Below are 57671 nucleotides of genomic sequence, written 5' to 3'. Positions count from 1 at the left end.
TTCTCAATTTCTTTTTTGATTGCTTCTATAAAATCCAAATAACTATCACTCATTTCAGAAAGATTTGGAGCAACAGGGAAAATCACTCCATCTTTATCTTTCCCCATACGTTTTCTGCTATCCATGATTGCTGCCTCCCATTATATTCCATATGGCATATATCGAATTACTGTTTCAATTATTTGTCCCAACTTAATTATACCATTGATTTTCAGTTTTTCAATATATTCAAAATATAAAAAATGGATGCCGACATTTTCGACACCCATTTACGCTGACTTTGTATCTTCTGTTTTAGTTCTTGCCCCACCATCTTCATCTGCATTGATCTCATCGAGGAGCTCTTGCCCGTATTTCTCAATCATACGAGCCAGAAAATCCACACATCGTTCAAATGCTATATTCTGTTCCATGAGCCCCTCCTTTCAAATCACTTACCTATGCTCTTTCGTAGACTTGAAAGCCGTGCTATAATATTTAGCAGAACGCTTCCATCAATCTACACTCATTTTAGAACAAACAGTCTAAAGCTTCATTGAGCGTGGATTGAGCGTAAATTGACTATTTTTGAAGGAGGGCTGTCTATGGAATATTTAGATTTCAGTTCAGTCATCACCACCATTCGTAACTATATCAGTGATGCCCACAGTATGAATCAGATTGACATGATGTACCAGTTGTTTGTCAGCTTTTTAAGTTCAGACGAATCTCTGGATTTTGATTTTGATAATGGTCTGGTATGCCGTTGGTTCAATGGACAAGCAAAAATCAGTCCTCGTATCACCAGGTATTATATGGATAACCACAATCGAAACCGACTCGCTGCTGATATGCACAGAAATGTGCTTCCGTTGATGTATGACAGTACTATGGCGGTGCAAGAGATTTATAACATTCTGGTGCAGGATACAACCATATCAGATAAAACCAAGGCTCGGCTTCTCGAGAATTATCCTTGTGAAACAGAAATGGATGAAGCAGTATTTCTAACTTCTGCTTTATGCTTTGGCATGGAACGTACTTTTGTAAAGCGAGATGTAAATACTAAGAATCTGTTATCTGCTGGAAATCTTTCTCCGGCCGTGAAAGATTTTATCTACGATGGCGGTACCCCAAAGCCATGCCGTCATTTCTGTGGACGAGACAATGAACTTGTAACTTTACATCAGTTGTTATGTAGTCATGGAAAGGTATTTCTGCAAGGTATCGCCGGCATTGGTAAAAGTGAATTGGCAAAGGCTTATGCTAAAATTCATAGCAAAGAATACACAAATATTTTGTACCTTTCCTACACTGGCAATTTAAAACAAGATATTTCAGATATGGATTTTGCAGATGATCTGCCGGATGACGACAATGAAGAACGGTTCCGCAAACATAACCGTTTTCTGCGTACATTGAAAGAGGACACCTTATTTATCATTGATAATTTTAATACTACAGCATCGCAGGATGGTTTGCTGTCGGTTGTGATGAAATATCGCTGCCGTATTCTGTTTACTACCCGAAGCAGCTTTAACAACTATACTTTCATGAATCTGGAAGAAATTGGGGATACAGATGCTTTGATTAAACTGATGGGCTGCTTCTATTCCGATGCTGAAAAGAATCGCACGATTTTGGAGCAAATCATCCAAACAGTACACAGTCATACTCTTGCTGTAGAAATGTCAGCCCGTTTGTTGGAAAGTGGAATTATGGAGCCGTTGCTCCTGTTAAAGAAGCTAAAAGAAGAAAAAGTCGCCCTGGATGCCACCGATACTATCGGTATCTCCAAAGACGGCAAAAGTCGCAAGGCGACCTATTATGACCACATTCACACGTTGTTCTCTCTGTATCAGCTTTCAGAAGCAGAAACAGATATTATGAGAAACCTTGCGTTGGCTTCGTTTTCCGGTGTTCAAAACAGATTGTTTGCGAACTGGTTAAAGCTGCGTGATATGAATACTGTCAATGATCTGATTGAAAAAGGCTTCATCAAGGCAATGGAAGGTCGTATGATTGCCCTTCATCCAATGATGCAGGAAGTGACAATGGAAGAAACAAAACCTTCTGTGCAGACTTGTCACACCTTATTGGAAAGCTTACAGCAGATTTGTCTGCGTCATGGAGAAGAAGTTTCTTATTATAAACAGTTGTTCCAGACCATTGAATTTGTGATAAATCAGATTGAAAATGATGATATGCCGGTATATCTTCGTTTCTTGGAAGATGTGTTCCCTTATATGGAGAATTACCGCTATTATCAGGGGATGGAATTGGTTATAAATAAACTGTCTGACTTGCTCAAGGACAAGGCTGTAGGCTCTATTGCTGACCGGGCATTGCTGCTCAGTTATCAGGCAGCTTATGAGAAGAAACCAGATAAAGCAATCAAGATGCAGAAAGATGCCATTGCAATGATTCCGAAAATGACTTCGGAGAATGCGTTGCTCCTGTCCAATCTGTATGCAAATCTTGGCGGTATGTATAAAATGAATGGCAAGCTGGAACTTGCTAAAGAAAATATGGAACAGGCAATCAGAATCATAGATGAGTATGGTCTGGCCTATTACCATGATAGCATTGTGCAGATTACAAACTATGCTGTATTGCTTACGGATATGGGACAGCCTGATGTTGGTTTGTCTGCTCTGCGAAAGCTCTGCCGTGTAATTCGAGAATATAATTCTGATACTGGTCTGGATTATGCAAGTGTTCAAGAAGCGATGGGAAATATCAGCCTGACTATGGGAGAAATTTCGCAGGCAACTTCATATTTCCAGAAAGCTATGGAAATCTATGAAACAGTATTTGAGTTTGAACCTGATATGATTGAAGCAAAGAAACAGGAACTGCTTGGAACGTATGCGCAAGCCGGATTATACTTAGGCGAAAAATTATTGACCAAAGAAGGGGATATATAACTATATGAACAATTTACTCGTTGGAAATGGTATAAACATTCAATTTAATAAAACTGATTATACTACGCAACAAATAGTATTGAGAATTCTAAAAAATTGTGATAGAGATGATTTTCCATCACATATCATTGTGAATTTCCCGTACCTGTTAAAAAATTATATAGGGCAATTATTTTTAGAAGCAAGAGATATTTTGGAGGACAAATACGATAATTTTACAAATTGTACTGCAGAAGATGAATCTTTGAAGTCTTTCAAAAAACAATATGCAGATAAAATTGATACATTACGAATAACTGATATAGGATTTGAAGACTATTATTTAATTCATGATTTAGTATGCCACAAGACCAATACTCAAAATCCCGAGCAATACTATGTCAGGGAAGCTCTGAGAGTTGCTTATCTATATGCAATATATAATGATGGTAAACTTAATACCTTGTATCAAGAATATCCGGAAAAATTCATCACCTATTTAGAGGCGTTCGACAACATATTTACTACAAACTATGATGCAAATCTCGAATTAGCAACACATAAACCGGCATACCATATTCATGGGCAATTTGATAAGAAAAGTGATGTGTATCTTCTCGATTCATTCAGAAACCAACTTCCCGATGCACCAATAAAAGAAATAGAAATTGATGAGAATTATTTCTATTTGTATTCAAACGCTTTGACAACACATTGTGGCGCATACAAAGAATTACAGATCAAACAAATTCCTCAAGCAAATAGTGCTGTTGAAAAAATGGCAATAGCCTATAATAATGACCCCAAAATCAAACAGGATGTTGATAGTTGGACGCTTAAATCGAATAAGTTGACTGCAAATATGGGATATGCCATTCAGCTTAAAGCCGCTAATCCTTCATTAACTTTTTCTGATAATTATCATTTTGATACTTTCAAAAATATTACGGGGACATTAGAAATATTAGGATTATCTCCGTGGAATGATTTTCATATATTTGAATCAATAAATGCATCTAATATTGACGAATGTGTCTACTATTACTTTAACGAAAGTGATTGTGACATGATTAAAGAATTACTTCCGACACTTAATGCTCAAGGGAAAATTCGATTTTTATCTGTAAAAACTTTTTGGGAGGATTGTTATGAAAAATAAAATAGTATTCAAATCTCAGAAAGATTTCGTGAAATGGGTAACTGTATCGAATATGTTTGCTAAAAGCAGGATTATGCCCATGGTTGCATTAAAGCAGTTTAATTCATTAAAAGCCAACCAGCGAACAAACATTAAGAAAGCTTTTGAAGAATATGACCAAAAGCGACGAATAAAAATTCCGAAAGGTGAAATTGATTCTGCATGGACAATATCAGTAATGGTAGATGCACACATTATTGCGACAGAATATAATGTTGATCCATTAACTGTGATAATGTGTCTTAATTCACCTTGTAAAATAAATGAACGAATTGTCATTAAATAAACAATTGTAGCTCTGTGTAATAGCAGAGCTATTTTTTATTCCACAGATAAATTTTGCTCAATTTCCGCTCAATCCACGCTCAATGTGTTTTGCGCCCTCTTTCAATAGAATGAAATTGCAATGAAAACAGCACCAAATCAGAAAATCCGGTGCTACTTCAACGCAAATCTACTGAAAGGGGCATTTTTTATGAACACGAACAAGCACAAGGAGGTACAGACCAAATGAGAGAACTGAACAACATCAAAATCATTGCTGTGGATCACGGCTACGGCAACATCAAGACCGCAAACACAGTTACCCCTACCGGAGTGACCGCCTATGAAACCGAGCCGATCTTCTCCGGCAACATTCTGGAATATGGCGGCATCTATTACCGCATCGGAGAAGGTCACAAGGAATTTATCGCAGACAAGGCTGTGGATGAGGACTATTACCTTCTGACGCTCATGGCGGTTGCCAGAGAACTGAATGTATACGGCATCCGTGAAGCAGATGTTCATCTGGCTGCCGGTCTGCCACTGACCTGGATTCGCAAACAGCGTGAAGATTTCCGAAGCTATCTGCTCCGCAACAAGGAAGTGAACTTCCGTTTTAATGGCAACGATTATTACATTCGATTTGTCGGATGCAGTCTTTTCCCGCAGGGATACCCTGCCATCATCAATCAACTGGGAAATTTCAAGGGAACGAATCTTTTGGCAGACATTGGAAACGGCACCATGAACATTCTGTATATCAACAATAAAAAGGCGGTAGAGAGCCGCTGTTGGACAGAAAAGTTCGGTGCCAACCAGTGCATGATTGCCGCTAAGAATGCGGTACTGGACAGCTTCGGCGTGAAAATCGAAGAATCTACTGTTGAGCAGGTACTTCGTTTCGGAACTGCTGATATCAGCAAGCCCTATCTGGACTGTATTACCTCCGTGGCTAAGCGATATGTGGCTGATATTTTTGCTACGCTTCGCCGCTATGAATACAATCCGGATCTGATGCGACTGTATATCGTTGGTGGTGGCGGCTGTCTGGTCAAGCATTTTGGACAGTACGATGAAAGCCGAGTGACTATTCTGGATGATATTTGTGCGACAGCCAAAGGTTATGAATATCTCGCCTCTATGAGCCTTCGCAGGAAGGAGTAAGCCATGAGCGAGAATATCCGCAGCACAAATCTTCGCTTCAATCTGGAAAAGGACACCCAGAAGCGAGCATGGCAGTATCTTCAGAACATGGACAAGCAGCAATTCAAATCCTACAGCAATGTGATTGCCGTAGCTCTGGTGGATTACTTTGACCGCTATTATCGCAGTCAGGATGATCCTTACTTTGAAACCAGGGAACGTGAGGAACGATTTGTGAATCAGATTATTTCCTCTGTAGAAAGCGCCATGGAGAAAACACTTCCGGTATTTCTTGCAGGCTGTATGGTGGGAATGTCGCAAGTGCCGGTTGGAGCCGTTTCGGTCACACAGCAGGAACTGGATGAGGAAGTGGATTGGGATTTTCTTGGAGAATAAGTTTGCTCCAAGCTGATCTCACAGAAGGGAGGTGAACACATGACACAATTTCTAACACAAAGCAGTCCGATACCGCCGTATATGGCGTTCCCAAGATTTTTACTGGACAAGGATGGCCTAAATGAAACTGCAAAAATTCTCTATACGATTTTGCTCGACCGAGCAAGGCTGTCCCAGAAAAATGACGGATGGACAGATGAACAAGGTCATGTGTTCATTTTCTTCCCCATCAAGAGCCTGGCAGAAACCATGCACAAGAGTGAAATGTCTGTCAAAACCGCATTGAATGCTCTGGAGAAAGAAAATCTGATCGCCCGTAAACGTCAGGGAGCAGGTTTTCCAAACAGGATATACGTTAAATATCCACCGGAAGCATTGAATCAAACGGACAGAATTTTTTCCGTAAAACAGACAGAAAACTGTCCTACAGATGGACAGAAAACTGTCTCTGTGACAGACAGAAAACTGTCCAGTAGTAATAAAGAGAAGAACAATATAAAAAGAACAAATTCAGAGAGTAAGGATGACCGCACCGCTTATGGCTCTTATCAAAATGTTTTCCTGAGTACGGAAGAACTGAAGGCTTTGAAGGACGAGGTTCCTCATTATCAGGAATACATTGAAAAGCTGTCCAGCTATATGGCATCCAGCGGAAAACAGTATTCCAGTCACGCAGCCACCATACGAAGCTGGGCATTGCGTGACCATCCTGCTCCTGTCAAACGAACCTATGAATGTAAGGAGGATGAAAGCCTATGAGACCAATCAATAACGCCGTGGATGAATTATTTCAGCCGAGAGAGCTTGCAGAGGATGAATATTTGAACGAAGCTGACGGACTGATGTATTGTTCCAAATGCCACACTCCCAGACAGCACCGAATTGAATTGAAGGAACGAGTATTCCTTCCTACGGTTCGATGCCGCTGTCAGCAGGAAATATACGACAAAGAAGAAGCCGAACGCAAGCATCAGGAATTTCTCATTCAGGTGTCACGCTTGAGGACAAACGGATTGCAGGACAAATCCCTGCATGATTACAACTTTTCCAATGATAAAGGCTACAATCCGGAAATGCAGAAAGCCCATGAGTATGTGTCCCATTGGGAAGAAATGAAAGCGAACTCGTTGGGACTGCTTCTCTGGGGAGATGTGGGAACCGGTAAATCCTTTTTCGCTGGCTGCATTGCAAATGCCCTGTTGGACAAAGGTATTCCGATTCTGATGACCAATTTTTCCAGAATCCTGAATACGCTGACCGGAATATATTCCGATGACAGAAACCAGTTCATTGACAGTTTTAATAAATACAGTCTGCTGATTATTGATGATCTGGGAATTGAGCGAAGTTCGGAATTTGCTTTGGAACAGGTATTCAATGTGATTGACAGTCGATACCGAAGCAAGAAACCACTGATTGTAACCACCAATCTAACTTTGGATGAGTTGAAACATCCGAAAGATCTGGCAAGAGCCAGAATTTATGACCGAGTATTGGAGCGTTGTGTTCCTTTGAAAATCAACAATCAGAATATCCGAGAGTTGAACGCAGCCGCCAATATGCAGGAAGCACGAAAAATATTAAATTCCGGTACTTAAATTCACAGCCGATGGTGCGGAACAATTCGCCTGTCAGTACACAGATAACTTATAACTTGCAAAACGAATTGTATCTGCACCATCTACACCGGATTACAGTACCACACCGATACCAGGAGATTTTATGGCAAATAACAGACCTATGACTGAAGATGAAAAGAAATTATTGCAGGCACAGCACAGAATGGAAGCGATTGAAGCACGCAACCGCCAGAAAGAGCGAAAGGCAAGAACCAGACGATTGATCCAGATGGGAGCCGTATTGGAAAGCGTGTTCCCGGAAGTTCAGACTATGGAGCTTGATGATGTGAAGATGGAGCTGAAAAGACGATTGAAGGCATAAGCCTTGGCAGCTTCGCTGCTATCCCGAAGGGCGCACTTACTCACCACCCATAAAATGGGCGGTGGTATCCCCTTCGGGGTCGTGCGCTCTGCGAGGCTTTGCGGCTCCGTTGGAGCCTTATGTACAATGCCACACTTGCTGTCATTGTCCACGCAGTTTCCGCAAGTACAAACGATACTGCGTTTGTAATCAGGGGTACAAATTGTACCCTACCTTGCGCTAACTGCCTGCGAAAATCTGCCACTACACAAGGTACGCCCTTCGGGTGCGGCAGTTTTATCGCAGAGATAGGCGCAGCATTCACCGCACCTATTTTCTTTTTCAAAAAAGAAACAAAAATTGTGCTGCGGCACAGGAAGGAGGAAAATAGTGAACTATTTCCATTTAGAAGCAAAAGTTGTGAGTCGTGGCGCAGGCCGTTCTGTGATAGCAGCTGCCGCTTATGCATCCTGTTCCCGACTCTACAATGATTATGACGGACTTACCCATGACTACACCAGAAAGCACGGGTGTCTGTATAGCGAAGTCTTTCTTCCGCAGTATGCACCAGAAGAATGGAAGGACAGACAGCTACTCTGGGAAGCTGTCGAGTCCGTAGAAAAGACAAAGGACAGCCGACTGGCGAGAGAGCTTGTGGTTGCTTTGCCATCAGAACTGTCTTTGGATGACTGGAAAAGTATGCTGAAGCGTTTTGTTCGTGAGCAAGGCATTGACCTTGGAATGTGTGCGGATGTGAACATCCATGATCCGTACCCTCCGGGGCATAATCCTCACAGCCATATTCTTTTCACCATGCGTCCCTTAGATGAACACGGCAAGTGGCAGACAAAGACTCAGAAAGAATACCTTTGCAAGCGTGGCGGCGAAGAACGTGGTTTTACTGCTGATGAGTTCAAGACCGCCAAAACACAGGGGTGGGAGAAACAATATATGTATCAGTTCGGGGAGAAAAGGCAGTATTTAACCCCATCTGAAGCTGAGAAAATTGAGGGATGTATCAGGACGTCAAAGACCCCTAAAAGCACCCGCTATGGGAGACAAAACCCACTTACAGCACTTTGGAACAGCGAAGAACAGATATTTGCATGGCGCAAGAGCTGGGAAATGATTGTCAATGAAGAACAGGAACGCCATGGTATTGCTGACCGTGTAGACTGTCGCAGTCATGCCGCCAGAGGACTAACTGAACAGCCAACCGTACACGAAGGATACCACGCAAGAAAACTGGAATCCATGGGAATTGTTTCTGACCGCTGCGAACTGAACCGCCAGATCAGGGCAGATAACAAACTCCTGCGTGAACTGAAAAAACAGGTGCAGAAGCTGATGAAAGCAGTCAAAGAAAATATTCCTGCCCTCGCTTCTGCATTGGAAACTCTGCGTGACAACATGATTTTTCTTCAGTATCAGTTGATCGTGAATACTTCTCAGCAGGAAGCTGTCACTTCCCAGAAAAACCTTTTGGCTGATATACTGGCTGAATACAAAAATGTTAAGGCAGAATTCAAAGCCAAGACCGCTGAGAAAAAAGAGCTGATTGCAGAACAGAAAAACTGTGGGATTCATTTCATTCGTGCAAGTAAGCTGGGTGAACAGATTGCAGCTCTGACCGAAGATATTGAAGAATTGAAATTCCAAAAGGCTGGATTGCTTTCTCAGCTTAATTGTCAGGATAACGGCATTGCTGCCAGAAAGCAGAATCTAAAAAAGATGGAGAACGCTCTGGAAACCTTGGAACAGCAGCGTGCTGCCCTGTCTGAACAGAAAGAAGCTGATAAGACAGAGTTTCTTGAAATCCGAGATGGTATCGCACCCGAAAATATGGATGCAGTTATGCAGGAACGTGAAAAACTCCGTCCTGATGGCAGAGTTGGTTTAGTACGAAAATTGTATGAAAAATACAAGAATAAATACAGTTCTGCTACTTTCGATGAAGCCAACAGGCAGATTGATGCCGAATTGAAAGAACAGCCAATTCAGAAGAAAAAGCGTTCTATCAGCGAACAGCTGAAAATGCCGAAACAAGAAACCCCACAACCAAAGAAGCAAAAGAAGAAAGAATACGAGCGATAATTGAAAACACGGCTGTTACTTCCGAAAGGTAGTAGCAGCCGTATCCCTCATTTGTTTTTGTATTTGTCTATAATCTCCCTAAATTTTGGATGTTCTCGAAGGTATGCACATTGTGGATCAGTTTCTAATCCATTGAGAAGAACTGGTATCAACTCATGGGATTGTATAGCTTTGGTTTCGGGTGCCATCCTGTGATACAGAACGGAATCAGTTAATGACCAATGTGTAGTGAGCGCTTCAAGCATTTGTTCCAGTAAATGAAGCGTTGCATCTGCATTTTGCTTTTGTTCCAAAATCTGATAAGAAGCAATATATCGGTTGTATTCCCACATATCAAATACATCTACCATGGAACTTGATTTTTCGGCAATTTTACAAGCAGATTCTGTGTTTCCGGAAGCTAATTCAGCATCTATCAATTTCGTTAGGAGCATCTGAACTCTGGTAATTTCTTTGAATAATGCCTTTTCCAGTTCTAATGCAGCCAATTCTGCTTTTTGTTGTTGCATATAAATAGATACCTGAAGCATAAGTTTATCCGGCAATGTGCTAATCAGGTCAGTTTTATCTTGAATTGTATCAAGAACCTCTTGTGCAGCATCTGTTTTGCCCTTACGAATATAGCGGTTAACTCTCATATAGTTAGCACTATTTCGTATCTTTTCATCATTGCTCTCAGCCAGATGTAAATACCAGTCTGAAATCTTTGTATCAAGGCTATCGATGGGTAAAGTATCATCGGCTGTCTGCAAAAGTATGGAATCCAAAATAATCGTGATGTTGAGAAGAAGCAGTTCGTTGTGTGGGTATTCGTGTATCTTTGCTTCAGCAGCATCAAATGCAGAAAGAATATCATTCCTTGCTTGTTTGGCGAGCTCGTTGCAGAAAAATCCAATTTCCTGTTCAGACAGATCCTCACTAAAACAAAACAATGTATTCAAATCAATTTTCAAAAGTCTGGCTAATGGAGGAAGAAGGCCAATATCAGGGCTTGTGATACCTTTCTCCCATTTGCTGACAGCGGGAGTAGAAACACCGAGATAATCAGCAACCTGTTCCTGTGTTAATCCAAGTAGCTTGCGCTGCTCTTGGATGACTATGTTCATAGGCATATCTTAATCTCCTTTGAGGATATTACAAAAAGCTCTTTGTTGTCTTTATTATAGCAAGCTGATATTCATAGCACAATCGAGCAGTTGTTAATCATGGAGATAAAAACTTAACCACAAGTTAAAAGCCACGGCTTTCACTCTGATATGGAGTGCAGTCATGGCTCTTTCTAAATGATGTAAAAGGGCGATAGCATTTTATGCTGTCATCCCTTATATTTATTGCAAAACCAGATTGAAGCGATGGATACAGGCCACTCTCTTTACGGTTGACTATTTCGACTGGTTTTGCTGTTTAGCTTTTTCTTGATTATAAACATAATAATCATATAAATAAGGCACACTATTACTCCAGAAACTGTCATTTTCAAAAGACCGATATGCCATGCGATTTGAAGTCGTGCCAGATAATAATCAGGGACTGCTCCGTTTAGAAGTACAGGTATGCCAACTTTCAATACAGGTAAACATGCCCCAAACAGGAAGCTGATGATTGCACCCAAAACAAAATTCATTTTTTGATATATGTTTATTTTTTTCAGATAATCAATCTCTTGCATTTTTGTAGCATTATTCCTGTTGGCTGAATTACTTAATTCTGCTTTAAACGTCCGGTATTCATTCTGACAATTTTGGCATTCTTCCAAATGCTTTTTAATAAATGAATTTGTTTCCTCGGATGTCAAATCATCCATGTATAAAGGTAGTAAATCATTGACTATATTGCACTGCAATTCTTTATTCATTTTTCTTCATCTCCTCAAATATTCTTTTTTTTCCACGATAAAAATTAACACGAGCCCAATTTTCACTTTTGCCTATTATTTCACCGATTTGAGCGAAAGATATTTCTCCAATCAACCGTAAATACATAACTTCCCTCATCGGTTCATCAAGATTATGTAGCGACTTCAATATCTCTACATTTTCCCACTGGATAAATAGTTCATCTTCAGCAGAAGAAATTGTCAACATGTCTTCATAATTTGATAAATCTTCAAATGATTTATTGTCTCTTAAATACTTGAGCCAAAGATTTTGAGCAATACCACAAAGCCATGTCAATACACTGCTATTTCCTTTAAACTTGTTAATACTATTTACAGCGCAAAAGAAAGTTTCCTGTGTTAATTCTTCTGCAAGTTCATGGTTACATGTTTTACTTAGTAGAAACGTATAGACCTTTTTTGAGTGGTTTTGGTATATTTCTTCCATTGATTCCATCGTACTTCCTCCTTTCTGCTAAGTTAGTACCCGGAAATCATCATTCGTTACACATAAATAAATAATTTGTAGAGCTTTGTATTTCCTTATGTGCATTTTAGTATATAAGCATAAATTTTTCTACAAAATCCCTTTTCATTCTCCAAAAGAGATGATATCTTCAGAATCGAGAAGGAGGGAATTCATCACTCCCTCCTTCTCGATTTAACAACATATCAATTCATTCAAAACAATTTCCTCTGCCGCATTTCGGATGTTATTGCAAGCACCAACCCATGCCATCTGATCACGAGCCTTTAATGCTTCGTTTATGCCCTGCTGCTCCTGCATTTGCAGGGTCAACAGTTCCATTCTTTGATTAGCGGTATCATCCACCTCATTCAGATGTTTGACCAGTTCTCCATCCAGCAAAAGTGTGTTGTACAGCATCTTATGGTGTTCTTTCAGATAGCGCAGACGCATTCTGCCGTACTTTCCGTAATGCGGTTCTTCCTCCGGAAGTTCCAAATCCGGATAATACATTCCATCTGCTCCGAGCGTATATGTACCGCCCATTTCTTCGAATAATGACTTCATATGCTATTCCTCCTTGAAATCAGCAATGACCTTTAGATCATCGCAAAATGTTCAAGAGCAGCTCGGATAGCATCTTCCTTTTCTTTCGGGCATTGTGGTACTTTCTGATTTTCTTTCTGTGAAATATTGTAATGTTCTCCTACATCAATACCACATTTGCGTTTAATTTGGGAAATATATAAAGTTGAAACCTTTAAGCCAAATTCTTTCAGCACATAATCCTTGATTTCCTGATAGGTAGCCTTTGACTCAGCAGCGGTAATATCAAGCTCATCCAAGTCTAAGTCGACCTCTATCGTATCATCCGGAGTTTTTCTGGACAAAAGAACTACCGTCTCAACATGATAAGTCTCCGCAAACATATCCACCCCAACCGCATTTCCATCCACGCGATACCCAAGCTTCTTCATATACCTCAAATCCCTTGCCAATGTCTCAGGATTACATGAAATATACACCAGCTTATCCGCCCCCATTTTCTTAATGGAGTCCATAAATTCCTCTGTGCTTCCGCTTCTGGGCGGGTCCATGATGACTACATCGGCTCGGTCTCCCCGCTCCGCCATATTTACCATAAACCGGCCGGCATCATTGCAGTAAAAACGGATATTGGAAATCTGATTCAGCTTTGCGTTATTTACAGCATCCCGGACTGCATCCTGATTTAACTCCACTCCGATCACCTGGCCGGCTTTGCGGCTGGCTATGATGCCAATGGTTCCGATCCCGCAGTAGGCATCCAGCACTGTTTCCTTTCCTGTAAGCCCAGCCAACTCAATGGCCAGATTATAGAGCTTCTCTGTCTGTACCGGATTCACCTGATAAAAGGATTTTGAAGAAATACGGAAGGTACAGCCACAGAGCTGGTCCGTGATATATCCCTTTCCATAAAGAACCTGCTCCCGGTCTCCCAATACCATACTGGTTCCCCGGCCATTGATATTCTGTACAATGGTTGTGATCTCCGGATGCTTTTCCCGAAGTGCCTTTATAAAATTGTTCTTTGAAGGAAATACCGGTGATGCAGTAACCAGTACCACCATGATCTCCCCTGACTGAAATCCTTTCCGGATCAGCACATGGCGCAGAAGGCCGTATCCCGTATCCTCATCATAGGTCCGGATCTTAAAGGATTTAAGCATTCCCCGGATAGTCCCGATAATTTCATCCGCCTTTTCATCCTCGATCAGGCATTTTTCCACAGGCACTACGATATGGGTATTTTCCTGATAAATCCCGGAAATAATATTTCCTCTGCGGTCGCGGTCAAACACCGCATGAACCTTATTTCTGTAATGAAATGGCTGTTCCATTCCAATCACAGTCTGAACCTTGCAGATTCCCTTTAATGTCTCTTCCAGCTGCTTTTTCTTTAATGTCAGCTGCTGGCTGTAGGGCATATCAAGCAGCTGACAGCCACCACATTTTTTGCTTACAGGACAGAGACTTTTCTGTTTTCTTTCCGGTACGCCGGCTCTTCCTGCATCCTTCTTTTTTCCATCTGGCCTTACATCTTTTTTATTCTTTCCTGCATCTGTTCTCTTAATTCGTTCATTCGCCTCTCTGTTTTCCATATATTTACAAACTCTCCTTTTTCATAAATCTATTATATTCTTTCTTATCTGCTATCGACATTTTATCACAGATTCCTTATAATGTGTAACAAAACCGCTGTATATCCGGCAGCTGCCCCAACCGCACGGTTATTCCTTCACTGCATTTAATTCTGCCGCACAGACACTGCAAAAATACGAGGTATTCCTATGACAAACCAATTACAACCACCGTTATCTTACCATATTGATCCCACCATCTATGCCGGACGCCCCGCCGATTCCTCCGGACGCCTTCCCAAGGAACTGAGAACCTATGACCTTCTGGATTCCCTGCATATTTCCTACGAGCGTGTAGATCACGACGCCCTTCCCACCATTGAAGCCTGCAGACAGGTGGATGAAATTCTGGGAACCCCCATGTGCAAAAACCTGTTTCTGCGCAATGCCCAGAAAACTGCCTTTTATCTTCTTCTCCTTCCCGGTGAGAAAAAGTTTAAGACAGCCGCCCTGTCCAAGCAGATTGGAAGCGCCCGCCTGTCCTTTGGAGAACCGGAATTTATGGAACAGCTGATGGATCTGACTCCCGGTTCGGTTACGGTTCTGGGGCTTATGAATGATGCCGAAAATAAGATCCGCCTTCTCATTGACCGGGACGTAATAGAAAATCATGCTTTTATCGGCTGTCACCCCTGTATTAACACCTCCAGCCTTAAACTAAAAACACAAGATCTGATTACAAAAATTCTGCCTGCCATCCATCACGACTATACTCTGGTAGACCTTCCGGATGTAAAATAAGTCTGTTATCCATAAAAAAGAGACGCATTCCTCGCCTAAACAGCGTGAAACGACGTCTCTTTCTATTTACACAGTTACATTACAAAATGCTCCGAAAATATGGAAGATGCTTCCAAATCTCTATTCCTCCTGTATTAAATCGCAGCCGTTACCTTCTTAAGCCACTCCTTCTCGTCCCCTTCCAGATACGGACTGATCTTCTCATAAACCTCTTTATGATATGCATTAAACAGCTCCACATCCCGCTCTGTCATCAGGTTCTTGTCCACTGCGTCCACATCAATAGGGACAAAGGTCAGGAATTCAAATTTCATAAACTGACCGTATTCATTCTTCTCATCCTTTTTGCAGAGAATCAGATTTTCCGTACGGATTCCATGCTTTCCTTCGATATACAGTCCCGGCTCGTCCGAGGTAATCATTCCCTCCTCCAATATTCCGTTGTCACAGCGCTCCGGAACCATTTTGAAACGGATTCCGTTGGGGCGCTCATGGACACTTGAAAGATATCCCACACCATGTCCGGTTCCGTGGTCAAAATTCAGTCCCCTGCTCCAGAATGGCTCTCTTGCCACATAATCCAGGCTTAAGCCTCTGCAGCCGTATAAAAACCGTACTGCCTGAAGGCGGAGCATACTGATGAGAACCAGGGTAAAATGCTCCTTTTCTTCTGCTGTCAGTTCTCCCAGTGCAATGGTTCTTGTGATGTCTGTGGTTCCCTCATAGTACTGGCCGCCGGAATCCACCAGATAAAAGCTTTTTGCATCTAAAACTGCATTGCTTTCCTCTGTAGCGGAATAATGGCACATGGCCGCATTGGGGCCGTAGGCAGAAATGGTATTGAAGCTGGGCTCAATATATCCCTCCTGCTCCTTTCTGAAGCCCTCCAGCTTTTCAGACGCACTCATCTCTGTAATGGTTTCTTTTCCAATCTGATGCTTTAACCAGTACATAAACCTGGTTACTGCAATGCCGTCCTTAATATGGGCCTTCTTCTCATTCTCCACTTCCACCGGATTCTTTTTGGCCTTTGCCTCTGACGTAGGGTTCATCCGGTCAATGATCTCATTCTGCGCTGCCATAGCCTGATACAGGGCATAATTTCCCTTCTCCCGCTCAAACAGCACCTTTTCTCCCTGAAGCGCTCCTGCTTCCTTATAGATATCATTATATGGAAGAATCACAACACCCATAGACTCCAAATATCCACAAATCTCATCATTAAGAACAGCTTCATTGATGAACAGACGAACGTCCTCCATAGTAATCATCACATAGGAAAGTACCACAGGGTTGTAAGAAATATCATTTCCCCTGATATTTAACAGCCATGCAATATCATCCAGCGTTGTAAGCACATGAACCGTGGCATGAACCTTTTTCATGGCAGCCCGTACATCTGCAATCTTATCTGCCGCAGACTTTCCAGCATACCTTTCCTCCAGAATCCAGGCAGGCTCAGAGGAAAGCTCCGGGCGATCCTGCCAGATCATTCCCACAAGGTCCTCGGTACATATAATGCGGGCACCCTTTTCCCTTAAATTCTTCTCCAGGCTTAAGCCGGTAAGGGAATTGACCACTCTTCCGTCAAAGCCCAGGCAGCCGCCCTCCGGTACATGTTCCTCCAGATACTCCTGTACAGACGGAACGCCTTCCTGTCCCATCTTCATCATTTTCACACAGCTTCCCTTTAATTCAGCTGCAGCCTGAACAAAGTATCTTCCGTCCACCCACAGACATGCCTCGTTCATGGTAATTACCGCTGTACCTGCTGATCCGGTAAATCCGGTAAGATATTTTCTGCATTTGAAATATTCTCCCACATACTCGGATTCATGGAAATCAGCCGTAGGCACCAGATAGGCATCCATCCGGTATTCCTTCATTTTCTCTCTTAAGCTCTGGATTCTTTCATCTGTTATATGCATCCTTTTTCCTCCTGTCTCTTTCCTTAAGCCTTTCTCAGCGCATCCTCAATGGCTGCACCTATGCCTTCATTATACGTCGGTTGGGCCCGCATTGCAAATGACATCTGCTCTGCTGTCAGTCCATTTGCAATTGCAGTGGCAATTTCCCCAATCATATCCGTTGCCCTGGGGCACATCATCTGTGCTCCTACAATGGTATTGCTGTAGGCTTCAAACACCAGCCGGATAAAGCCGTCCTGTTCCCCTGAGATAATGGAACGTCCATTTTCCTCCATGGAAAAATGACCACATCGCACCTTAAGCCCCCGCAGGCCCGCTTCCTCCTCCGTAAGGCCAACGGTAGCAATCTCCGGATCCGTATAAATACAGTTAGGCACAATGGGAAGGGAAACATACATACCGCTGGGTACTGACTGAAGCCGTATAGTATGAGGACGGCCGGCAATTTTTTCCACCACATATGTACCCTGGGCTGCCGCTACATGGGCCAGCTGAATATCTGCACACACATCTCCGATGGCATAAACACCGGGTTCACTTGTCTCAAACCCCGGTGAAACCGCAATTTTCCCATTTTTCATCTCAAGGCTCACATCCGGTCCGCAAAGCCCCTGTACATTCGGTTTACGGCCAATGGCCATCAAAACCTGACCTGCTCTGGTCCGGATGGGTTCACCTCCTTTGTTGGGGGTAATGACGCAGTTTAAGCCATTTTCCCCCTGTGACAGCTCCGTAACAGTAGAATCGCAGTAAACCTGGATTCCTTTCCTGCGCAGCACACGCTCAAGAGCCGTTGACATCACATCATCCATAGGGGCCATGAGATGCTTTTTCTTCTCCACAATGGTTACATTGGAACAGAGATTGTTAAACAGGGTGGCAAATTCCACAGCGATCACTCCGCCTCCCATGATGGTCAGCCGATCGAAATTCCAGCTTTTAGCCGCCAGAAGCCGGTCGCTGTTCCACACTCCAGGAAGATCTGCTCCGGGAATCTCATTCATCATCGGAACCGCTCCCACTGCCAGGATCACCGTCTTACCCTCAAAAAATTCCCGGCCTCCCTCTGCCAGCTCTACCTCCACCGTACGTCCCCGGCGCAGTGTGCCTTTTCCGTATATTACCTCCACATGATTCTCCTCAAACAGTCCCTCTACACTTCCTCTGTACCGGTCCACTGCCTTCTTTTTGTAAGACTGCATTTTTTGAAAATCAAAGGAAATAAAATCGGTAGACACGCCAAATTCATCACAGTTCTGCATCATCCGGAACATACCGGAAGCATACAAAAGCGCTTTGGTTGGAATACATCCCCTGTTTACACAGGTACCGCCTATTTTCTTCGTCTCAATCACAGCCACCTTAAGTCCAAACTCCGCTGCCTTAAGGGCGGCTGTATAGCCTCCCGGCCCGGCGCCGATTACTATTACGTCAAACTGTTTTGCCATCTCATTCCTCCTCATATCCATCCAAAATGCCGGCAGGCATTCCATACCCCGTCCCGGTCAATGGGATCTGTCACATAATCGGCAGCCGCCTTCAGTTCCTCCACGGAATTACCCATGGCAATCCCGATACCTGCCCTGGAAACAATCTCAAAATCATTCATACTATCCCCAAAAGCCACTGTTTGTGACAGATCTATTCCGTAATACTCACAGAGGCGCTTTAACCCCTCTGCCTTGGACGCCTCATTTTCCACTACATCTGCCCCGGTTTTTCCTGCAAACATGAAAAACTTACATTCCGGAAAATGCTCCTCAAGCTCTCTCACGCGATCCGGGCCTCCTATATAGGCCAATGTCCGCACCGGAAGCTCCAAAAGCTTCATAGGATCCTCAAAATGGCGGCTGGTTTCTCCCCAGCGCAGCACATCAATCCGCTCTACCTCCTCGGGCGCAGTATAATAATCCCCATTCTCCATCGTTACGCCAAGAGCAATCCCTCGCTCCTTCCCAAATGCCAGTAGACGTTTCAAAAGCTTCTTGTCCATAGTATGCTCATACAATGTCTTCCCTTCCGCAACTACACGGGTGCCGTTCATATGGATTACCGCATCCGGCTGGAGCTGATCCCTGTACCCAACACTCAGGGGCAGATCCATATTTCGTCCGCTGGCAATCACGATCACATTATCTTTTCTCAAAATTTCCAGCGCCTTAAGAGCGCTTTCTGTAATTTTCCATGTCTTATGATCCAAAAGGGTCATATCCAGATCAAAACTGACGATCCGTTTTCTCATTCTGTCCATTTTCTCTGTCCTTTCCTGTCCTAAGCCAGTTTTATCCAGCAATGTATTTCATAAAAAACATATTTTTTTGGTAAAAATACTTTTCAAAATGAAAAATATATGCTATACTACAATAGTTCGTTCGACACGGAGTATGGCGTAGCTTGGTAGCGCGCTCGGCTGGGGGCCGAGAGGTCGCAGGTTCAAATCCTGTTACTCCGATTTTTCCTTTAAAATCAAGGGTTTTCGATGATTTTTGTCATCGAAAGCTCTTATTTTTTTGATTACCCTTTCGCTAATTTTCATTTGCCTGCATCTATTTTAAATATATCTTACCATTCCCTATAAAAGATTGCAATATTTCAATATTCTGGTTTTTCATATTGGTTTAAATCCCTGTTTTCATAAATACAACGCTTACCATTTCTCAGCCAGACTCTGCATCAAAAAAAATGCTGCAAAAAAACATGAGTACTACAAAATACTAAAAAACTGCAGCTTCGGTTATAACGTTGTTCCTGATAAGGTAACATTATAACCGAAGCTGCTCAAATAAAACCAATCAATGAAAACCGCCGCAAAACACAGCAAACTTTCAGTTTCCAGTTTTTGAAATTCATATATCAGACAATCGTCACATACTCATAATCACAATATCCCTCTGAGTTCTTATTTTCTTTGGAACAGGACCACAGGCAAAGCTTTGCCCCCGTCCAGGTAGCCCGGCTCAGCGGAAATTTCTCTTGAATCTGTGTAAAATGCACACCATCCGTGGAATACGAAAATTTGTAGGTTTTATCGTCTGATAAACTCATGGAAAGCCATAATACATTTCCTTCCAGTTTACTGGAGAACACAAGCCTCTCTTCTGCCTCTCCATGGAACATTTTTTCTGTAACAATTCCCCTATAACAGCGAATCTCCATCTTCTCTCCTGTACTGTAGAGTCCGGCATATCCATAGATATGTCCTTCCACTCCTATCCCACCGAAGTCTCCCGCTTCTTTCCCTGTAAGCTCCATCTTAACTGTCATGGTCAGCTCTTTTTTCTGTGGGATCTGAGTCAACACATTGGGCGCGTACCACAAATAATTCTCCCGCTCCGGATTTTTCCAGCAAAAAAGCCTTAAATAACCTGGTCGGTCCGTCAGTGAATAGTAAGCACTGTTTGGATTAGCCTGCCACTGCCATTGAAGTCCCAGATGTTTTTCCTCAAAATCATCCGACTGGGCAATGGCATATGACGGCATATCCTCTTCTGGCATATACCAGCTTTCCACTGGTTCCCCAATTCCATCCCCATTTTGATCCTGACCAATGAACGGCCATCCATCTGCAAAACACATAGGCTGAAGATGAACGATGCGTCCCAGTTCGATCACATCCTGAAAATGAATAAACCAGTCTCGTCCATCTGAGGAAGTAACCCATCCGCCCTGATGAGGGCCATTAACTGCTGAATTTCCCTGATGCATTACAATTTTGTACTCATACGGTCCATAAACGGAACGAGAACGAAGGCAAGACTGCCATCCATCTTCCACTCCGCCGGAAGGCATAAGAATATAATAATATCCATTTTTTTTATACATCTTCGGCCCCTCTGTGGTAGGAGCTATCTGTTCTCCGTCGAAAATCAGTTTTGGTTCAGAAAGCAAACCACGGCAGTTGGGATCTATTTCCACCATAGAGAGGCGGTGTTTCATTCCACAACGACTTTTAGCATAGGCAAAAACCATATATGCCTTCCCATCTTCATCCCAGAACGGACATGGATCGATCCATCCCTTAGACTTACACAGAAGATTCAGTTCAAATTCCCCATAGGGATCTCTGGAACGGGCTACCAGAATGCCCTCATCTACTAAAGGAATGAATACGAAGAAAGTTCCCTCATGGTACCGGATCGAAGATGCCCATGTACCTGATCCATGAGAAGGAAAATCATATTTTTCAAAAGGAAGTGAGGAAACACAATGGTTAATCAGCTCCCAATGTACCAGATCCTTTGAATGCAGCAAAGGCACTCCTGGAAGGTAGGTAAATGAAGATGACACCATATAATAGTCTTCTCCGACCCGAATTACATCCGGATCAGAATAATCAGCATATAAAATTGGATTCTGATATTGCTGCATATTCAATTTCCTCCTTTACCCTTTCAGACCAGAAGTAGCAATTCCCTCTACAAAATACTTCTGGGCTGCAAAAAACAGAATGATCAACGGAATTACAGATACCAGCGCCATGGCCATAACCTGGTTCCACTGAATATTGGATGTTACGTCAATGCTGACTCTAAGAGCCAGAGACAGTGGAAACTTGGATACAGTATTAATATAAATATTGGTATTGAAGAAATCATTCCATGTCCAAAGGAACTGGAACAGTCCTGCTGAAAACAGGGCCGGCTTTAACAATGGAAGAAGAATCTTCATAAAACACTGGAAAGGACCACAGCCGTCAATATAAGCAGATTCATCCAGATCTCTGGGAAGTCCTCTTAAAAACTGCACCATCATAAACACAAAAAACGGATAGCATGCTACTGCTGCGGGAGCATAAAAGGTCATATAGGAATCCAGCCAGCCCAGCTTGTTAAACAAGGCATAGCGCGGAATGATAATAACAGCATTTGGCAGCATCAGAGTTGCTATCAGCACCATAAACAGCGCCTTGTTTCCTGGAAAATCGAAACGTGCAAAACCATAAGCCACAATAGAACAGGATACCAAAGTCAAAAAGGTTGTAGGAACCACCAAAGCAAACGTATTGATAAAATACTGAGCATAGGTATAAGTTCCCGTTGTCTTCCATCCTTTCACAAATGCTTCAATCACCCATCTCTCTGGCAGAAGGCGCAGACTTCCAAAAATTTCATTGTTTGTCTTAAAACAGGCAAAAAACATCCATATAACCGGAAAGAGCATAGCTACACCGCCGATAGCCAGAAAGGTGTAGGTAAACCCATTTTTTATTCTTTTCTCTCTCATGGCTTCCTCCTAATTATCATAATAAACCCACTTCTTTGAAGTAGCAAACAGCACTGCCGTCATGATCAGGATCACAATGAACAGAATCCAGGAAGTGGCACATGCATACCCCATCTTGAAATATTTAAAAGCATCTGTATACAACTTCATACCCAGAACGTAGGTACCTTTGTTTGGTCCTCCGTTCGTAACTACAAAAGCAGAGGTGAAATTCTGCAGGGCAGTAATCAGCTGCATAATAATATTGAAAAATGCGATGGAGGTAATCATAGGGAGGGTGATCTTGAAAAACATTCTCGGTTTGGATGCCCCATCAATTCTGGCAGCCTCGTAAAGTGACTGCGGAACCTGTTTTAAGGCTGAAAGAAACAATACCATGGAGGAACCGAACTGCCAGATCTCCAGCATACATATGGTAACTAACGCCATATCTGGTGTCCCCAGCCATTTCACTGGTTCAATATTAAAACAGCCCAGAAGACTATTTACAAAACCATCGTTCATAAACAGCACCTTCCACAAAATTGCCACAGCTACGGAACCGCTGAGCAGGGACGGAATATAATATACTGTACGAATAAAATTAATCCCCTTTAAGTTTTTATTTAAGATTACTGCAATGATCAGAGCAAGTACAACCTTTCCAGGTACTGTAATGAACGTATATTTCAAAGTAACAATTAGTGAATTCCAAAATTCCTTATCTTTCGTAAAAAGCTTTATATAATTAGCAAATCCCACAAATTCCGGCTTGCTGAAAATATCATAATCTGTAAATGAATACACCAGGGAGCAAATAAATGGATACAGCTGGAATAACAGAAATCCGAATATCCAGATACTCACATACATGAATCCAATCTTATTCCGTTTGGTCCAGCCTCCGTGCATGGATCCTGACTTTGCGCCTTTTTTTGCCATCTTGTCCTCCTTATCCCTGAAACGGCCCGGGAATGATACCCGAGCCGCCTGCAGATCCTTTTTATCTCATATTTCCGTTGCTGCTTTTTACTGTTAATCCAAAGCACTCAGATAATCATTTAAGAGTTCAATGGCATTATCCGCTGCCTCTTCAGGAGTGCTCTGTCCGTAAGCAATGCTTTCTACTATTTCCTCCTGAATCGCGTAAACCTCGGCACTTGTGGTATACCCCTTGTCACTCTTTCCATTTAATCCTGCAGACAAATCGACAGCCTTTACCACAGTCTCATCTAACAGCCCCTTATCTGCACATAAGCTTCTGCCAGTTGTAGTTGGCGGAATACTTCTTACATCCTTTAATGTCTCCTGGGCAGTTTCATTATTATAGAAGTAGTTTAAGAATTCCACGGCCTCTTTTGCATGGGGCGAATTCTTATTTACGGTCATATACTGTGGCGTATCTGCAAAGAAACCATCATTAATGCGGTCATCTGCCATTGGCATCTGCACAACCGTACACTCCGCTTCAGAAATAGCATCCATCAGCAAATTAATGTTAGAGGATGCACCATAACCGAATACAAACTTTCCATTCATCCATTTTGGATTCGTATGAATCTGTCCTTTAAATGTAGCACTGTCCTCAGCAGGCTCAAATACACCCCAATCATAGCAATCCTTAATGTATGTAAGAGCCTCTACGAGTTCATCCCTTGTAAATCCAAGCTTCTTTTCACTGTCGATAATAAAGGAATTTCCTGTTTTCTGACGAAGATAAGGCCGCAGTACATACTCACATAAAATATGGGTATCTACGTTCATATAGTAGTACTCTGGATTTTCTGCATGAAGCTTCTTGCCGTCCTCTAACATACTCTCCCATGTGATCTGTTTTGACAGATCCACACCACAGACATCCGCAGCCTCTGTGTTAGCCACAGTTGCCAGACAGGACATACCGGTTGGAAGTGCTAACAGCTTTCCATCAAATGTACCAAACTGATCAATAAAGTTTTTATCAAAACCGGATGTATCAAAAATATCCTTGTACTCATAAAAATCCACAAAGAAATCACCTCTTGACACAAAATCCGGCAAAGAATCCACATTCTGCTGCATAATATCCGGTGCAGTACCGTTTGCCAGCATGGTAGAAACCTTATCAATGTAACCCTGATCTGAGTTCATCTCAGCCTCAATTCTGATCTCGGGATGAAGCTTCTGGTACTGGTCAATTACTGCCAGCGTTGCCTCATTTCTCTCATCGCCGCCCCACCACATAAAACGCAGTGTAATCTGCTCTTGAGAAGCAGTCTCACTCTTCGCACTCTGATCTTCCGTTTTGGTATCAGAAGCAGTGTTTGCCGACGGTTCATTGGTACAACCTGTAAGAACACCAGCCGTCATTATCCCCGCCATCACAAGACCTGTAAGCTTTTTTCCATGTTTCATGTTGCCATACCTCCCATATTTGCTTTCACGCTTTGTTTACATTTTGTCTCTTCCTCATTTGACTGCCTTTATTGTACATAAAAAAAACACTTCTGTTAAGAAACTAAGCTTAACAAAAGGTATCTCTGTTTAACCAAACATCCTAATCGGTATCATTTTCTATGATTTTTCTTCCTGAACCACGATCTATGGTTCAAAAAATGTTTTACAGATGATTTTTCTGTGAAGATTTTATATAATATAATTACACAATACCTCGGCTATACAGCTCCTTCAAAAGCTTGTTTTCAAAACACACATTTTGTTTAAGAAAGGACACGATCTATGTACCAAGTAATCATTGCAGACGACGAAGCGAAAATACGAAGCGGACTGGCCAATCTCTTCCCATGGAATCAGCTGGGATTTGAAATCGCTGCAGTTTGTTCTAATGGAAAAGAGGCCTTGGATTTCGCCATAGAAAATCCAGTAGATCTGGTTCTCTCCGATATACGGATGCCCATTATGGATGGTCTGGAGCTGTCCCGGTTGCTTCTGCCAAAAAAGCCCGTAAAAATGGTATTTTTCAGCGGTTATCAGGATTTTAACTATGCCCGTCAAGCCATGAAAAACGGGGTTTCCGATTATCTTTTAAAGCCTGTGAAATATGAGGATCTCTCTGACTGCCTCACCAGAATCCGGGAAACTCTGGACATGGAAAAAGGACCGGCACAACCTGAAGAGGAAAATTTAAGTTACTACGAAAAAATTATCAACACTGTTACCAGCTATCTGGATCAGGAATACCAAACTGCCAGCTTAGAGCAGGCGGCCCGTCTGGTATCTCTAAGCCCCAATTATCTTTCTCGGCTGATGAAAGATCACTCGGCTCTTAGCTTCTCCGATTATCTTCTCAAAAGCCGTATGGAACATGCTGCCAATATGTTAAAGGACATCCATTTCAAGCAGTATGAAATTGCTTACAGAGTAGGATATGATAATCCAAAGAATTTCTCCAGAGCCTTCCACCAGTATTTCAAAATGACTCCTACACAATATCGTAACTGCAGCGGAGTTACGGAAAAACGCAACGAAAAATAAAGGACATTGATTCCCATGAGAAAACGCAATTTTATTAACTGTTTTTTTTACTATTTTGCCATTATTACGCTCCCTCTTTTAATGGTTTTTCTTTTCTTTTTATTTTTTGTCATTCAGGAAAAGAAACAGGAGATTCAATCCAATGCAAAGCGCTCCGCTCAGGCGGCCAAGGACAATTATTCTCTGGTTATGGATACTGCCGCTACCCAGTATGATATTCTGGCGCGCAATCCAAGGCTCTCTATTTCCCTGAGAAATTTCCTTTCTCATGAGAAAGCGAATTATCTGGATGTAGTTCTTACCAACAGCATCCTTTCCAATTTTACCTCGCTCACCAACAATGCCCCTTATATTGCCTCCGTATATTATTATCTGGACGATTATGATTCTATTCTTACCTCAGACACAGGAGGAATTGTAAAATTATCCCGGTTTTCCGACTTAAGCTGGAAGGATTCCTATGACTCTTCGGATAAAGACCAATGGCTGGAACGCAGACAGATGCACCAATACTCCTATGCAGAACCGATTCCTGTACTTACCTACTTCAAGAAATTAAATATGTTTCGCGGCGTAGTAATGGTCAATATTTATGAGGAACAGCTCAAACAACTGATAACCACCAGTTCCCAGTTAGATTCTTTCTTTATCCTGGATCAGAATGGAAATTTTCTCCTAGAAGCAGGGAAAACAAAACAGTTTACCCATGAAGATCGCGGCCTTCTTGCAAATAAGCTCTCCTCTGTTTCTCTGTCCCCCTTTGAAGGCTGGTTTCCTTTCAGCAATGGTTCCTGCTATACTCGAATGATACCAGCAGACTGTGATACCTATATTGCCGCCTGTATCAGCTACTCCAATTATTATCGCGATTTTTATCCGCTCCTGCTGCAGTTGCTCATGGTGCTGGCTGCAATGGTTTTTGTATCCCTATGGATTGCCTTTACCATCACACGAAAAAATTTTCAGCAAATCGACTACTTTGTAAATCTATTCTCTGATGCAGAGCGCGGTGTATTCCGCCAGGAAAAACCTGACTTTCTCAGAGATGAGTATGATCTGGTACTCAACAACATTGTCCAGCTGTTCTTAAACCAGACCTTCCTAAAAAATCAGCTGGCCCTAAAGGATCAGAAACAGAAATTGGCGGAGATGAAGGCACTTCAGCTGCAGATCAATCCCCATTTTCTCTTTAACACCCTGCAAACTCTGGATTTCAAGGCGTTAGAATATACCGGGCAACCCACAGCCATGAATCAGATGATCCAGGCCCTGTCAGATATTCTTAAATATTCCCTCCAGAATCCACATTCTATGGTGACTTTAAAAGATGAGATTGACTATCTGAAAAAATATGACAGTATTCAACGCTGCCGCTATGAAGACAAATATATTTTGTACTATGAATACGAAGAAACCCTTGAAAATCTTCCCATAATGCGGCTGATTTTACAGCCCCTGATTGAAAACAGCCTGTACCACGGCATCAAGCCCTTAGATGATTCAGGTTTTATCAAGCTTCGTATTGTAAGACGAAAAAATCATCTGATCGTTTCCGTCATTGACACAGGTGTGGGAATGGACCGCCAGGCAATCACAGCACTCTATAAAAGAATAGACAATCCCGACAGCGACAACATTGGTCTTACTAATGTAAACAGCCGTCTGGTTATGAAATACGGCCCGGAAGCACATTTAAAAATCAACAGTAAAAAAGGAATGGGGACTTGCATATCTTTCCGAATACCAATTTAAAACTGCAGTTTTTCTAACCTGAATTCATATAGCTTCTTAGTATAAAAAGGAGTGAGCATCCCCCTTCCTATGCTCACTCCCTGATATTCCACGCCCTCTTTACGGAACGCGGGCCTTTTTACATCCCCAACTGAAACAATCCCTTCATTGCAGGATAAATCTGCTTAAATACCTGATACCGCTTTTCGTATTTTTCCACCAACCCAGTCTCCGGCTCAACGGTATCAACAATCTTCACCAGCTTCTCTGCCGCTTCTTCCACCGTTTCAAATTCCCCGCAGCCGACTGCTGCCAGCATAGCGCCCCCATATCCGGGGCCTTCTTCGCTTTCAATCACATCGACCTTCAGATTCATTACATTCGCGATAATTTTCTTCCACAGCAGACTCTTTGCCCCGCCGCCGCAGATTTTGGTACGCTCAATCTGAATCCCCAGACTTCTGGCCACTTCCAGAGAATCTCTGAGTCCAAATGCCACACCTTCCAAAACAGCCTGCGTCATGTCCTCTCTTGCTGTATCCATGGTCATTCCGATAAAAGCGGCTCTTGCTTTGGGATCATTGTGAGGCGAACGTTCTCCCATCAAATAGGGCAGATAGTAAACATGATTTTCACCCAGTTTTGTAATACTGTCCTGCTCTCTTTCATACTCTGTTGTCTTTAAAATTTCATCCATCCACCACTTATTGCAGGAAGCAGCACTGAGCATACATCCCATCAGATGGAAGCTTCCATCTGCATGAGCAAAGGAATGCAGTGCATTGTGTTCATCCACTCCGAATTTTTTACTGGAAATGAAAATAGTTCCGGAAGTTCCAAGTGAAATATTGCATTTTCCCTCTCCGACGGTTCCAGTCCCCACAGCAGCCGCTGCATTGTCTCCGGCTCCTGCTACGACCCTCACCGCTTCCGTAAGCCCCAGCCTGTCTGCAATTTCTTTCTTCAATAAACCAACCACTTCATAGCTTTCAAACAATTGCGGAAGCTGTTCTTCTTTCACTCCGCAAATATCCATCATTTCTCTGGACCAGCATTTATGCTCCACATCCAAAAGCAGCATCCCTGAAGCGTCAGAATAATCCGTACAATGGATTCCCGTAAGCATATATGCCAGATAATCCTTGGGCAGCATAATTTTGCTGATACGGGCAAAATTTTCCGGCTCATTTGCTTTCATCCAGAGAAGCTTCGGTGCGGTAAAGCCTGCAAATGCGATATTTGCTGTATATTTAGATAATGCTTCTTTTCCGATTACTTCATTGAGATACTCTGTTTCCTTCGCTGTTCTTCCGTCATTCCAGAGAATCGCAGGGCGGATCACCTGATCCATCTCGTCCAGAACCACCAGTCCGTGCATCTGGCCGCCAAATCCGATTCCTGCAATCTGTGTTCTGTCACACTCTGCTGTCAGCTCTTTCATTCCCTCCATAGTTTTTTCAAACCAGTCCTGAGGATTCTGCTCGGACCAGCCGGGATGAGGAAAATACAGGGGATATTCCTTTGATACAATTTTATGAATGGTTCCGCCCTGATCCATCAGCAGCAGTTTCACTGCTGATGTACCAAGGTCAATGCCTATATATAACATGTTTCTCTCCCTTTATTTCCACGGATTCTCTGTAGGATATCTTACTCCCGCAGGCTGGTTATAACCGATTTCCTCAACAGGAACCCCAATATACTTAAATACCTCAAACAAAGCCTTTCCATGGTTTCCAAATGCAACTGCACCATGATGTGGGAAATTCTTTTCAATCAGCACATGGCGGTAAAATCTTCCCATTTCAGGAATTGCAAATACACCAATGGAGCCGAAGGAACGTGTTGCAACAGGAAGAACCTCTCCCTGTGCAATATAGGCTCTGAGCTTACAGTCAGCCGTGCTCTGCAGACGGAAGAATGTAATATTTCCCGGTGCGATATCTCCCTCTAAGGTTCCCTGTGTCACCTCTTCCGGAAGAGAACGTGCCATGATCAGCTGATATTTCATTTCACAGAAGGACAGTTTTTCAGACGGCGTATTTCCACAGTGGAATCCCATAAAGGTGTCTTTATGAGTATATGGGAATTTGCCTTCTATTTCTTCTTTATACATATCTGCCGGCACATTATTATTGATATCAAGGAGGGTTACCGCATCTTCGCTGACAACGGTTCCGATCAATTCACTCAAAGCACCGTAGATATCTACCTCACATGATACCGGGATCCCCTGAGCGGTCAGACGGCTGTTTACATAGCAGGGTACAAATCCAAACTGTGTCTGGAACGCCGGCCAGCACTTTCCTGCAATTGCCACATATTTGCGGTACCCTCTGTGCTCCTCAATCCAGTCCTTTAAGGTAAGCTCATACTGTGCCAGCTTTTCAAGGATCTCCGGCTTCTTATTTCCGGCGCCAAGCTCCTCTTCCATTTCCTTCACAACCGCCGGGATCCGCTCATCTCCAGCATGCTTGTTAAATGCCTCAAACAGATCCAGCTCTGAATTTTCTTCAATTTCAACTCCTAAATTGTAAAGCTGCTGAATGGGCGCATTGCATGCAAGGAAATTTAACGGGCGCGGCCCGAAGCTGATAATTTTCAAATCATTCAATGCGATCACTGCTCTTGCAACCGGACGGAACTCTGCGATCATATCCGCACATTCTTCGGCGGTTCCAATGGGATACTCCGGAATATAGGCTTTGATATTTCTCAGCTTCAGGTTATAGCTTGCATTGAGCATTCCGCAGTAAGCATCGCCGCGGCCCTGAATCAAGTTGTCCCCACGCTCCTCTGCCGCAGCCACAAACATCTTCGGTCCGTCGAAATGCTTTGCAAGCAGTGTTTCAGAAATTTCAGGCCCAAAGTTTCCAAGATATACAACCAGCGCATTGCAGCCAGCAGCCTTGATATCTTCCAGCGCCTGCACCATATGAATCTCACTTTCCACAATACAAATGGGACATTCATAAATATCCCTATCCCCATATTTTTCCCTGTATGCTTTTATCAAAGCCTCTCTTCTGCTGACAGATAGACTCTCCGGAAAACAATCTCTGCTTACTGCTACTACTCCGATTTTCAATTCTGGCATATTTTTCATTGTATGTACCCACCTTCTTATTATTTTAAACTGTTACATTTTCACCCTTTAAGCCGCAGAATGCACCTACAATCCCAGCTTCCTCATGTGCGATCAGCCATTTGTTTTTGGCAGCAAGCAGTCTGTCCTCTCCCTCTGCCCCTGCTGCAAAATCCAGCTCCGTATTCGTTCCTTTCGGCAGCACAACCACACATCGGAAACCATTTTCACCCTCTGCCGTACATGGCGCATAGTGAAGTGTTGTTGCATAAACCTCAATCACCGTACCTGCAAGTACAAAAAAAGCCTCCACGCGAGAAGTGTCATATGTACCGTCTGCTTCAATATCCTGCTCCCGTCCAAGGAGCAGAACAAGGTTGTTTACTGCAATATTAATTTCAGAAGAACGATGATATTCCAGCCCGTTCAGCTTTCTGTTATCACCATTGCAATATCCGATTTGAATTGGAAGGCCGCCAAATCCGCGGTTTTTCATCTCCTCTGCATCAGGCAGAGCCTCCATTTCTTCCACAGACGGAACATATATGACTTCTCTTGTCAGAGGCGTATGCTCCATTTCTGCCAGGATTCCGTCCACATGATATCCCGTCAGAATTTTACCGTACTTTTTAAATGATTCCTCATTTATATTCTGAATCTGCATCATTGTCTCCTTTCTTATTAGAATGTTTTCTGTTAAGACCATGATAACAGCTTCCTTTTATCTTATCGACCTTTTATTTATCCATACAACTGCACTTTTTTGTCTTTTTTATATCTGTTCCGATGAATGGGACGATTCTGTTTTTCTCCGCAGATACTCACTTGGAAGCATCCCATATTTCTTTTGAAATGCCTTTGCAAAAGCCCTGCTGCTTGGAAATCCATGGTGAAAGGCCACTTCACTGACCGTATGCTCCGTCCGGCTCAGTTCCGTAAACGCATATTCTACACGTACTCCCTGCAGATAATCCTTATAATTGATGCCTGCATATTTTTGAAACATTCTTGAAATATATGCAGGAGTATATCCAAACACCTCAGCCAGCGCTTCCAATGACAGCTCCTCCTGATAATGTTCTTTCATATAATTCGTAATGGGAGTAAGTTTATTTAATTTTCTGTTTTGTTTCAGCAATTCATCTTTTACGTCCAATTCACGGTAAACAGAAACAAGCAGATATAACAGCATATAATATCCGCTTTTTACCCGCATATCATATCCCGTCTCTTTTTTCCCGTATGCAGCAAACATTTCCCGGATCAGATCCACGACCTGAACATCCTGCTTTTTTGATTCATGTGTAAATCGAATGTACTGCTCCCCGGTAAAGTAATCAGAAAATGTTTTTAATGGAATCTGTATCACTACTGTTTTGTTTGGCTCCGGTGAATCAATGGCATGTATCTCATTTGAATTCACCAGAACAAACTCACCTGGATTCAGCTTCTGTTCCAAATCATTCAAATAGAATTTTAAATGACCCTCAAACACCATAAAAATTTCAATGGAGCGATGCCAGTGCTTATCCCGGAAATAATTCCCCTTCTCCCCTTCAAATAAAAACATCTTAAAGGGTAAATCTTCATTTGGCACTACAATTTCATGGTTTGACTGCATCTTTCAAAACTCCTGATCTTTTCATTCTTTTTACTGTCTTTGTCTTAAATGTATTGTATCAGTACACTGATGTGACGGCTAGTCCCAAATGTATGAAAAATCATAATAAAAAGGAGTGAGCATCTCTATTTGTATACTCACTCCTAAACCTTTTAAAATAGATCTATTGAATCTGATCCAGCATTGATTCTCCAATGGTTCCATCCGGCATCCTTACATTGAAATTTTCTGCAATCGTAGCCCCTATTGCCGCAAAAGAATCTGCCTCATTTAATGTTCCTGCACCCTTCAGATCTTTTGCATAAAGAAGCAGCGGTACCTGTTCTCTGGTATGATCAGTTCCCTGATAAGTCGGGTCATTTCCATGATCTGCCGTAATCATCAGCAGATCCTCATCTCCCATCCGTTCCAGCAATTCTCCCAGCTTTTCATCAAACTGCTCCACTTCTTTTGCATATCCTTCCGGGTTTCTGCGATGCCCCCATACTGCATCAAAATCTACCAGATTCACAAAACATAATCCTTCAAATTCACTATGTTCCATAATATCCGCTGTCTGCTGCATTCCATGAACAGAGCTGTCTGAATGATACGTTTGTGTGATTCCTTCACCATCAAAAATATCATGGATCTTTCCCACAGCAATCACTGACAGACCATTCTCCTTCAATGCGTCCAAAGCTGTTTTTCCGGAAGGCTTTAAAGCATAATCCTTTCGATTACTGGTACGCTTAAATTCTCCGCGTTTCTTTCCCACATAAGGCCTGGCTATCACACGGCCCACCTTCCACTCATCTTTAAGTGTAATTTCTCTGGCAATTTCACAGCAGCGGTAAAGTTCTTCCAGATCAAATGTTTCTTCATTTCCGCAAATCTGAAGCACAGAATCAGCTGAAGTATATACGATCATATGACCGGTAGCAATCTCTTCTTCTGCCAGTTCATCCAGAATCTCTGTTCCACTGGAATTCTTATTTCCAATCACTTTATGACCGGTACGCTGTTCTAATTCTTTAACCAGTTCCTCTGGAAACCCTGTCTCTGAAAATGTGACAAACGGTTTTGCAGTCTGAATTCCCATCATCTCCCAATGTCCGGTCATGGTGTCCTTTCCACGGCTTTTTTCATTCAGCAAGGCGTAGTAGCCTAACGGTTTTACAGCCGGCTCTACTCCTTTCAGCGGATGGAGATTAGCAAGTCCCAGCTTCTGAAGGTTTGGAATGTTCCACTGGCCCACATATTCTGCAATATGTCCCATCGTATCGGCGCCTTCATCTCCATATGCTTTTGCGTCATGAGCATTTCCCGCACCAAAAGAATCCATAACGATCAAGAATATTCGCTTGAATTTCCTCATTCCATTTTTCTCCTTTTTCCTTCACTTATCGCTCTGTGGGTACCATCTGAATCGCACCTGTAGGACACACGATTTGGCAAAGTCCGCATCCCGTACATTTCTCCGTGCAGACCAAAGCTTTTCTTGGACTGGTCTCCAGCTGAATTGCCTGCTTTCCGCCGTCACTGCAGGAGACAGCACATTTCCCGCACCCAATACATTTATCTGGATCCACTAAAGCTACCAGCTGCTGCTTTAAAGACAGATTTCTTGCCGCAGAAGCCATGTGATTCAAAGAATATCCACGGAACTCATCCAGAGACTGATATCCTTTTTCCATCATAAATTTTTCCAGATAAGAAATCATCTGCCTGATTATGCCATAGCCTTTATACATAACTGCTGTTGCGCTCTGCAGTGTGTCAGCGCCCAGACACAGATACTCTAATGCATCCTTTCCATCTGTGATTCCTCCAACTGCTGAAATACCAAACGGCTTTTCTTTTGCAGCAAGAGCCATTTTATAAATACAATGCTGAGCCATAGGTTTAATGAACGCTCCAGACAATCCCATGGGCGCACTTTGTCCCATTATATCTGGAATATGTACCATACTTTCCGGATTCAGAGGACCGATTCCATGAATAGAATTGATTCCGGTCACCGCATCTGCTCCGGCTTCAGCCGCATACAGAGCCATTTTTCCAATATCATTGACATGAATTGACAGTTTGGCTATCACTGGAATCTGAACTTCTTCTTTTACCCAGCGAATTACCTGCTGCATCAGCTCTTTCTCCTGGCAGATCATCACGCCTGCTTCGCTGTCAATACAGGACAGACAAAGCTCCAACGCATCTGCTCCGGCATTCTGGGCCTTTCTGGCCAGCGTTTTCCAATCCGCTTCTACATATTGAGCCTTTACACTGATAATCAGCATCTTTTCCGGATACCGTTCCTTCACTTTCGCAAAGTCTGCAAATGCTGCGTCTACACACTTGTCCATAACAAAATCGATATTCCCCATGCCGGTAACGCCTTTTGCTCCGGAAGCAGAAATAGGAAGCATTCTGGGAGACAAGCTTAAATTCAGCTCATCCTGAAGAAAAGAGATGCTTTTTGTAACTGCTCCAGCCCATCCTTCTTCAAATGCTCTGCAGATCATCTCTCCTGTCGCACTAACGGGAGAAGAAGCCAGAATAAATGGATTTTCACAGCGGAATCCACAATAATTTGTTTCCATATTTAATGCCATAGTTGTTTCCTCCATCTTAGCTTATACGTCCAGCAGCTTTCCCCATCCCTGGAAGGACAATTTTTCTAACCCACACAACTTCAATGCTTCCCGAACAGCTGCGGTTACGGAATCAAACACAACCGCTCCTGACCGTTTTTCGATCAAGTCCGCTCTCCAGGCAGCAGCCAGGTTCGTACAGACAACTGCAATCCCCTCGCCATGGCCTGCGCCTGTGCTGCAGCACAGGGTCTCCAGCTGTTCCTTCGTGACACTGCCTATCTCTGTATTTTCCGTGATTCCAAGGCCGGTCACTCCTGCTGCTGTAAGCCCCAGCTTCTCATACTCCCGAATAATTGCGTCATTCATTTCTTTAATATAAGGTGTCACAAGATGCAGACGCTTTATATCAAAATCCTGATAACTTCCTACCAGCCCCAAAGACGCTGTGCTCATGGGAATCTTGGTTTTTTCTTCAATCTTCTGGCACATCTCTCTGTCACGCTCAATTCCCAGCCAGCTTCCTGCCGTTCCGTTCCAGATAATCGCATCTACCTTGGCCTGAGCAAGCTGATCGGCTGCCCGAAGCATCGTATCCACAGCAAATTGTCTGGTAGAGTTATCATCCAGAGAAACATTTACGACCTCCAGTCTGGAATAATGAACGGTAACTACATCCTCCATACCGAAAAAAATACGGCTGCATATTGGTTCTACTACAGTATTAGAGGAAGGAACGATCATACCAATCCGCTTAGGAAACCGCACTGTCTCTGTTCTGTTTCTGCCTGTCTCCATGACGCCTACGCCTCCATACGATAGTCAATGCCTGTCTTATCCTTCACAAGCTTTAATATCCTTGCTGTTGAACGATTGGCATCCTCTACAATCTGATTTAAATCTCCTGCCAGGAATATGCCATTCTCGATTAACACATTTCCATTCACGATGGTTGTGTCTGCCAGATGATTATTTCCACAGTACAGCAGTGCTCCCCTTGGATCTGTCAATGCTCCGGCATACCCCGGCTGTATCATGGAAAACAGTACAAGATCGGCTGCCATCCCCTCTTTCAGCATACCAATGTCATCCCTGTTCAGACATTTTGCACCGTTTACCGTTGCCATCTCAAATACTTCTTTTGCATTGATCCACCGCTCTGGTCCATAGCCTGGATGTCCGCCGTCAATCCGGTGAACATAAAGCATGGTTCTCAGCTCTCCCAGCATATCTCCGCTGTCGTTGCTGGCTCCGCCGTCTACACCGATACTTACGGGAATCCCCCGGTCTCTCGCTTCCAGTGCCGGAGCAATCGGGTATCCCAGTCTCATATGACAGGACGGCGACTGGGTCACAGACGCGCCGTTTCTCGCTACAATATCCAGTTCTTCTGCATTATGACGGCTGATATGGGCAAAAGATACATTTTTATCGATCCAGCCGATTTTCTCCAACCACTGATGAGGTCTGCAATTATACAGCTCTCCACACTTTTTGATCTCATCTGGTCTTGGATGAAGATGAGTATGACACAAACCGCCGCGATTATCTGCCATCTTCTTCAATTCTTTCATAAATTCCGGATTCTCAAATACCACAGTAGTAGGGCCTACGCCTACGCGGCTCATGGAAAAACGGCTGTCATCATGGTATTTTTGGAAGGTTCTGTCACATGAATCCAGAATATCATCATAGGACTCCACCAGACTCCCGGCATCAATCCCCAGCCTTTCCTTCATTTCTGCAGGCAGGTTTCCCTCCATTACAGGCATACAGCCACGGAATCCGTGAAACCGCAGTCCCAGCTCTTTTACGGCCTCAAATTCTGCATCCATTAAATCATGTTTTCCATGGGGGAAGAAATACATAAAGTCCATAGATGTGGTACACCCTGTCATCAGGAGCTCTGCTGTAGCCAGACGTGCTGCCGCCTTTACGTCCTCTTCTTCCATATTTTCCCATGCTCCGTATGAGTAAAGAAGCCAGCCCAAAAGATTTCCCTTCTGCATGATCGGAATATTTCTGGTAATATTCTGATAAAAATGATGATGGGTATTGATAAATCCAGGAAGTGCCAGCTTCCCAGTTCCGTCTATCACTTTTACCCCATCAGCAGGCACATCCAGCTTCGTCCCGATTTTTTTGATCACATTTCCTTCTATATAAATGTCTGCATTCTCCAGAAATGTATCCTCTTCATCCATACAATAAAGGTACCGAATATTTTTAATCAGCAACCGTTCCATCGTTACCTCCCCAGCTTCTTGTCTTCTTCAATTAAAATCCGCAGACCCTCAATTGCTGTTTCCATCGCAGCCTGGAGGTTTACTTTCTTGTACGCCATAACGGCAGATGCACGGCAGTTTCTGATGGAAGAAACGATGAAAATCGCAGCAGCCTCCATCTCAGAACACATTACATTCGAGCGTTCCCACGCCTGCCAGCGGGATTTTACATAGTCGCTGTTGGGCATATTATCCGGCTCAATCTCCGCATAAAATGCATCTTTCGAATGGGTAATACCCTCTGCAAAATTATAACCCAGCTTTTTAGCTGCTCTGGCCAGTGCATCTACTACATGACGGTCAGCCACTGCCGGATAAGCCAGAGGAACGTAAGAAATCGTTGTCCCTTCATCCCGTACTGCTGCAGTGTTGATCACACCATTTAAAGACATATCCTGGGAGGCGGGACACACACGCCCGGAAGTTCCCACGCGAATAAACGTATCTGCACCGCAACGAATCAGTTCTTCTACTACGATTGCTGTAGACGGGCTGCCCATACCAGTAGAAGTAACAGATACCTTTTCTCCGTTCAATGTTCCAGTCCAGGTTTTACACTCCCTGTTGTGAGCCACCAGTTTTGCATCATCAAACATAGATGCGATCACATCCGTACGGAATGGATCTCCAGGAAGCAGCACATAACGACCCACATCCCCTTCCTTACAATTTATATGATACTGTTTTCCTTCCTCATTTAAAAACGGCATATTATTATCCTCCTGTTCATATAAATACATAAATACAGTCTGTGTTATCTCGCACCTTTATCATAAGGAACACCGGATGCCTTTGGCGCCTGGGATCCCTTCGTATTGAGTGCCAGAACAATCAGGGTTGCCAAATATGGAATCATTTTATAAATACTGCTTGGAATGCCAAAATCTGCAAGAATCGGAATTCCTGAGTATGCAGAAGATATGGTCTTCATGATACCAAAAAACAGAGCTGCTAAAAGGATCTTTCCAGGTTTCCACTGACCGAAGATCAAAACAGCCAGGGCCAGGAATCCATATCCTGATACAGATGCATTGAAACTGGTAGAAGTAGGAATGATGTATACCAGTCCGCCAATACCAGCTAACGCGCCTGAAATCAGTACACCCATATAACGCATTTTATAAACGCTGATTCCCACAGATGCTGCTGCCTGCGGATGTTCACCACAGGAACGCAGACGAAGTCCAAATCTTGTTTTATACAGAACTACACAGGAAACCACCAGAATCAGAATTCCCAGATAAGTAGTAATATAGGCATTCTGGAAAAACATTCCTCCTATCACCGGAATATCTCCCAAAACCGGTACTTTTTCAATTCGGAACTGATTCTCAAACGGAATCTGCTGCACATTGCGGATTACTCTGGCAACAAAAATAGCAAATGCCGGAGCGAACATATTGATTGCTGTACCGCTGATACTCTGATTTGCCTTCATATTTACAGAGGCATATGCATGAACCAGAGATACCACCATTCCGGTCACCATAGAAATCAGCAGTGCAATCAGCAAAATCGGCTGTCCGGGAAGTACACCTTGAAACAGATTGATAAACAGAATCCCGGCAAATCCGCCCAGCACCATGATGCCCTCCAGAGCAATGTTGATAACACCGCTTCGCTCACAGAACATTCCTCCCAGTGCAACGATCAGCAGCGGGATGGAAAAAAGCATCATTTGTTGAACCAAAAAATATAATAAACTCATGTCACTTCTCCTTTCACGCCGTCTTATCTGCCGTATCCGTCTTTTTCCCCGAGAATACCTTGCTGACTACACCCCTGAATACCAACGCAAATGCACTGAAATAGATAATTACAGAAATAATAATATCGATAACCTCAGGAACGAAATTATACAGCTGCATCTGATCTCCGCCCACCTTTAAGTATGCGATAAAAATACCGGAGAAGATAATACCGATTGGATTATTCATAGCAAGCAGCGCTACCGGAATACCGTTAAAGCCTTCTGCTGCCAGCGTATCTACTACCTGAATTCCGTTTCCGGAACCTGCAAGGTAAAGCAAACCGCCGCCCAGACCAGCCAGAGCACCTGCAATTGCCATAGAAGAAATCACATTTTTCTTTTCATTCATACCTGCATAACGGCCTGCTTCACTGTTATAGCCGCAGGCTTTCAATTCATAACCAAACACAGTCTTTTGGAGGATGACCCAAATTGCAACACCTGACAGAATTGCAATCAGAATTCCCGCATTAGCACTGGATGGACGGTTATTATAGCGGAAGATCATATCCATTCCCATCTTTGGAAGAATTGCATCTGCGTCTACCGGAAGAGACTGACTCTGCAGCGGATCATAAATGAACGCACTCACCAGAGCATTCACAGAATACATTCCAATATAATTCATCATGATACATCCAATTACCACATTTACGTTTCTTGTTGCTTTTAAAATACCAGGAACCATTCCCCATAAAGCACCAGCCAGAATCGCTGCTAAAAGAGCTACGATCCAGTGAAGAGCACCCGGTAAAAATGTAAAACGTACACCTACAAACACTGCTGCGAATGCCCCGACGATAAACTGACCGGATGCTCCGATATTGAAAAGTCCGGTCTTACTGGCAAATCCCACAGATAAACCTGTCATGATCAAAGGTGTTGCATAGTACAGTACCTGCCCCATGTTCTTTAAGTTTGACAGACCGCCCAGAAGAATTGCTGTAAAGCCCTGACCTGCCTGTGCCGGATTACTTGCTACTAAAATAATCAATCCGACAAGCATTCCCAGAAGAATTGCCATAACAGACGCCAGAAAACTGGAAACGCCGGATGGAAGAGATTTTCTTTTCACGTTCTATGCCCTCCTTTTGGACCCTGCCATATAGAGTCCCAGTTCCTGTACCGTTACATCCTCCGGTTTTAAATCGGCAACGATCTCACCTTCATACATTACCAGAATACGGTCACTGATACTCATAACCTCATCCAGTTCCAGGGATACCAGAAGAACCCCTTTTCCCGCCTTCTTCTGCGCGACTAACTGCTTATGGATGTATTCGATCGCACCTACATCCAGACCTCTTGTAGGCTGCACAGCGATTAAAAGATCCGGATTACGGTCAATCTCTCTTGCAATAATGATCTTCTGCTGATTGCCTCCGGACATACTTCTGGAGATGGTCTTACCTCCCTGTCCGCAGCGGATATCAAACGACTGAATCAGTCCGTCTGCATAGCTGTAAATCTCCCGCTCTTTTAAGAAACCATGATTTTGGAACTTTTTTTCAAAATAACTCTGGAGTACTGTATTATATGCCAGATCATAGTCCAGAACCAATCCGTGTTTATGACGGTCTTCCGGGATATGTCCAAGTCCATGAGTATTGCGCTCTCTGATACTCATGTGAGTAAAATCCTGACCTTTCAAGTGAATCGATCCGCTCTCAGTCGGTGTCAGTCCTGTAAGAGCATATACAAGTTCACTTTGTCCGTTTCCGTCAATTCCTGCAATACAGACAATTTCTCCTGCCTTTACATCAAACGATACATGATTGACAGACAGCTTTCCTGTAAAATGATTCTTTACGCTTAAGTCTTCTACAGCCAGCACACATTCACCCGGATTATAGTCTCCCTTATCAATCTGTAAATTTACTTTTCTTCCCACCATCATTTCAGACATTTCTTCTTTGGTGGTGGAAGCAACGTCAATCGTACCTACATATCTTCCTTTTCGCAGTACTGTACAGCGGTTAGCGGCCTCTTTTATCTCATTGAGTTTATGGGTAATAAACAGGATCGACTTGCCTTCTGCTGCCAGATTCTTCATAACCTTGATCAGTTCATCAATCTCCTGAGGAGTCAGAACAGCGGTTGGTTCATCAAAAATCAATATTTCATTATCACGATACAGCATCTTTAAAATCTCTACTCTCTGCTGCATACCTACTGTAATATCAGAAATCAATGCGTCTGGATCAATCTTCAGCCCATATTTTTCCGACAGGCTTACTACCTTTTTGCGGGCCTCATCCATTTTCAGAAGCCCCTTCTGGGTGGTTTCCACACCCAGAATTACATTCTCCAGAACCGTAAAGTTATGAACCAGCTTAAAATGCTGATGAACCATACCAATTCCCAGCTTATTTGCGTCGTTGGGATTCTTTATATGTACAACCTGTCCATTCTTGCGTATCTCACCGGCTTCTGGCTGATACATACCAAACAGTACGCTCATCAATGTTGATTTTCCTGCACCGTTCTCTCCCAGTAATGCATGAATTTCACCACGTTTTAGCTGAAGTGTTACATTATCATTTGCAACAATTCCTGGGAATTCCTTTCGGATTCCCAACATTTCAATTACATATTCCATATTCATTCTCCCGGCATCCCACTAGCTGAATACTCTTTATTTTACTTCGGTTACCTCGATTGTTCCGTCAGAAATCTGATCCAGTGTATAGGAAGTTCCCTCTTCATTTACATCGCGGAGCGGCTTAAATGTGCCGTCTGCCAGTTTTCCATAAACCTCATCATACTTAGCCTGATCAAACGTTTCAAATCTGGAGGTTTCCATCGGAAGTTCCACACCCTTGTTGGATGCGTCCATCATAATGTTCTCTCCGCCCGGGAAACTGTCGCTGTAGAACTTCTCCAGCATCTGATATACTGTACCGCTTAAAGATTTCATAGCAGAAGTAACAACTGTCTCAGATTCTCCTGCCCAGTCAATATCTACGCCAATGGACTTGCCTGATGCAGAAGCATCAGCTGCTGCCATAACAGACTGACCAACACCGGATCCGCATGCAAAAATAATCTCTGTTCCATTCTGATACCAGGTTGCTGCCAGTGTCTGAGTTTCTGGAGTAGCATCAAATGTACCTGTATAATAGTAATTCATCTGTACATCACTCACACCCATTTCCTTTGCAGCAGCCTCAGCTCCCTGGATAAAACCGTATCCGTAACGTACAACTGCCGGAGTTGCAACGCCTCCCATAAAGCCAAGTTTTTTGTACCCTTCTACAACCGCTGCATAGCCGGCCAGAAAACCGGCCTGTTCCTCTGCATACTGAATACCTACTGTATTTTCACCAATCTTTGTATCTCCATTGCTGGAAGGAACTCCATCCAGAAGAACAAATTTAAGATCCGGCCATGTATCCTGCGCTACATACATTGCCTCCGTAAACCGAAAGCCGGGTGCTACAATAATTTTTGCTCCGCCTTCGATTGCCAATTCCATGGCTGACAAATATGCATCTGTTGTCTTTTCTACCGGTTTATAATATTTGTAGGAAATTCCTTTTTCCTCACCATACTGTTTTACGCCTTCATATGTTCCCTGGTTAAATCCCTGGTCATCAATGCTTCCGCCATCTGCAATCATCGCAATCTCAGCACCCGCACCGGAAGCACCTTCTCCTGCAGCTGAAGTACCTGCTGTATTACCGCCCTGAGAACATCCTGTTACTGACATAACCATCATCGCTGCTAATAATGCTGCACCTATTTTTTTCATCGTTTTTTTCATGATCCTTCTCCTTTCTCAATCTGAACTCTAATTAGTAAGCCCCGTTATTATTTTCGCCGTCTTCCAGTATCTTAATTGCAGAACTGGTTCCAATCCGCTCGCATCCCTCTTCTAAAAACAGTTCCAGATCTTCTCTGGTTCTCACGCCTCCGGCTGCCTTCATCTTTACATCCTCATCTTTTGGAAGATTCTCTTTAAAAAGACGGATATCTTCAATCTTTGCTCCTGCAGTACCAAATCCGGTAGATGTCTTGATATAATCTGCTCCTCCGTCTGCCACACACCTGCAAAGACGAATCTTTTCTTCTTCTGTCAGATAACAGGTTTCAATAATTACCTTTAAGATCTTGTCTCCTGCTGCACGTTTCAGAGTAGCAATTTCTTCTGTTACACGGTCAAAATCTCCATTTTTTACATCTCCCAGATTTACAACCATGTCTACTTCTTTGGCTCCCTCTGCAATTGCCTGCTCCACTTCTGACCGTTTCACTTCTGTGGTATTGTATCCCAGGGGGAAACCAATTACTGTACAGATATTCAGCTTATCACCATATACCTCATGTACTCTCTTGATATAGGATGGCGGAATACAGACAGATGCCATTCCATGCGCAACTGCCTCTTCACATAATTTATGAATATCTTCCCATGAAGAAACCGCCTTCAATAATGTGTGATCAATATGCTGGTAAATAAGCTCTTTTTTCATAAGTTCATTTCCTCTTTCCTCTGCATCTGCAGAATCTACATTTTTCTGGTTGCGCTTTGTTTTCGAAAACATTTTATTCAAAAAAGTGATTTGCCGGCAGACACTTTTCTGAATCTGATAAATTCTACACTCAACGCTTTGTGCACAAAAAACAAAAAAGCCAACCGAAACGGCTGGCTTTTTGAGCTCATCAACGTTAAATGTTTTATTTATTAAGTTGCTACGATTGTAACACCCATTATCATTCATGTCAATATCCATTCATTATTTCATTATTTTTTGTATATTATCACAATTTTTTTAATGTTCTAAAATTTCCAATCGAGCATATAATTTATATTTTATATGGTTTTTTCCATCTTCCCCCCTCACATTACATTTTCACTTTTTTGTTTAAAATGCACAATAAAAAAATAACTTTCTCTCTGCAACTTTCTCACCCCGCCTCCCGTCTAAGCATATGTACTGAAAAATATATTGCATATACTTATGGAGGTTTATTATGAAAAAAAGAAATTTATTCGCAGCAGCAGCCGTTTCCCTTATTTTGGCAACCGGATGCGGGGCCCAGCCCTCTTCTCAGCCGGTTTCTTCCGCAGAAGAAACCGTTTCCACACAAGTTTCCGAGTCCGCAGACACTCCTTCTGCTGAAGCCTCCTCCGCTGATACGGATGTCAAGACCTCATCCATTACAGGCACCATTGATGAAATCAAGGATTTTATGTTTAACATAACCGACAGCGAGGGCACATCCTTTGTCCTGTCCTTTGACGCAACGCCTGAAGGGCTCTCTGATGTAAAAAACGGTGACACGGTTACTGTTACCTACACCGGAGAATTAAGTGAGGTTGATGCGTTTACCGGAACTGTTATCTCTGTTAAAAAGGCCGAAAAATAAATCTATAAACTGAAAACTGCCGCAGCCAGAACGCGCATCCAGGACATATGCCTGAAGAATCGCCTTCTGACTGCGGCAGTTTATTATCTTATGTTTCTATTTGTATAAAGCCAGCCCATTAAACAGAATCACAGGATCATCATACCCGTTATCTTTTGACAGGGAAACCTCTACTCTGATCTGGTTCTGTCCGGAGACATCTACTCCAAAGTAGGTTACCTTCTCATTGTGATGAATATCCGAAGAGGTATAAAGTACCTGATCGTTATCCCCATAAACAGTCACTCTGGCCATAAGGCCGCTGTCAAACTGAGAAGACGATGGGCCGAAGGAACCGTATAAAAGCCGATATTCGCCGTTGGTATTGCAGATTACATGGCTTCCTTTTCCCTTCAGCCGGACCGCATTATCCCAGCGCTCCCCGCCTCCGGTTCTGGCCGATGTGAGGATCGAATATCCCTTTGTGGAAATTCCTTCCATATTTTGAACCAACTGCTGGGTAGACAGATCAACGCTGTCCGACGGCTCTACCGCCCCTTCCTCCGGTACCCACACTCCGTCTGTTCCAATGGTTCTTCCATCAATTACTGTATTAACCGCCATTACACCGCTTGGATACAGATAGTACCATTTTCCGCTGTCACTGTCTTTAAACCAGCCGGTTTCCATGGCTCCTGTGCTGTCCATATGATACCACTGGCCCTCTATCTGCTGCCAGCCCGTTGTCACATAACCGTCATTGTCCAGATAATAATACTTTCCCTTATCCTGAATCCATTCATTGTAGGCAAACTTATTCGCACTCCGCTGATACTTCCACTGGTCATTTACATATTTCCATGTACCCGCATAAGCCGGAACTGCCAAAGCTGCGCTCAATACAGCGGCCATTGCCATTACTCCAAAACGTCTCTTCATACTGCTTCTCCTTTCCAGAAAGACAGCACCGATTACAATACAGGGGCGCCGCCAGGTTGATTTTCATTATAATTCAATTTGATGAATTATGCAAGAAAGCCTTGGCTGCCCCCCTGTTATTTCATAAAAATTTCATACTTACGGCCAGTTTCCGCAGGCAATTCCGTCTTTCAGCTTCAGAAGCCTCTGATTGCTGCTCCCCCGAAATACCAGGGTCAGATCCTTCTCTGCTTCCACAAATTCACCGTCCACCAGCACATCCAGACATTTTAAAATCTCCTGCGTATGTTCTGTGTATACCCTGCCTCCCGGCTGCATATCTGAATCATAAAGATAACCGCTGTAGCACCAGATATCCTTCTGCGGATATACCATTCGGATCTGCTTTAAAAGCTCTGCCACAGCCGGCTGGTTCTCCGGCTCAAAAGGTTCTCCGCCCAAAACGGTGAAACCCTGGATATAGGACGGTTCCAGCAGCCTGAGAATCTCTCTGCCGGTTTCCTCTGTAAACGGTTTTCCGTATCCAAAATCCCAGGTTTCTGCATTAAAGCAGCCTTTACAGTGATGCCTGCAGCCGGATACAAAGAGGCTGACCCGGACCCCTGGACCGTTTGCAATATCACATTCCTTAATATTTCCGTAATTCATCCTGCTCTCCTTTCGGACCGGCCCAAAAACGCTTACAGATGAAGCACCCTGTCTCTGATCTCCTGAGTCCGTCCCTGGTTCCAGAACTGGGTTCCAATATAACCACAGGTTCTGCGGGCTACAAACATATGGTTCTGATCCTGATTTCCGCAGTTGGGGCACTCCCAGATAAGCTTTCCGGATTCATCCTCCTTGATTGCCATTTCTCCGTCATAGCCGCAGCATTCGCAGTAATCGCTCTTCGTATTCAGCTCCGCATACATGATGTTATTATAAATAAACTTCATCACAGATAAAACAGCCGGAATGTTGTTCTGCATATTTGGGACTTCCACATAGCTTACCGCACCGCCCGGCGACAGCTTTTGGAACTCTGCCTCAAATTTCAGCTTGCTGAAGGCATCAATCTGCTCCGACACATGGACATGATAGCTGTTTGTAATATAATTTTTATCCGTTACGCCCGGAATGATTCCGAAACGCTTCTGGAGGCACTTAGAAAACTTATAGGTCGTGGATTCCATAGGCGTACCGTATACGGAATAGCTGATATGCTCTGCCTCCTTCCACTCCCTGCACTTGTCATTGAGACGCTTCATTACCTTCAGTGCAAAGGGTCTGGCCTCCGGATCGGTATGGGACTTGCCCAGCATCCTCATACACATTTCATACAGGCCCGCATAGCCCAGAGAAATGGTAGAATAGCCGTCAAAGAGCAGACGGTCAATCTTTTCTCCCTTTTTCAGGCGGGCCAGAGCGCCGTTCTGCCAGAGAATCGGCGCCACATCGGAAATCGTGCCCAGCAGGCGCTCATGACGGCATCTGAGGGCTCTGTGGCACAGCTCCAGACGTTCATCCAGAATCTTCCAGAATTCATCCATATCGCCCTCGCTGGAACAGGCCACATCTACCAGATTGATCGTCACTACGCCCTGATTAAAACGGCCGTAGTATTTGTGGCTTCCGTCTGCATTTCTCTGGGAATCCTCAACGGTCAAAAAGGAACGGCAGCCCATGCAGGGGTATACATCCCCCTGTTTTAATTCCTTCATGATTTTTGCAGAAATATAGTCCGGAACCATCCGCTTGGCCGTACATTTTGCAGCCAGCTCTGTGAGTCCCCAGTATTTGGATTCCTCTGAAATGTTATCCTCATCCAGCACATAGATCAGCTTAGGGAATGCAGGCGTAATCCAGACGCCCTTTTCATTTTTCACACCCTGCATCCTCTGTACCAGAACCTCTTCGATGATCATGGCGAGGTCATCCCTTGTCTGTCCCTCAGGCACCTCATCCAGATACATAAATACGGTTACAAAGGGAGCCTGTCCATTACAGGTCATCAGGGTAATGAGCTGGTACTGAATGGTCTGGATTCCGCTGCGTACCTCATCTCTCAGCCTGCGCTCCGTTACCTTTGAGATAATTGCCTCATCTAAGGATTCTCCGCACTCTTTGCGCTCCTCAATCACATTTTTACGGATCTTCTGACGGCTGATATCCACAAAGGGAGCCAGATGGGCCAGCGTAAAGGACTGGCCGCCGTACTGGTTGCTGGCAACCTGGGCAACGATCTGTGTGGTTACATTGCAGGCCGTAAAAAAGCTGTGAGGCTTTTCGATCAGCGTTTCACTGATAACCGTGCCGTTCTGAAGCATATCCTCCAGATTGATAAGGTCACAGTTGTGCTCCCTCTGTGCAAAATAATCCGTATCATGGAAATGGATAATGCCCTCCTCATGGGCTCTCACGATCTCCTCCGGCAGCAGCACACGGCGGGATAAATCCTTGCTCACCTCTCCTGCCATATAATCTCTCTGAGTGGAATTGATAACCGGATTCTTATTGGAGTTCTCCTGATTGACCTCTTCATTGATATTGTCTAACAGGGACAGGATCCCGTTATCTGTAGTGTTGGACTTACGGGTCAGCTCTCTCTTATAGCGGTAGCGTACATACTTCTGTGCCACCTCATAGCCTCTCATGGCCATGATCCCGGTTTCCACCATATCCTGAATATCCTCTACATTCACTGCATGAGTGGATTCATTCACCTTATTTGCAATATTATCTGCAATGGCGATAATCTGATAGTCATTCATCTGATGAAGCCGGTCTACCTCTTCGTTTGCTTTGTGAACCGCATTTATGATCTTCTGGGAATTAAAGTCTACCTCTTCCCCATTTCTCTTAATCACATTTGTCTTAACGTCAACACTCATCCCGATCCCTCGCTTATATCTGTCATTTTATCTCATAATAATAAGCACCCCCGGTTTATTCCTTTCTCATCTGGAAAAACCACTAGATATAGTGCCGTGTACTATACTACTACAAAATCATGTGAAATGAAAGAGGAATATTGGAAAATATTAAATTCAGACAACAGCCGTTTTTCTCCCTAATAAATTGCCAAAAGCGCTACCAGACCATCCTTTCATGGCGGCAGCGCCCGATTTTTCCTTATTCACACAGCGAAAGCGGTTTTCTGAAAATAAAATGGCCGTCTCCCTGTTTTCCCAAAAAATGGTTATCTTTTACAATTATATTTCCCCTCTGCATTACCAGTTCAATGGAACCTCTTATCTTCATTCCTTCATAGGCAGTATAGTCCACTGCACTGTGCATATGGCTGTGAGTCAGCACCCATTCCTTTGAAGGGTCTAAAATCAGCAGGTCACCATCCGCTCCGGGCTGCAGGCAGCCTTTTTTCGGATACAGGCCGTAGATTCTTGAAGGCTGTGTACAGGCAATTTCCACCAGCTTTTCCAGACTGATCTTTCCCGTCATAACACCCTCGGAAAACAGAAGGATCATGCGTTCTTCCACTCCCGGCGCTCCATTGGGGCATTTGGTAAAGTCATCCTTTCCAAGCTGCTTTTCCTTTCTGTAATTAAACGGACAGTGATCCGTAGCCACTGCTTGGATCTCACCCTCTGCAATGCCCTTCCACAGTGCTTCACAGTCCTCCTTTGTGCGCAGAGGCGGTGACATTATATATTTTAATCCATCCTCATCCAGATACCGCTCCTCTGTCAGAACCAGGTACTGTGTACAGGTCTCCACAAAAATGTTTTTCTGTCCCTCTGCTCTGGCCTCTTTTACTGCCTCCAGACTTTCCTTACAGGATAAGTGGACAATATACACCGGCGCATCTCCAGCCAGCTTTGCCAGGTAAAGCACCCGGCGCACTGCCTCTGCCTCTGCCAGATTGGGGCGGCTCTTGGCGTGGTAAATGGGTGCCGTATTGCCCTCTGATACCAGCTTTCCTCTTAAGAACTGCACAACCGCATGGTTTTCACAGTGAAATGCAGTCACGCCCCCCAGCTGCTTCATTTTCTTTAATACCTGAAGCACTCCGTCGTCATCAATCTTAAAATCATAGGTCAGATATACCTTTACGCTGGGAACACCGTCCTTCATCATGTCCTCTAACTCGTTCAGGATCTCTTCGTTCACATGCTGGCAGGTACCGTGAAACCCATAGTCGATCACTGCCTTATGATCTGCCAGCCCGTGATATTCATTCAGCTGATGATGAAGAGGGCAGCCGGCCGGCCCAAAGGCCATATGATCCACAATAGAGGTGGTGCCTCCGCAGGCTGCAGCTACGGTGCCATCGTAAAAATCATCCACAGCCCGGCTGGATCCGGCTAAAAGGTCCATATGGGTATGAACATCTACGCCTCCGGGAAGCACATATTTTCCCGCCGCGTCAATCACCTGGGCTTCTTCTTCCGACGCCGGCTCTAAATGGGTGCCAATCTGTGAAATAACTCCGTTTTCTATGCAGAGATCGCCCTGATACTGCCCCGTTTCTGATACAATCGTTCCATTTTTAACAAAAACCTTCATCTGTAACTCCTCCGTGTTTTCATTCATAGGAATATTATACCAAACCACAGGCCCGTGGGCTAGTCCCAAGTACTTTGAGTTTTTACATTTCACACTAAGCTTCTTCTGATGTTCTTCAGAAATCCACCGGTTCATAATCCTGAAGCTTTGCCAGAAACCCCCGTTTTTCCAGCTCCTCCTGTATCATATCCAGAATCTCCTCACGCTCGGCAGAAATGGTGTGATAATGGTAATTCGATGTGAGCTTCATCAGCTGAGTGGATTTTCCCTCAGAAATATCCTGCAGATACCGCTTTACATCCATTCTGGATTTGATATTCATATCTGCCCGGATGACACCGTAAACCTTGTGGTATACGAATACATCCTCCACCTTCCCGCCAAAGTCCACATACAGATTCAGTTCCTCTTCAACCTGCTTCTCCGTATGGATCACCTTAAATACGCGGCTGCAGCTGTGCTCCTCTGCCATCACATATCCGCGGTTCGTAGAGAGGATTTCCACTCCATTGGCACGCAGAAGCGCCATATCCTGCACAATTACCTGACGGCTCACATGAAGGATTCTGGCCAGCTCCACCCCCGGAACCGGTTTTTCGCTGTTTTTCAGTATACTCAGAATCTGTTCCCGTCTTTCTGTACCGTTCATTCCTGTCCCTCTCTTCTTTAGACTGCGTGAAGATTTTTCAGTGAAATATCCAGAATCGGTGCAGAATGCGTCAATGCTCCGCTGGAAATATAATCCACACCAAGATCGGTCAGGCGTGAAATGTTCTCTTTTGTCACATTTCCGGACACCTCCACCTCAGCTCGCCCGTCAATATATTCTATGGCCTCTTTCATCTGTTCATGGCTCATATTATCCAGCATAATAATATCTGCGCCTGCCTCAACGGCCTCCTTTACCATGTCCAGAGTCTCTACCTCTACCTCAATTTTCCGCACAAAAGGAGCGTACTCCTTTGCCATTTTCACAGCCTCTGCCACGCCTCCGGCGGCTCCAATATGGTTGTCCTTCAGCAGTACGCCGTCGGAGAGATTATATCTGTGGTTATTTCCGCCGCCTACACGAACCGAATATTTCTCAAAAATACGGTTATTCGGTGTTGTCTTTCTTGTATCAAGAAGCTTTGTCTTAGTCCCCTTTAATAATGCTGCTACTGAATGGGTATATGTGGCAATGCCGCTCATTCTCTGAAGATAATTGAGAGCCGTGCGCTCTCCGCACAGAAGCACGCGGATATCGCCGTAAACCTTTGCAAGCAGCTGTCCGCTCTTTACTTCCTCTCCATCCTCTGCAAAAAACTCAACTCTTGTGCTTTCATCTAAAAGGGCAAATACACGTTCAAAGACCTGCAGGCCGCAGATAATGCCATCCTGCTTGCAGATCAGATCCACCTCTCCGGCCTGAGCCTTTTTCATAATGCTGTTTGCCGACACATCCTCGCTTGTAATATCCTCGCGCAGTGCGCTTAAAATCAGTGGATCCACATTTAATTTTAAAGTTACCTGATCGTACATCTTTCTTCTCCTTTAATCTCATTTTTCACCAATTCGTGATACGTTTTATATAATCCGGATAAATCCTTATACTGGCTCATATCCAATGTTTCAAACAGATGGCTGTTTCTTTTTACCTCTCCCAAATGCTCCGCCATATCAAGAGCCGCCCGCTTTGCAAATACAAGGCTTTCCAAAAGAGAATTGCTGGCCAGACGATTTTTTCCATGGACACCGTTGCAGGCAGTCTCGCCTACCGCATAAAGCTGTTCCATGGACGTTCGGCTTTCATGGCTGACTTTAATTCCTCCCATAAAATAGTGCTGAGCCGGAACTACTGGTATACATTCCTTTGTTACATCATAGCCTATTTTCCTGCAATGTTCAACAATATTGGGGAAATGGCGGTTCAGCTCATTTTCGGGTATGGTGCGCAGATCCTCCCAGACAAACTCTGTTCCATCTTTTTCCATCTGTTCTAAAATGGCTTTTGTCAGCAGATCCCTTGGAAGAAGTTCATTGACAAAGCGCTCTCCGTTTTTATCCCGCAGCACCGCCCCCTCTCCCCGCACAGACTCAGAGATCAGGAAACTCCTCTCCTCATCCGCGTACAGTGTGGTCGGGTGAATCTGTACATAAGAAATATCCTTAAGCGCAATTTTGTGGCGGACTGCGACTGCAAGTGCGTCTCCTGTCAGATGGCGGAAATTGGTAGAATGTCGGTACAATCCGCCGATCCCTCCTGTTGCCATAACCGTGTAATCCGCCTCAATGGTTTCCAGGCTTCCATCCTGTCTCTGAACCACAGCCCCATAGCATATATTATTTTCCTCAATAATATCGATCATAGACGTATGCTCCAGCAGCATAATGTTGGATCGTCTCTTTGCCTGGGCTAAAAGTGTGCTGGTAATCTCTTTTCCTGTCACATCCTTGTGAAATATGATCCTTTTCTCTGAATGGGCTCCCTCTCTAGTAAACACCAGCTCCCCATTCTCATCCTTTTGGAAATCTGCCCCAAACTGCAGCAGATCCTCCACTACAGACCTGGAGGAACGAATCATAATCTCTACGGAGGCTTCATCATTCTCATAATGTCCTGCCTTCATTGTATCATCAAAAAATCCCTGATAATCGGATTCATCCTTCAGCATACACATTCCACCCTGAGCCAGATAGGAATCATTTTCCTCTGCTCCTGCCTTTGTGATCACCGTAATCTGTCTGCTTACCGGAAGGTTCAGTGCACAGTAAAGACCTGAACAGCCGCTTCCTACGATTAAAATATCTGTCTTCATTTCACATTATCGGGCCAGCATCAGCATTTTTTTCAGCGGTGCTCCTGCCTGAATCCTCACTTTCTCCGGAACCTTAACCTCATTGATTTCTTCCTTTAAAACCTGTAGAACCTTTTCAGGCGTAATCAGCTTCATATCTGTGCAGATCTGATTTTCTGTAAGCGTATAAAACGTTTTATCCGGATTCTGTTTTTTCAGTTCATACAATACCCCTGATTCTGTACCGATAATGTATTCCTTTCCATCATCCTCTGCTGCAAAATCAATGATCCCCGATGTGCTTCCTATGTAATCTGCCAGCTTCAGCAAATCCCCGGTACACTCAGGATGAACCAGAAATTTGGCTTCCGGATGTTTTTCCTTTTCCCTTTTTACGGCCTCAGCAGACATAGCCGCATGGATGGGACAATAACCGTCATTGAAAATGATATGCTTCTCCGGAACCTGTTCTGCCACATACCTTCCCAGATTTCCATCCGGAATAAAGAAAATATTCTGATTCGGCAGATTCCTTACAATTTTCACCGCATTGGCCGAGGTTACACACACATCCGAATATGTCTTAATTTCTGCCGTGGAATTGATATAACAGACCACCGCCAGATCCTCATATGTTTCTCTCATCTCGTGGATTTTTTCCAGCTGTACCATATGGGCCATGGCACAGTCTGCCGTCAGATCCGGCATCAGAACCTTCTTTTCCGGGTTCAAAATCGCAGCGCTTTCTCCCATAAATTTCACTCCGCAAAATACAATGATATCTGCAGCAGTCTTCTGAGCTGCCTTGCTCAAATAGTAAGAATCTCCAATATAATCCGCAATCTCCTGCACCTCATCTGCAACATAATAATGGGCCAGGATTACTGCATTCTTTTCCTTTTTTACATGATTGATTTCTTCTGTTATTGACATGAGTTCCTCCATAATGCTCATTCCTCTGAAATATTCCACACAACATCAGGCATTATAGCACTCTTTTTGTCATATGACAAGACAGTAGTCATTTCAGCTGTGCCGTATAAACCTATATTCACAAAACTGATGGTAAATTCGGTCAAAACAATCGGAAATCCAGCGCATGAAAAAAACGCTGCATCGCCATGAATCATGACAATACAACGTTTCTTAATGCGGGCAACAGGACTTGAACCTGCACGTCTTGGACACCAGAACCTAAATCTGGCGCGTCTGCCAATTCCGCCATGCCCGCGGATATAAAAACAGCCGCACAAGATACCTTCTCCTGTGTGACCGAATAAAAATGCGGGTGGCCGGACTTGAACCGGCACGGATGTTAAGTCCGAGGGATTTTAAGTCCCTTGTGTCTGCCTATTCCACCACACCCGCAAAACACAAATGGGGCCTATAGGGCTCGAACCTATGACCCTCTGCTTGTAAGGCAGATGCTCTCCCAGCTGAGCTAAGACCCCAAATTGTATTAAATTGTAATGCATCTTATCAGATGCAAACGACCCGGAACGGGTTCGAACCGTCGACCTCCGCCGTGACAGGGCGGCGCTCTAACCAGCTGAGCCACCGGGCCATATGTTTTAATATAGTTCTTACAACTTTAGCTAGGAAGAATGGACCTTCGGGGACTTGAACCCAGGACCGACCGGTTATGAGCCGGTTGCTCTAACCAACTGAGCTAAAGGTCCGGAACTATACCTTTTAAATTATCTACTGCTTGAGCAGTAAAGCCGATGATCGGACTCGAACCGATAACCTGCTGATTACAAATCAGCTGCTCTGCCAATTGAGCCACATCGGCATATCTTGAACATGATGTTCAAATGACCCCAACGAGATTCGAACTCGTGTTACCGCCGTGAAAGGGCGATGTCTTAACCGCTTGACCATGGGGCCATATTCAGTAGTAGTCGCCATGACTTCCACTAAGCTCCCCGAGTAGGACTCGAACCTACGACCCAACGGTTAACAGCCGTTTGCTCTACCGACTGAGCTATCGAGGAATACAAATTACGCTGACTGGATTATTATACTACATCTTTCCAGTTTTTGCAAGCATAATTTTTAATTTTTCACATATACCTTCAAAACCACATACTGAACAACCAAGCCACAACCGTTTTCCCTAAACCTTCTGGTCAAGCCCTCGACCGATTAGTATCAGTCAGCTCCATGCATTGCTGCACTTCCACCTCTGACCTATCTACCTCGTCGTCTTCAAGGGGTCTTACTCTTGCGATGGGATATCTCATCTTGAGGGGGGCTTCACGCTTAGATGCCTTCAGCGTTTATCCCGTCCAGACTTGGCTACCCTGCCATGGCCTTGGTAGGCCAACAGGTACACCAGCGGTCTGTCCATCCCGGTCCTCTCGTACTAAGGACAGCTCCTCTCAAATATCCTACGCCCGCGCCGGATAGGGACCGAACTGTCTCACGACGTTCTGAACCCAGCTCGCGTACCGCTTTAATGGGCGAACAGCCCAACCCTTGGGACCTGCTACAGCCCCAGGATGCGATGAGCCGACATCGAGGTGCCAAACCACTCCGTCGATGTGAACTCTTGGGAGTGATAAGCCTGTTATCCCCAGGGTAGCTTTTATCCGTTGAGCGATGGCAATCCCACTTTCATACCACCGGATCACTAAGTCCTACTTTCGTACCTGCTCCACCCGTCGGTGTCGCAGTCAAGCTCCCTTATGCCTTTGCACTCTTCTAATGGTTTCCAACCATTATGAGGGAACCTTTGAGCGCCTCCGATACCCTTTCGGAGGCGACCGCCCCAGTCAAACTCCCCGCCTGACATTGTCCCCCAGCCAGGTCATGGCTGCAGGTTAGAAATCCAATACCGCAAGGGTGGTATCCCAACAGCGGCTCCTCACAGACTGGCGTCCATGATTCAAAGCCTCCCACCTATCCTGTACATGCAGTACCGAATCCCAGTATCAAGCTGGAGTAAAGCTCCATGGGGTCTTTCCGTCCTGGCGCGGGTAACCAGCATCTTCACTGGTATTTCAATTTCACCGGGTGCATTGTTGAGACAGCGCTCAAATCATTACGCCTTTCGTGCGGGTCGGAACTTACCCGACAAGGAATTTCGCTACCTTAGGACCGTTATAGTTACGGCCGCCGTTTACTGGGGCTTCAATTCAAAGCTTCGATTGCTCTAACCTCTCCTCTTAACCTTCCAGCACCGGGCAGGCGTCAGCCCATATACCTCACCTTACGGTTTTGCATAGACCTGTGTTTTTGCTAAACAGTTGCTTGAGCCTATTCTCTGCGGCCTGGTTTCCCAGGCACCCTTTCTCCCGAAGTTACAGGGTCATTTTGCCGAGTTCCTTAACAATGCTTCTCCCGCCGGCCTTAGGATTCTCTCCTCATCTACCTGTGTCGGTTTACGGTACGGGCACGTATCACACAATAGCGGCTTTTCTTGACAGCCGGAATCGCACACTTCGCTACTTCTGTTCGCTCCGCATCACAGCTTCGGATTGCCAGACGGATTTGCCTGCCTGACTCCTACCCTGCTTGCCCCGGTCTTCCCATTCCCGGGATGTGCTGTCCTTCTGTGTCCCCACAGTTCTGATGATACGCGGTACAGGAATCTCAACCTGTTGTCCATCGGCTACGCTTTTCAGCCTCGCCTTAGGCCCCGACTTACCCAGAGCAGATCAGCTTTACTCTGGAAACCTTGGATATTCGGCCTGGAGGATTCCCACCTCCATCTCGCTACTCATTCCGGCATTCTCTCTTCTTAAAAGTCCACAGCTCCTTGCCGGTACTGCTTCGCCCCTTTAAGAATGCTCCTCTACCAACGATCTCTCGTTCCTAAGCTTCGGTGTTGTGTTTCAGCCCCGGACATTTTCGGCGCAGGACCTCTCGACCAGTGAGCTATTACGCACTCTTTGAATGTGTGGCTGCTTCTAAGCCAACATCCTGGTTGTCTCTGAAATCCCACATCCTTTTCCACTTAACACACACTTTGGGACCTTAGCTGTAGGTCTGGGCTCTTTCCCTTTCGACTGCCCAACTTATCTCGTGCAGTCTGACTCCCGTACATCATTTATGCGGCATTCGGAGTTTGATATCCCTTGGTAAGCTTTGACGCCCCCTTAGGAATTCAGTGCTCTACCTCCGCTAAACTAATACGAGGCTAGCCCTAAAGCTATTTCGAGGAGAACCAGCTATCTCCGGGTTCGATTGGAATTTCTCCCCTATCCACACCTCATTCCCACCCTTTTCAACGGATGTGGATCCGGTCCTCCACGGAATTTTACTTCCGCTTCAACCTGGACATGGATAGGTCACCCGGTTTCGGGTCTGCCTGCGCTGACTTTACGCCCATTTGAGACTTGGTTTCCCTTCGGCTCCACGGCTTTACCGCTTAACCTTGCCAGCGCCGGCAACTCGCCGGACCGTTCTACAAAAAGTACGCGGTCGCACCTTAACGTGCTCCCACAGCTTGTAAACACAGGGTTTCAGGTTCTCTTTCACTCCCCTCCCGGGGTCCTTTTCACCTTTCCTTCACAGTACTATGCGCTATCGGTCACTAAGGAGTATTTAGCCTTGGAGGGTGGTCCCTCCGACTTCCCGCAGGGTTTCTCGTGTCCCGCGGTACTCTGGATCCTGCCGCTGCCTATCGCTTTCATGTACGAGGCTCTCACTCTCTCTGGCCGGGCTTCCCAGCCCGTTCCATTAACGAATCAGCTCACTTATGCAGTCCGTAACCCCAGCATGCACGCACGCTGGTTTAGGCTCCTCCGGTTTCGCTCGCCGCTACTCCCGGAATCGATGTTTCTTTCTTTTCCTCCGGCTACTTAGATGTTTCAGTTCACCGGGTTCCCTCCGCACAGCTATGGATTCACTGTACGGTGACTGAGGGTTGCTCAGCCGGGTTTCCCCATTCAGATATCTCCGGATCAATGGATATTTGCTCCTCCCCGAAGCTTTTCGCAGCTTATCACGTCTTTCATCGGCTCTTAGTGCCAAGGCATCCACCCTGCGCTCTTTATAGCTTGACCAAACGATGTTCGCCTGCGGGTGCGGGCTACTTATCTTTAGATGCATAGCGTTGCATCCTTTGGTTCTAGGTTTACAAATTTGTTGTTTGTTTCCATACACTTTCATGTATGGCCTCGGATGTCTTGATATTCGATTGAATATTCAATTCTTTTTGTTCAATATGCGGTTTTCAAGGTACATGTGCGCCTCGCATTCTCATGCTTGGCGAGTGGAGATGGAGAGATTCGAACTCTTGACCCCCTGCTTGCAAGGCAGGTGCTCTCCCAACTGAGCTACACCCCCAC

49 protein-coding genes, 10 tRNA genes and 1 rRNA gene (1 of these 60 running past the window's edge) are annotated in these 57671 nt (G+C 44.2%); 14 read left to right on the top strand and 46 right to left on the bottom strand.

Annotated features, from left to right (window positions below; translation table 11 throughout):
• Positions 1-125: the start of a PDDEXK nuclease domain-containing protein gene (locus BN3656_RS06380; RefSeq protein ID WP_242962955.1), read on the bottom strand. It extends 952 nt beyond the left edge of the window; only the first 125 of its 1077 coding nucleotides appear in the window; it begins with the start codon at positions 123-125; the stop codon falls past the left edge of the window.
• 144 nt (positions 126-269) lie between these two features.
• Entirely contained in the window at positions 270-413 is a 144-nt protein-coding gene (locus BN3656_RS16620; RefSeq protein ID WP_167544861.1) for a hypothetical protein, read from the bottom strand.
• 171 nt (positions 414-584) lie between these two features.
• Here BN3656_RS16620 and BN3656_RS06375 point away from each other — a divergent pair, with 171 nt between their 5' ends.
• The 9 genes from BN3656_RS06375 to mobQ all read left to right on the top strand — a co-directional run bounded on the left by BN3656_RS06375 (position 585) and on the right by mobQ (position 9900).
• Positions 585-2906 (top strand): Archaeal ATPase, encoded by a 2322-nt coding sequence (locus tag BN3656_RS06375; RefSeq protein WP_096807405.1) that lies wholly within the window; start codon positions 585-587, stop codon positions 2904-2906.
• A 4-nt stretch (positions 2907-2910) separates the two neighbouring features.
• Positions 2911-4044: a hypothetical protein gene (locus BN3656_RS06370; RefSeq protein WP_066545412.1), complete on the top strand. Its 1134-nt coding sequence runs from the start codon at positions 2911-2913 to the stop codon at positions 4042-4044.
• Positions 4034-4369 carry a hypothetical protein gene (locus BN3656_RS06365; RefSeq protein ID WP_066545411.1) on the top strand — a complete coding sequence of 112 codons (336 nt, stop codon included), beginning with the start codon at positions 4034-4036 and terminating at the stop codon, positions 4367-4369. The genes BN3656_RS06370 and BN3656_RS06365 overlap by 11 nt, the downstream gene beginning before the upstream one ends.
• Positions 4370-4593: 224 nt before the next feature.
• Complete coding sequence (locus BN3656_RS06360; RefSeq protein ID WP_066545409.1) at positions 4594-5511, top strand: ParM/StbA family protein; 918 nt, start codon at positions 4594-4596, stop codon at positions 5509-5511.
• Between the two features lie 3 nt (positions 5512-5514).
• Positions 5515-5886 carry an adenylate cyclase gene (locus BN3656_RS06355; protein ID WP_066545407.1) on the top strand — a complete coding sequence of 124 codons (372 nt, stop codon included), beginning with the start codon at positions 5515-5517 and terminating at the stop codon, positions 5884-5886.
• Between the two features lie 39 nt (positions 5887-5925).
• Entirely contained in the window at positions 5926-6645 is a 720-nt protein-coding gene (locus BN3656_RS06350) for a replication initiator protein A (RefSeq protein WP_066545405.1), read from the top strand.
• Positions 6642-7484: an ATP-binding protein gene (locus BN3656_RS06345; protein ID WP_066545403.1), complete on the top strand. Its 843-nt coding sequence runs from the start codon at positions 6642-6644 to the stop codon at positions 7482-7484. The genes BN3656_RS06350 and BN3656_RS06345 overlap by 4 nt, the downstream gene beginning before the upstream one ends.
• A gap of 124 nt (positions 7485-7608) precedes the next feature.
• Complete coding sequence (locus tag BN3656_RS06340) at positions 7609-7827, top strand: DUF3847 domain-containing protein (protein ID WP_066545400.1); 219 nt, start codon at positions 7609-7611, stop codon at positions 7825-7827.
• Between the two features lie 369 nt (positions 7828-8196).
• On the top strand, positions 8197-9900 hold the full coding sequence (gene mobQ, locus BN3656_RS06335) for a MobQ family relaxase (protein WP_066545398.1): 1704 nt from the start codon (positions 8197-8199) through the stop codon (positions 9898-9900).
• A 47-nt stretch (positions 9901-9947) separates the two neighbouring features.
• On the opposite strand, the gene BN3656_RS06330 is transcribed toward mobQ, so the two are convergent.
• The 5 genes from BN3656_RS06330 to rlmD all read right to left on the bottom strand — a co-directional run bounded on the left by BN3656_RS06330 (position 9948) and on the right by rlmD (position 14383).
• Positions 9948-11012, bottom strand: a complete 1065-nt coding sequence (locus BN3656_RS06330) for a helix-turn-helix transcriptional regulator (RefSeq protein WP_066545392.1) — start codon at positions 11010-11012, stop codon at positions 9948-9950.
• A 260-nt stretch (positions 11013-11272) separates the two neighbouring features.
• Complete coding sequence (locus BN3656_RS06325) at positions 11273-11755, bottom strand: zf-HC2 domain-containing protein (RefSeq protein WP_066545390.1); 483 nt, start codon at positions 11753-11755, stop codon at positions 11273-11275.
• Entirely contained in the window at positions 11748-12233 is a 486-nt protein-coding gene (locus BN3656_RS06320) for a sigma-70 family RNA polymerase sigma factor (protein ID WP_066545387.1), read from the bottom strand. The genes BN3656_RS06325 and BN3656_RS06320 overlap by 8 nt, the downstream gene beginning before the upstream one ends.
• Before the next feature lie 204 nt (positions 12234-12437).
• On the bottom strand, positions 12438-12809 hold the full coding sequence (locus tag BN3656_RS06315) for a TnpV protein (protein ID WP_066545385.1): 372 nt from the start codon (positions 12807-12809) through the stop codon (positions 12438-12440).
• 32 nt (positions 12810-12841) lie between these two features.
• On the bottom strand, positions 12842-14383 hold the full coding sequence (gene rlmD / locus BN3656_RS06310; RefSeq protein ID WP_081422880.1) for a 23S rRNA (uracil(1939)-C(5))-methyltransferase RlmD: 1542 nt from the start codon (positions 14381-14383) through the stop codon (positions 12842-12844).
• 189 nt (positions 14384-14572) lie between these two features.
• Here rlmD and BN3656_RS06305 point away from each other — a divergent pair, with 189 nt between their 5' ends.
• A complete protein-coding gene (locus tag BN3656_RS06305; protein ID WP_066545383.1) occupies positions 14573-15163 on the top strand; it encodes a prolyl-tRNA synthetase associated domain-containing protein in 591 nt (196 codons plus the stop codon).
• Positions 15164-15297: 134 nt separating this feature from the next.
• Here BN3656_RS06305 and BN3656_RS06300 read toward each other — a convergent pair whose 3' ends face one another.
• Genes BN3656_RS06300 through BN3656_RS06290 form a run of 3 tightly spaced genes read right to left on the bottom strand, consistent with a single transcriptional unit; the run spans position 15298 to position 19342 of the window.
• The gene (locus tag BN3656_RS06300; protein WP_066545381.1) at positions 15298-17091 is read right to left on the bottom strand and encodes an aminopeptidase P family protein; all 1794 of its coding nucleotides are present in this window, start codon (positions 17089-17091) and stop codon (positions 15298-15300) included.
• A gap of 23 nt (positions 17092-17114) precedes the next feature.
• Positions 17115-18539, bottom strand: coding sequence for a dihydrolipoyl dehydrogenase (gene lpdA / locus BN3656_RS06295; protein ID WP_066545379.1), 1425 nt, complete (start codon positions 18537-18539; stop codon positions 17115-17117).
• Between the two features lie 11 nt (positions 18540-18550).
• Complete coding sequence (locus tag BN3656_RS06290; RefSeq protein WP_066545378.1) at positions 18551-19342, bottom strand: Cof-type HAD-IIB family hydrolase; 792 nt, start codon at positions 19340-19342, stop codon at positions 18551-18553.
• Positions 19343-19469: 127 nt separating this feature from the next.
• Between BN3656_RS06290 and BN3656_RS06285 the strand changes: the two genes are divergently transcribed.
• Positions 19470-19543: transfer RNA gene (locus BN3656_RS06285), tRNA-Pro, on the top strand.
• A gap of 401 nt (positions 19544-19944) precedes the next feature.
• Here BN3656_RS06285 and BN3656_RS06280 read toward each other — a convergent pair.
• The 4 genes from BN3656_RS06280 to BN3656_RS06265 form a co-directional block, all read right to left on the bottom strand.
• The gene (locus BN3656_RS06280; RefSeq protein WP_066545377.1) at positions 19945-21459 is read right to left on the bottom strand and encodes a glycoside hydrolase 43 family protein; all 1515 of its coding nucleotides are present in this window, start codon (positions 21457-21459) and stop codon (positions 19945-19947) included.
• Positions 21460-21474: 15 nt separating this feature from the next.
• Positions 21475-22314 (bottom strand): carbohydrate ABC transporter permease, encoded by an 840-nt coding sequence (locus BN3656_RS06275; protein WP_066545376.1) that lies wholly within the window; start codon positions 22312-22314, stop codon positions 21475-21477.
• Positions 22315-22323: 9 nt separating this feature from the next.
• Positions 22324-23235, bottom strand: a complete 912-nt coding sequence (locus BN3656_RS06270) for a sugar ABC transporter permease (protein WP_066545375.1) — start codon at positions 23233-23235, stop codon at positions 22324-22326.
• Between the two features lie 93 nt (positions 23236-23328).
• Positions 23329-24687, bottom strand: a complete 1359-nt coding sequence (locus BN3656_RS06265; protein ID WP_066545373.1) for an extracellular solute-binding protein — start codon at positions 24685-24687, stop codon at positions 23329-23331.
• A gap of 324 nt (positions 24688-25011) precedes the next feature.
• Here BN3656_RS06265 and BN3656_RS06260 point away from each other — a divergent pair, with 324 nt between their 5' ends.
• Together BN3656_RS06260 and BN3656_RS06255 are read left to right on the top strand one after the other, a co-directional pair.
• On the top strand, positions 25012-25767 hold the full coding sequence (locus BN3656_RS06260) for a response regulator (protein WP_066545371.1): 756 nt from the start codon (positions 25012-25014) through the stop codon (positions 25765-25767).
• A gap of 15 nt (positions 25768-25782) precedes the next feature.
• Positions 25783-27519 carry a sensor histidine kinase gene (locus tag BN3656_RS06255; protein ID WP_066545369.1) on the top strand — a complete coding sequence of 579 codons (1737 nt, stop codon included), beginning with the start codon at positions 25783-25785 and terminating at the stop codon, positions 27517-27519.
• Positions 27520-27637: 118 nt separating this feature from the next.
• Here BN3656_RS06255 and xylB read toward each other — a convergent pair whose 3' ends face one another.
• From xylB to deoC, 14 genes are all read right to left on the bottom strand, one after another.
• Complete coding sequence (xylB, locus tag BN3656_RS06250) at positions 27638-29107, bottom strand: xylulokinase (protein ID WP_066545368.1); 1470 nt, start codon at positions 29105-29107, stop codon at positions 27638-27640.
• Positions 29108-29119: 12 nt separating this feature from the next.
• Positions 29120-30604 (bottom strand): L-fucose/L-arabinose isomerase family protein, encoded by a 1485-nt coding sequence (locus BN3656_RS06245; protein ID WP_066545366.1) that lies wholly within the window; start codon positions 30602-30604, stop codon positions 29120-29122.
• Between the two features lie 25 nt (positions 30605-30629).
• Complete coding sequence (locus BN3656_RS06240; protein WP_066546132.1) at positions 30630-31247, bottom strand: DUF4867 family protein; 618 nt, start codon at positions 31245-31247, stop codon at positions 30630-30632.
• 108 nt (positions 31248-31355) lie between these two features.
• A complete protein-coding gene (locus BN3656_RS06235; RefSeq protein ID WP_066545364.1) occupies positions 31356-32204 on the bottom strand; it encodes an AraC family transcriptional regulator in 849 nt (282 codons plus the stop codon).
• Between the two features lie 163 nt (positions 32205-32367).
• Positions 32368-33561: a phosphopentomutase gene (locus BN3656_RS06230; RefSeq protein WP_066545362.1), complete on the bottom strand. Its 1194-nt coding sequence runs from the start codon at positions 33559-33561 to the stop codon at positions 32368-32370.
• Between the two features lie 25 nt (positions 33562-33586).
• Positions 33587-34795 (bottom strand): NAD-dependent dihydropyrimidine dehydrogenase subunit PreA, encoded by a 1209-nt coding sequence (preA, locus tag BN3656_RS06225; protein ID WP_066545361.1) that lies wholly within the window; start codon positions 34793-34795, stop codon positions 33587-33589.
• A 21-nt stretch (positions 34796-34816) separates the two neighbouring features.
• The gene (locus tag BN3656_RS06220) at positions 34817-35572 is read right to left on the bottom strand and encodes an aspartate/glutamate racemase family protein (protein WP_066545359.1); all 756 of its coding nucleotides are present in this window, start codon (positions 35570-35572) and stop codon (positions 34817-34819) included.
• Between the two features lie 5 nt (positions 35573-35577).
• Positions 35578-37020 carry an amidohydrolase family protein gene (locus BN3656_RS06215; RefSeq protein WP_066545357.1) on the bottom strand — a complete coding sequence of 481 codons (1443 nt, stop codon included), beginning with the start codon at positions 37018-37020 and terminating at the stop codon, positions 35578-35580.
• Between the two features lie 2 nt (positions 37021-37022).
• Positions 37023-37769 carry a nucleoside phosphorylase gene (locus BN3656_RS06210; protein ID WP_066545351.1) on the bottom strand — a complete coding sequence of 249 codons (747 nt, stop codon included), beginning with the start codon at positions 37767-37769 and terminating at the stop codon, positions 37023-37025.
• Between the two features lie 44 nt (positions 37770-37813).
• Positions 37814-38767 carry an ABC transporter permease gene (locus BN3656_RS06205; RefSeq protein ID WP_066545349.1) on the bottom strand — a complete coding sequence of 318 codons (954 nt, stop codon included), beginning with the start codon at positions 38765-38767 and terminating at the stop codon, positions 37814-37816.
• A 13-nt stretch (positions 38768-38780) separates the two neighbouring features.
• Complete coding sequence (locus BN3656_RS06200) at positions 38781-39884, bottom strand: ABC transporter permease (protein ID WP_066545347.1); 1104 nt, start codon at positions 39882-39884, stop codon at positions 38781-38783.
• A 3-nt stretch (positions 39885-39887) separates the two neighbouring features.
• Positions 39888-41408 (bottom strand): ABC transporter ATP-binding protein, encoded by a 1521-nt coding sequence (locus BN3656_RS06195; protein ID WP_066545346.1) that lies wholly within the window; start codon positions 41406-41408, stop codon positions 39888-39890.
• Between the two features lie 36 nt (positions 41409-41444).
• The gene (locus BN3656_RS06190) at positions 41445-42572 is read right to left on the bottom strand and encodes a BMP family ABC transporter substrate-binding protein (RefSeq protein ID WP_242962954.1); all 1128 of its coding nucleotides are present in this window, start codon (positions 42570-42572) and stop codon (positions 41445-41447) included.
• 31 nt (positions 42573-42603) lie between these two features.
• The gene (gene deoC, locus BN3656_RS06185) at positions 42604-43281 is read right to left on the bottom strand and encodes a deoxyribose-phosphate aldolase (protein WP_066546128.1); all 678 of its coding nucleotides are present in this window, start codon (positions 43279-43281) and stop codon (positions 42604-42606) included.
• A 502-nt stretch (positions 43282-43783) separates the two neighbouring features.
• Between deoC and BN3656_RS06180 the strand changes: the two genes are divergently transcribed.
• Positions 43784-44179, top strand: a complete 396-nt coding sequence (locus BN3656_RS06180) for a hypothetical protein (RefSeq protein WP_066545344.1) — start codon at positions 43784-43786, stop codon at positions 44177-44179.
• Between the two features lie 96 nt (positions 44180-44275).
• Here the strand turns inward: BN3656_RS06180 and BN3656_RS06175 are convergent, their stop codons facing one another.
• The 18 genes from BN3656_RS06175 to BN3656_RS06085 all read right to left on the bottom strand — a co-directional run bounded on the left by BN3656_RS06175 (position 44276) and on the right by BN3656_RS06085 (position 57669).
• Complete coding sequence (locus BN3656_RS06175; RefSeq protein WP_066545342.1) at positions 44276-45097, bottom strand: NPCBM/NEW2 domain-containing protein; 822 nt, start codon at positions 45095-45097, stop codon at positions 44276-44278.
• Positions 45098-45235: 138 nt separating this feature from the next.
• Positions 45236-45745 (bottom strand): anaerobic ribonucleoside-triphosphate reductase activating protein, encoded by a 510-nt coding sequence (gene nrdG, locus BN3656_RS06170; protein ID WP_066545339.1) that lies wholly within the window; start codon positions 45743-45745, stop codon positions 45236-45238.
• 32 nt (positions 45746-45777) lie between these two features.
• On the bottom strand, positions 45778-47967 hold the full coding sequence (gene nrdD / locus BN3656_RS06165) for an anaerobic ribonucleoside-triphosphate reductase (RefSeq protein WP_066545337.1): 2190 nt from the start codon (positions 47965-47967) through the stop codon (positions 45778-45780).
• 241 nt (positions 47968-48208) lie between these two features.
• Entirely contained in the window at positions 48209-49600 is a 1392-nt protein-coding gene (gene hydA, locus BN3656_RS06160; RefSeq protein WP_066545335.1) for a dihydropyrimidinase, read from the bottom strand.
• Positions 49601-49715: 115 nt separating this feature from the next.
• Positions 49716-50249, bottom strand: a complete 534-nt coding sequence (locus tag BN3656_RS06155; protein ID WP_066545333.1) for a transcription repressor NadR — start codon at positions 50247-50249, stop codon at positions 49716-49718.
• 17 nt (positions 50250-50266) lie between these two features.
• A complete protein-coding gene (nadC, locus tag BN3656_RS06150) occupies positions 50267-51121 on the bottom strand; it encodes a carboxylating nicotinate-nucleotide diphosphorylase (RefSeq protein WP_066545331.1) in 855 nt (284 codons plus the stop codon).
• Positions 51106-52398 carry an L-aspartate oxidase gene (locus BN3656_RS06145; protein WP_066545330.1) on the bottom strand — a complete coding sequence of 431 codons (1293 nt, stop codon included), beginning with the start codon at positions 52396-52398 and terminating at the stop codon, positions 51106-51108. The genes nadC and BN3656_RS06145 overlap by 16 nt, the downstream gene beginning before the upstream one ends.
• 6 nt (positions 52399-52404) lie before the next feature.
• Positions 52405-53310 (bottom strand): quinolinate synthase NadA, encoded by a 906-nt coding sequence (gene nadA / locus BN3656_RS06140; RefSeq protein ID WP_066546122.1) that lies wholly within the window; start codon positions 53308-53310, stop codon positions 52405-52407.
• 217 nt (positions 53311-53527) lie between these two features.
• A tRNA-Leu gene (locus BN3656_RS06130) sits at positions 53528-53608 on the bottom strand.
• A 52-nt stretch (positions 53609-53660) separates the two neighbouring features.
• Positions 53661-53745 (bottom strand) — tRNA-Leu (locus tag BN3656_RS06125).
• Between the two features lie 10 nt (positions 53746-53755).
• Positions 53756-53828 (bottom strand) — tRNA-Val (locus tag BN3656_RS06120).
• A gap of 39 nt (positions 53829-53867) precedes the next feature.
• Positions 53868-53941: transfer RNA gene (locus tag BN3656_RS06115), tRNA-Asp, on the bottom strand.
• Positions 53942-53982: 41 nt separating this feature from the next.
• Positions 53983-54056: transfer RNA gene (locus BN3656_RS06110), tRNA-Ile, on the bottom strand.
• Positions 54057-54096: 40 nt separating this feature from the next.
• Positions 54097-54169: transfer RNA gene (locus BN3656_RS06105), tRNA-Thr, on the bottom strand.
• 23 nt (positions 54170-54192) lie between these two features.
• Positions 54193-54264: transfer RNA gene (locus BN3656_RS06100), tRNA-Glu, on the bottom strand.
• Between the two features lie 34 nt (positions 54265-54298).
• Positions 54299-54371, bottom strand: a tRNA-Asn gene (locus tag BN3656_RS06095).
• A gap of 131 nt (positions 54372-54502) precedes the next feature.
• Positions 54503-57386, bottom strand: a 23S ribosomal RNA gene (locus tag BN3656_RS06090).
• A 210-nt stretch (positions 57387-57596) separates the two neighbouring features.
• Positions 57597-57669: transfer RNA gene (locus BN3656_RS06085), tRNA-Ala, on the bottom strand.
• Positions 57670-57671: the final 2 nt, after the last annotated feature.

The organism is Clostridium sp. AT4 (assembly GCF_001517625.2).
Lineage (GTDB): Bacteria > Bacillota > Clostridia > Lachnospirales > Lachnospiraceae > Enterocloster.
This window is presented reverse-complemented; position numbering and strand designations above follow the sequence as displayed.

What these genes read in the sequence shown, in the direction of transcription:
- BN3656_RS06195 (WP_066545346.1), bottom strand. Translation starts at nt 41,408, where the DNA reads ATGGAATATGTAATTGAAATGTTGGGAATCCGAAAGGAATTCCCAGGA.
- nrdG (WP_066545339.1), bottom strand. Translation starts at nt 45,745, where the DNA reads ATGAATTACGGAAATATTAAGGAATGTGATATTGCAAACGGTCCAGGG.
- BN3656_RS06360 (WP_066545409.1), top strand. Translation starts at nt 4,594, where the DNA reads ATGAGAGAACTGAACAACATCAAAATCATTGCTGTGGATCACGGCTAC.
- BN3656_RS06175 (WP_066545342.1), bottom strand. Translation starts at nt 45,097, where the DNA reads ATGAAGAGACGTTTTGGAGTAATGGCAATGGCCGCTGTATTGAGCGCA.
- BN3656_RS06300 (WP_066545381.1), bottom strand. Translation starts at nt 17,091, where the DNA reads ATGCATATAACAGATGAAAGAATCCAGAGCTTAAGAGAGAAAATGAAG.
- BN3656_RS06260 (WP_066545371.1), top strand. Translation starts at nt 25,012, where the DNA reads ATGTACCAAGTAATCATTGCAGACGACGAAGCGAAAATACGAAGCGGA.
- BN3656_RS06180 (WP_066545344.1), top strand. Translation starts at nt 43,784, where the DNA reads ATGAAAAAAAGAAATTTATTCGCAGCAGCAGCCGTTTCCCTTATTTTG.
- BN3656_RS06155 (WP_066545333.1), bottom strand. Translation starts at nt 50,249, where the DNA reads ATGAACGGTACAGAAAGACGGGAACAGATTCTGAGTATACTGAAAAAC.
- BN3656_RS06325 (WP_066545390.1), bottom strand. Translation starts at nt 11,755, where the DNA reads ATGAATAAAGAATTGCAGTGCAATATAGTCAATGATTTACTACCTTTA.
- BN3656_RS06255 (WP_066545369.1), top strand. Translation starts at nt 25,783, where the DNA reads ATGAGAAAACGCAATTTTATTAACTGTTTTTTTTACTATTTTGCCATT.
- BN3656_RS06375 (WP_096807405.1), top strand. Translation starts at nt 585, where the DNA reads ATGGAATATTTAGATTTCAGTTCAGTCATCACCACCATTCGTAACTAT.
- BN3656_RS06275 (WP_066545376.1), bottom strand. Translation starts at nt 22,314, where the DNA reads ATGAGAGAGAAAAGAATAAAAAATGGGTTTACCTACACCTTTCTGGCT.
- rlmD (WP_081422880.1), bottom strand. Translation starts at nt 14,383, where the DNA reads ATGGAAAACAGAGAGGCGAATGAACGAATTAAGAGAACAGATGCAGGA.
- BN3656_RS16620 (WP_167544861.1), bottom strand. Translation starts at nt 413, where the DNA reads ATGGAACAGAATATAGCATTTGAACGATGTGTGGATTTTCTGGCTCGT.
- nadC (WP_066545331.1), bottom strand. Translation starts at nt 51,121, where the DNA reads ATGTACGATCAGGTAACTTTAAAATTAAATGTGGATCCACTGATTTTA.
- BN3656_RS06205 (WP_066545349.1), bottom strand. Translation starts at nt 38,767, where the DNA reads ATGAGTTTATTATATTTTTTGGTTCAACAAATGATGCTTTTTTCCATC.
- BN3656_RS06265 (WP_066545373.1), bottom strand. Translation starts at nt 24,687, where the DNA reads ATGAAACATGGAAAAAAGCTTACAGGTCTTGTGATGGCGGGGATAATG.
- BN3656_RS06315 (WP_066545385.1), bottom strand. Translation starts at nt 12,809, where the DNA reads ATGAAGTCATTATTCGAAGAAATGGGCGGTACATATACGCTCGGAGCA.
- BN3656_RS06350 (WP_066545405.1), top strand. Translation starts at nt 5,926, where the DNA reads ATGACACAATTTCTAACACAAAGCAGTCCGATACCGCCGTATATGGCG.
- BN3656_RS06235 (WP_066545364.1), bottom strand. Translation starts at nt 32,204, where the DNA reads ATGCAGTCAAACCATGAAATTGTAGTGCCAAATGAAGATTTACCCTTT.
- BN3656_RS06270 (WP_066545375.1), bottom strand. Translation starts at nt 23,235, where the DNA reads ATGGCAAAAAAAGGCGCAAAGTCAGGATCCATGCACGGAGGCTGGACC.
- BN3656_RS06230 (WP_066545362.1), bottom strand. Translation starts at nt 33,561, where the DNA reads ATGAGGAAATTCAAGCGAATATTCTTGATCGTTATGGATTCTTTTGGT.
- lpdA (WP_066545379.1), bottom strand. Translation starts at nt 18,539, where the DNA reads ATGGCAAAACAGTTTGACGTAATAGTAATCGGCGCCGGGCCGGGAGGC.
- BN3656_RS06215 (WP_066545357.1), bottom strand. Translation starts at nt 37,020, where the DNA reads ATGGAACGGTTGCTGATTAAAAATATTCGGTACCTTTATTGTATGGAT.
- preA (WP_066545361.1), bottom strand. Translation starts at nt 34,795, where the DNA reads ATGGCATTAAATATGGAAACAAATTATTGTGGATTCCGCTGTGAAAAT.
- BN3656_RS06365 (WP_066545411.1), top strand. Translation starts at nt 4,034, where the DNA reads ATGAAAAATAAAATAGTATTCAAATCTCAGAAAGATTTCGTGAAATGG.
- BN3656_RS06190 (WP_242962954.1), bottom strand. Translation starts at nt 42,572, where the DNA reads ATGAAAAAAACGATGAAAAAAATAGGTGCAGCATTATTAGCAGCGATG.
- BN3656_RS06330 (WP_066545392.1), bottom strand. Translation starts at nt 11,012, where the DNA reads ATGCCTATGAACATAGTCATCCAAGAGCAGCGCAAGCTACTTGGATTA.
- hydA (WP_066545335.1), bottom strand. Translation starts at nt 49,600, where the DNA reads ATGAAGGTTTTTGTTAAAAATGGAACGATTGTATCAGAAACGGGGCAG.
- xylB (WP_066545368.1), bottom strand. Translation starts at nt 29,107, where the DNA reads ATGTTATATATAGGCATTGACCTTGGTACATCAGCAGTGAAACTGCTG.
- BN3656_RS06240 (WP_066546132.1), bottom strand. Translation starts at nt 31,247, where the DNA reads ATGCAGATTCAGAATATAAATGAGGAATCATTTAAAAAGTACGGTAAA.
- nadA (WP_066546122.1), bottom strand. Translation starts at nt 53,310, where the DNA reads ATGTCAATAACAGAAGAAATCAATCATGTAAAAAAGGAAAAGAATGCA.
- BN3656_RS06320 (WP_066545387.1), bottom strand. Translation starts at nt 12,233, where the DNA reads ATGGAATCAATGGAAGAAATATACCAAAACCACTCAAAAAAGGTCTAT.
- BN3656_RS06145 (WP_066545330.1), bottom strand. Translation starts at nt 52,398, where the DNA reads ATGAAGACAGATATTTTAATCGTAGGAAGCGGCTGTTCAGGTCTTTAC.
- BN3656_RS06340 (WP_066545400.1), top strand. Translation starts at nt 7,609, where the DNA reads ATGGCAAATAACAGACCTATGACTGAAGATGAAAAGAAATTATTGCAG.
- BN3656_RS06305 (WP_066545383.1), top strand. Translation starts at nt 14,573, where the DNA reads ATGACAAACCAATTACAACCACCGTTATCTTACCATATTGATCCCACC.
- BN3656_RS06370 (WP_066545412.1), top strand. Translation starts at nt 2,911, where the DNA reads ATGAACAATTTACTCGTTGGAAATGGTATAAACATTCAATTTAATAAA.
- BN3656_RS06355 (WP_066545407.1), top strand. Translation starts at nt 5,515, where the DNA reads ATGAGCGAGAATATCCGCAGCACAAATCTTCGCTTCAATCTGGAAAAG.
- deoC (WP_066546128.1), bottom strand. Translation starts at nt 43,281, where the DNA reads ATGAAAAAAGAGCTTATTTACCAGCATATTGATCACACATTATTGAAG.
- BN3656_RS06220 (WP_066545359.1), bottom strand. Translation starts at nt 35,572, where the DNA reads ATGGAGACAGGCAGAAACAGAACAGAGACAGTGCGGTTTCCTAAGCGG.
- BN3656_RS06290 (WP_066545378.1), bottom strand. Translation starts at nt 19,342, where the DNA reads ATGGACAGAATGAGAAAACGGATCGTCAGTTTTGATCTGGATATGACC.
- BN3656_RS06280 (WP_066545377.1), bottom strand. Translation starts at nt 21,459, where the DNA reads ATGCAGCAATATCAGAATCCAATTTTATATGCTGATTATTCTGATCCG.
- BN3656_RS06245 (WP_066545366.1), bottom strand. Translation starts at nt 30,604, where the DNA reads ATGAAAAATATGCCAGAATTGAAAATCGGAGTAGTAGCAGTAAGCAGA.
- BN3656_RS06210 (WP_066545351.1), bottom strand. Translation starts at nt 37,769, where the DNA reads ATGCCGTTTTTAAATGAGGAAGGAAAACAGTATCATATAAATTGTAAG.
- BN3656_RS06345 (WP_066545403.1), top strand. Translation starts at nt 6,642, where the DNA reads ATGAGACCAATCAATAACGCCGTGGATGAATTATTTCAGCCGAGAGAG.
- nrdD (WP_066545337.1), bottom strand. Translation starts at nt 47,967, where the DNA reads ATGAGTGTTGACGTTAAGACAAATGTGATTAAGAGAAATGGGGAAGAG.